The sequence below is a fragment of the Halapricum hydrolyticum genome, from assembly GCF_025517535.1.
GTDB lineage: Archaea > Halobacteriota > Halobacteria > Halobacteriales > Haloarculaceae > Halapricum > Halapricum hydrolyticum.
On sequence record NZ_JAOPKC010000010.1, the window covers coordinates 55,106 to 100,699 of the forward strand.

Here is a 45,594-nt window from a genome sequence, read left to right on the forward strand (position 1 = left end):
CGAATATCCCGAGCCGATCGAGCGACTCGCAGGCCAGGGTCCCGAGGCCGTCGGGGAGATCGACGGCGTCGGCGACGCCATCGCGTCGAAAGTCGTCGAGTACGTCGAGACGGGCTCGATCGACGAACTCGAGGAGCTCCGCGAGGAGTTACCCGTCGAGATCGACGCGCTGACCAGCGTCGAGGGAGTCGGCCCGAAGACCGTCGGCACGCTCTATGAGGCCCTGGGGATCCGGACGCTCGACGACCTGGAAGACGCCGCAGCGGCCGGGGAGATCCAGGAGATCAAGGGTTTCGGTGCCAAGACCGAACAGAACATCCTGGAGGGCATCGAGTTCGCCAGGCAGGCCCACGAGCGACAGTTGCTGGGCGAAGCTGTCCCGCTCGGCGAAGCCGCGCGCTCGTATCTCGCCGACCAGCCCTCGGTCGAAGCCGTCGAGGTCGCAGGCTCGCTGCGGCGCTGGAAACCGACGATCGGCGACGTCGACGTACTGGTCGGCAGCGACGACGGCGAGCGGGTCGTGAAAGCGTTCACCGACTGGGACGAGGCCGAGACGGTCATCGAGGCCGGCGAGACGAAGGCGAGCCTGCGCGTCGGGTCGGTCCGGGTCGATCTCCGGGTCGTCGCTCCCGGGGAGTTCGGGGCCGCGCTCCAGTATTTCACCGGGAGTCGCGATCACAACGTCGCGCTGCGGAACCGCGCGATCGAGCGCGACCTGAAGATGAACGAGTACGGCGTCTTCGACGTTTCGGAAGTCGAGGATCCGGACGCCGGCCAGCGCGTCGGCGACCGGATCGGCGGCGAGACCGAGGAGTCGATGTATATGGCGCTGGACCTGCCGCTCATTCCGCCGGAACTGCGCGAGGGACGTGGCGAGATCGAGGCCGCTGCGGCGGGCGCACTGCCCGACTTGCTCGCCGAGGCGGACGTTCGCGGGGACCTTCACACGCACACGGACTGGTCGGACGGCGGCAACTCGATCGCGGAGATGATCGAGGGCGCAGCGGCGTTCGGTCACGAGTACGTCGCGATCACCGACCACGCTACCGGCCCGGGGATGGTCGGCGGGGTCGGGATCGACGACGAGACGCTACGCGAGCAGGTCGGGGAGATCCGGGCTGCTGCCGACGACGCCGATATCGAGGTCTTCGCGGGCGTCGAGGCGAACATCGCCGGGGACGGCTCGATCTCGGTCGCCGACGAGATCCTGGCCGAGCTGGATCTGGTCGTCGCTTCGCCCCATGCAGGGCTGTCCGGCGACGGGACAGACCGGTTGATCGCCGCGGCCGAGCACCCACAGGTCGACATCATCGGGCATCCGACGGGACGATATCTCAACCAGCGCCCGGGACTGACGATCGAATACGATCGGCTGGCGTCGGCGGCAGCCGACGCGGGGACGGCGCTGGAAGTCAACGCCAACCCTCGACGGCTTGACCTCGGCGGACAGGCCGTTCGCGCGGCGGTCGAGGCCGGGGCGACGATCGCGATCGATACGGACGCCCACCGGCCGGTGAGCTACGAGTACATGCGCTACGGGGTGCACACTGCGCGTCGCGGCTGGGCCGAGGCGGACGACGTGCTCAACACGCGTGACGCCGACGGGATCAGGAGGTTCCTGGCATGAGCCGAGAGACCGACCGGCGTCCGGCACTGTTGCTGGATACGATGCTCGGCAAGCTCGGGACGTATCTGCGAATGTGTGGGTACGACGCCGCCTACACGCTGAGCCGCGGCGTCGAGGACGACGACGAGATCGTTGCGCTCGCCCGAACCGAGGGCCGAACCGTCGTGACCAGAGACGTCGCCCTGGCCAGGAAGGCCTCAGAGGCGGTGCTGATCGAGTCCCGGGATACGGTCGATCAGTTGCGCGAGTTCCGCGACGCCGGATTCGAACTCGAACTCGAGGACGAGCCCTCCCGGTGTGGTGCCTGCAACGCGCCCCTGACCAGGGTCGCGCCGGAGGAGCCGACGCCGGATTACGCGCCCGAACCCGACTACGAGGCCGTCTGGCGCTGTCGGGAGTGTGGCCAGCACTTCTGGCGCGGCAGTCACTGGGACGACGTCGCCGAGACGCTCTCACAGCTGTGATCGACGCCGCGTGGCGAATCACAACACCATTGTTCCCGGCCGTGCGTAGCCACGGGCGATGACGCTCGACGAGACGGCGAAGCGGCGCCTGGCCGATATCGTGGCGCTCGCGCCGACGAAAAACCGCGAACTCCAGGACCGGTGGGACATGGACAGCGGCAGCGAGGTCCACCAGTTCCTCGAATCGGAACTCAAAGACTACTACTACCGCAACGAGGACAGCCTGATCTGTGCGACGCCCGAGGGCCGCCAGCTCGTCCAGGACGCGGGACTCGTCGACGGGACCGATGACGACCAGCACGTCACCGTCCCCCCGATCCAGGCCAGAATCCTCGACGTGATCGCAGGTCCCGACGAAGAGACCCAGAGCGTCGTGTCGGTCTATCACGCGCTCGAAGACGCGGGCCACGGCGACTACGAGGTCGACGACGTTCGATCGGCTCTGCACAGCCTCGTCGAGAAGGGTGTCCTCGAACGCGTCCGCAAGACTGTCCCGACGTTCCGGCTCGCTGTCGAACGATCGGAGCTCGCAGTCGACGAACTGGAGTAATGGAGACCAGCCACCGGATCGTGACCGGCGACGCGCGGTCGCTCGAGACGGTCGAGGACGATTCAGTCGAGCTGGTGGTCACCTCGCCCCCGTATCCCATGATCGAGATGTGGGACGAGCTGTTCGCCGACCTCGATCCGGAGGTCGCCACTCACCTCGAAGCGGGCGACGGTGAAGCGGCCTTCGAGCGGATGCACGAACAGCTCGATGCGGTCTGGGGGGAACTGCGCCGGGTGCTGGTCGACGGCGGGATCGCGTGTGTCAACGTCGGCGACGCAACGCGATCTATCGGCGGGCGGTTTCGCGTCTTCCGGAATCACGACCGGATCAGCGACGCCTTCGAAGCACTCGGGTTCGACCCGTTGCCGGAGATCCTCTGGCGAAAGCCCGCCAACTCGGGGGCGAAGTTCATGGGCTCGGGGATGGTGCCACCGAACGCGTACGTCACGCTCGAACACGAGTACGTGCTGGTCTTTCGCAACGGCGCGGACAGCCGCGAGTTCGAACCGCGGGCCGAGCGACGCTACGATGCTGCGTACTTCTGGGAAGAGCGCAACCGGTGGTTCTCCGACGTCTGGACCGACGTGCGCGGGGCCTTGCAGACGCTCGACAGCGAAGGGTCCGACGGCGACGACCTCCGGGATCGGTCCGCTGCCTTTCCCTTCGAGATCCCCTACCGGCTGATCAACATGTATTCGGTCTACGGCGACACCGTGCTCGACCCGTTCTGGGGGACGGGAACCACCTCGATGGCGGCGATGGTCGCCGGGCGGAACTCGATCGGCTACGAGTTGAACGAGGAGTTTCGAACGGTGTTCGACGAGCGCGTCCAGGGTCTCCCCGAACGCTCCCGTGACGTGATCGATCGTCGCCTCCGCGCCCATCTCGAGTTCGTCTCCCAGCACCGTGCCGACGGCGAGACCTTCGAGTACGAGGCCGACCGATACGGATTTCCCGTCCGGACGAAACAGGAGCGAGCGATCACGTTCTACGAGGTTAGAGACGTGTACAGGACCGGGAACGGCTACGCGGTGGCGCACGAGCCGGTCGAAGAAGTCCCGGACCTGTCAGCCAGTCCACGGGATGCCGAGTGACGGCCCGACTGGTAGTTCGAGATACGTGAGTGTCTTCTCGGTCAGGAATCGAGATACGCGAGCACGCCGCGGACGTTCATCGCGAGTTCGCCCCGGGTCTTGCGCTCGTCCCAGACGTCCGGAGCGTCCGCTCGATTCCACAGCTGGTCGACGATCTCGTCCGTCTCTTCGAATCGTTCGCGGGCGTCCCGAACGTCCGCGACCCACGATTCGAGCCGATCGGCGTACGTGTCCAGCCGCCCGTCTGCCGGTGCTGGCCCGAAATGGGCGTACAGCAGCGTCTCGGGATCGAGCGCCCGGATCATCTCAACGTCCTCGAGCGCACCCTCGAGATCGAACTGCGGTGGCGGGCTCGTGGCGTGAAGCCGATCGATAGAGGGCGTGTAGACGCCAGCGGCGTCACCGGTGAAGACGGCGTCGCTCTCGGGGACCTCGAAGACGACCTGATGCGGTGCGTGGCCGGGCGCGTGATGGGCCCGCAGTGTGTGGGTGCCGAGATCGATCTCGTCGCCGTCAGTGATCGACTCGATCCGGTCTTCGGGAATCGGCTTCGGCTCGGTGTAGAAGACGATCTGCTCGCCGACTGCTCCCTTGGTCCCCTCCCAGAGCCGCGCGGGATCCGCGAGATGGGGCGCGCCGATCTCGTGGACGTACACCCCGGCGTTCGGACACGCCTCGGCGAGGAATCCGGCCCCGCCGGCGTGATCGAGGTGGACGTGCGTCAGCGCGATCACCGAAAGCTCCCCGGGATCGACGCCGACGGCGTCCAGGAGGTCGAGAATCCGCTCGTAGTTCGTGCCGATACCGGTGTCGATCAGCGCGGGACGGTCGTCGTCGATCAGATACACCGACCCGTACTCCGCGGAATCGTACATGCCGGTGTCGACGTAGTGAATGTTCTCGTCGGTCGTGACTGCTGAGACGTCGCCGATCGCCATATGTCGACTGAGTCGAGCGGCGACAAAAGGACTGACGTTCTCCGCCCGAAGAGCCACAGCAGGAACCGAAATCGACACCCGGTAGTGCTGTTCCGCTCTCTGACGAACTGCACTGAAGACGATCGGAGCGGTGGGAGCGGCGTTCGCACTCGGGGGCGTCGGAACCGCGAGTGCACGACGGAAACAGGGTGGGAGTGCCGAGCCGACGCTCGTCGAACTCGCCCTCGCGGTCGCCGCTACGCGAAGTCGGTCCTCGCCGCGCCGCAGCTCCGGATGCTCAATCGCGACTTCATTACCCAGGACGGCGGCGTTCTGAACGACGGACAGGCGACGATCGTCGCGACGGACTTCGAGGCGTCCAACGGCGTCCTCCACGCGATCGACGGCGTCTTGCTTCCCGAGTGACCGGTCCGAGAGGCGGGCGACACAGACTGGATCAGACAGTTTTTCACAGTGCTAGTCGTGTCCCCCAGACGTGCTGGACCTCGACGACGACAACCGGGACGTCCGACTCGTCTTGCTGGTGGGCGTCGTGATCGGACTCGTCAATCTCGTGTACGTTTTCGTCGCCAGTCCCGTGCACGTCGGGATCGACTACCGGGTCTACCACCTCGCGGGCAACGTTGCTCTCGAGGGCGGGAACTTCTACCAGGCCGTCCCCGACGGACTGCCGGGATACTTCCACTACGTCTACCCGCCGATTACCGTCCTCGGATTCGTCCCGCTGGCGCTTTTGGGTAGCGAAACGATCGGGTTCGCTGTCCACACGGCACAGACCGTACTCGTCGGACTGGCCGCGGCGTGGCTGCTCGTCCGGTATCTCGAGCGGGTTGGCGACGGTCGCCTGCCCTGGCTCGATCGAGGATTGATCGGGGCGTTCGTCGTCGGCTCGGTCCACTCGATGTCGTCGCTGTTCTTCGGGCAGGTCAACCACCACCTCGTGGCTGCGCTGGTAGTGGGCTTCGTCGCGCTCGACACCGATCGAGAGACGCTCGCGGGCGCTGCGTTCGCGTTCGCGGCGTTTCTCAAGGTGTTCCCGGCGGCCGTCGGGCTCTGGTTGCTCCGCAGACGGGCCTGGCGGGCGATCGCCGCTGCCGTTGGCTTCGCGGCCGTCGGCTTTGCGGCCGGGCTGGCCGTCTTCGGCCCGGAACTGACGGTCGCGTACGTCGAGCGTGCGATCATCCCGCGGTTCTCGCCGGAGGCCTTCGCGGGCGGGCTCGATCCTGGGGAAACGTACCTGACGATCCGACGACCGATCTCGGTACTGTTGCCGACCGTCGATCCGCCGCTCTACGGGCTGTTGGCAGGCCTCGTGCTCGCCCCTCCGGTGGTGTATCTCTACCGGACGATCGAGGACCGCGAGGACCGTCTCGTCTCGATTATGGGGACGATGGCCGCTGTCCTGGTATTTTTCCCGTCGTTCCCCATCTACTTCGTGATCCTCTACTTCCCGCTGATTCCCCTGCTGTACTTGCTCGAAAGCGGCCGACCGCGACAGCTGTTGCTCGCCGGGGCGCTGGTTTCTTCGGTCGCGGTCCGATACGACGACGTTCTGACTGGGTTCGAGATGGCCGGCGAGTCCCCCCAGTTGCTCGAAACGGTGGTACGTCCGGTGTTTACTTTCGTGACACCTGGCTTGATGGGTGTGCTCGTGATACTCGGCGCGTGTCTGCTCCAGCGCCGTCGCAAGCATGGCCCGCAGTTCGTCGTGCGAAACGGCCCGGAAACACAATAGTCGAAAGAGTTATTACGATCTGAGTAAATAATTATAGGTGACTATGTCTCAGATATTCAAGTCGCCGGCGGCGTACGTACAGGGACGCGGCGTTGCCGACGAGATCGGTACACACGCGGCTTCGCTGGGCGAGCACGCGCTGTTGCTCGCTGACGAGGTCGTCCTCGGACTCGTCGAGGATCGCGTGCTGGCCAGCCTCGAGGACGCGGGGATGGACGCGAGTTCGGTCGAGTTCCAGGGCGAGTCTTCCGAGGCCGAGGTCGACCGGATCACCGAGGTCGTCCGCGACCGCGGTGCTGACGTCGTCATCGGTGCAGGCGGCGGCAAGGCCCTGGACACCGCCAAGGCCGTCCGGGAGAACCTCGATGGCGGAGCGATGGTTTCGATGCCGACCGTCGCCTCGACGGACGCGCCGACCAGCGCACTATCGGTCATTTACAGCGAGCACGGCGAGTTCGAAGAGTACTGGTTCTACAACGAGCATCCCGACCTCGTGCTGGTCGACACCGACATCGTCGCGGACGCGCCGACGCGGTTCTTCCGGTCGGGGATCGCCGACGGCCTCGCCACGTGGTTCGAGGCCGACGCCACCTATCGCTCGGACGGCGACAACGTCGTCGGCGGCAAGCCCACGCGCGCCGGCCACCGGCTGGCTCGACTCTGCTACGAGACGCTGCGCGAACACGGCCGATCCGCGGTCGACGCGGTCGAGCGTGACGCCGTCACCGAGAGCGTCGAGGCCGTCACCGAGGCGAACACGCTACTGAGCGGGCTCGGGTTCGAGAGCGGCGGGCTCGCCGCGGCCCACTCGATCCACAACGGACTGACACAGCTCGAAGCCACCCACGACGCCACTCACGGCGAGAAGGTCAACATCGGCACGATCACGCAACTCGTTCTGGAGGGGCGCGACGACGCCTTCATCGAGGACTACGTCGAGTTCTCCCGGGAGATCGGGCTGCCGGTCGCACTGTCCGACATCGGCCTGGAAGATCCAACCGACGAGCAGCTCGACGTCGTCGCCGAAGCCGCCTGTGACCCCGAAGAGACGATCCACAACCAGCCCTTCGAAGTCACCCCGCCGATGGTCCGTGACGCGCTGAAGGCCGTCGACGAAATCGCCGAACGCGTCCGATAATCAGGCTAGATCCCTCTGTTTTCGGATACTCTTTTGTCACGAAAGTGCCCGAACCCACGTATCTATTTATCACATTAGATCATAATATATGGTGGGTTATGAGAGCAGCACGACTTCACGAGTATACAGACGACATGAGCGAGGGGCTGGCGATCGAGGAGATCGATCGTCCGGAGATCACACGATCGGACGAGGTGATCGTCGAAGTCGAGGGCGCGGGCTGGTGCCAGACGGACAACCACATCATCGAGGGAATGTGGGAGCCGTACGTACCCCAGCCGTTGCCAATGACGCTCGGCCACGAGAACGCCGGGACGGTTATCGAGACGGGCGAGGAAGTCGAGATCGTCGAGGAGGGTGACCCGGTAATCTGCCATCCGGTACAGACCTGCGGGACCTGTCGAGCCTGCCGGCAGGGCGAGACGATGTATTGCGAGAACGATGCGTTCAACGGACTGACGACCGACGGTGGTTTCGCGGACTACCTGTTAACAAACGAGCGCGCGGTCATCCCGCTGCCGGACGGCGTCGAGCCGATCGACATCGCACCACACGCCGACGCGGGGATCACGGCCTACCACGCCGCCAAGAAGGCCGTCCGGAAGCTGAATCCGGGCGATCACGCCGTCATCGTCGGGATCGGTGGCCTGGGCCACATCGGCGTCCAGGTCGTCGACGCAATGAGTGCCGCGCAGATCACGGCCGTCGATCTCAAGGATTCCGCGCTCGAACTGGCCGAGGAAGGCGGGGCCGACCATCTCGTCAACCCCGAACAAGAAGACGTCCGGGAGTTCGTCGACAGCGTCACCGACGGGAAAGGTGCCGCACAGGTACTGGACTTCGTCGGGGCCGACGTGACCACGGAATACGCGCCGGACATCACCGCTGCCGGTGGCGACCACCACATCATCGGCTACGGCGGTCACATCCACGAACCGGCACAGGCGCTGGTCAACGGAGAGTTCTCCTACGTGGGTAACATCGTCGGCCAGTACACTGAACTCCAGGAACTGGTCGCGCTGGTCGAACAGGGCGACGTCGACTTGCACACCAGCCGCTACGACCTCGAGGAGGTCAACACGGTCGCAGAGAAACTCGAACACCGTGAAATCGACGGGCGCGCCGTCATCACGCCCTAGAGCGGCCCACTTTTTCGACGCTGATCCGGCACAGAGACGACGCGGACCGACAGATCCGTGTGCCTGGCCGGGGTAGCGCCGCCATGGAACTGGTCTGCTCCGACTGCGGCCGGACGTACCCCACGGACGGCCCCTGGCGGTGTGACTGTGGCCATCCTCTCGAGTTCGCGGACCGTCCCGTGCCCGACGACGGTCCGCCGGCCACGCTCGATCGTGACGACGGCCTGTGGGCCTTTTCGGATCTTTTGTCCGTCGAGCGACGGGTCTCGCTCGGCGAGGGCTGGACGCCACTGGTCGAGGACGACGAGTGGGGCGTGCAGTTCAAACTCGAATCGATCTTCCCCACCGGGAGCTTCAAAGATCGCGGCGCGACGACGACGATCTCACGCGCACTGGGGCAGGGCGTCGATCGCGTCGTCGAGGACTCCTCGGGCAACGCCGGCCTGGCGATCGCGACCTACGCCGCGCGTGCAGGGCTCGACGCCGAGATCTTCGTGCCCGCGGACGCAAAGCCCGGCAAGTTGCGAGCGATCGAGCGGACCGGAGCGACGCTCAGGCGGATCGAGGGCACTCGCCAGGACGTCACTGACGCCTGCATCGACGCCGTCGAGTCGGGCGTTACCGGCCGGAGTGAGGGCACGCCGAACGAGCGAGCGGGGAGCGCGAGGTCGCACGGCGAACTCGAATCGAGCGAGCGGGGAGGAACGACCCGCGAGAGCGCAGCGACCCGTGAGCCGGACGTCGCATACTATGCCAGCCACGCCTGGGACCCCGCCTTCTTCGCCGGGACAGCGACCGTCGCCTTCGAGATCGCGGCCCAGCGCGGCTGGTCGGCCCCAGACGCGTTCGTGACGCCGCTGGGCCACGGGACGCTGTTTCTGGGAGCGTATCGCGGCTTTCACGCCTTGCAGGCAGCCGGCTGGATCGACTCGATGCCGCGCCTGCTCGGGGCCCAGGCCGCTGGCGTCGCGCCGATCGTCGAGGCGCTGGGTGGTGACCCCAGCCCGGGAACCGGCGAGCGAAACGACGCTGCCGACGGGATCCAGATCGCCGAGCCAGCACGGAAAGCCCAGATCGTCGAGGCGATCGAGGCGACCGGCGGCGATGCCGTGGCCGTCACGGCCGAAGCGACCGACCGCGAACACGACCGACTCGCTCGGGCCGGCTTCCACGTCGAGCCGACCTGTGCCACGGCGACTTCCGCACTCGATCGGTTCCGGGACCGGGGTGCGATCGACGACAGAGACGACGTAGTCGTGGCACTGACTGGAAGCGGATTGAAAACTTCTTGACCTCCTCCCACGGCTTTTACAGTAGTTGCTGATTCGACTTCGGGAACTGCTGAAGAGGAGTTGCGTCTTCGGCTTTGTTCAAGATCAACGTCACCATCTGGAGAGAGCGATTGCTGACTGCCGGCGAAGAACCTTCGACGAGGGCTGTTCTGGCAGTCTCGCCAGTAGCCCGCGGCGTACTGACTCGGGCGGACAGCCCGAGTCAACCGCCGGGTCTAACCCTACCCGTCCGGGATGGGACCCAGAAAGTGCCGGAACAGGGCGGTCGGGAGGACTGGTGTTCTCCCGACCGCCCGATCTGGCGTGAGGAGCAGGTTCGTCAACACCCACAGATTGTACAGCGCCACAGCAAACAGAAAGTAGAACAATCGCACAGAGAACGTCGGTGACGATGTTTTTGGGAGAAATTCTGTGACTTTTCGGTAAGACGTTTCGATGCCCCAACGGCGGCGATAGGCTTCTGCGAGTGGCTGAGCGACGTCACGTGTGACGTCGCGGTTAGTCACCAGACAGAACTGATCGTCCTCACGGGAACGATGTGGGACGACGACCAGCCGGACTGTCGTCCGGCCCGTCGGTGGATTCGACCGTGCCATCTCGTACTCCGCGACGAATATATCGTCGTCGTGGTCGGCAATGCATCGCTGTACCTTCCGTGTCTGTGGCGCACGCATCACGAACTCAACGTCCACTCCTCCAGCGTCAACGCGAGATGGACGCGGTAGAAGCCACGATCGAGATAGACGCGGTTGATTTCGACGTAGTCCCGCGCCTGAGAGACGAGTTGGCGGATTGCCTCCGCCAACTCGTCGGTTTCCTCACCGTCCAGTGCGACCCACCCAAGCGTCAATCGGACGCTCGGATCGACGATACAGACGGTGGCGAACTTGTAGGCGGAGTCTGTTCCTCGGTCGGGATCAGTCCGGGAGACGTGCGGTGTGTCGCTGTCGCCGTAGTACAGCCAGCCGTGAACGTCGATCGCGACGTCGACTGGCTGTGTGAACAGCCGGTTGCGGGCTGCTTCGGCGAGGACAGCATCGCGGACGCGGTCGAACTGGCCGTCGACCGCGTCCGCCTCCAATCCACGAAGGTGGTACAACAGTGCTCTCGCCGTCGGATTCCGTGACTCGGCTCCAACGTCAACCTCTTCACCACGAGCAAGTTGGTAGGCTTTCGCGCCAGCGTTGGCAAACTCGTTATCGAAGGCAATCCGAGCGAGGATTCGTTGGAAGTCCTCGCTCGGATAGGTGCCGTTGTTCGCAATACCGAAATCAAGCTCCGGAAACAGCACTGATGAGGCAGCACGGCTCACCTGTTTCGCTTCAGCTGTCTCGACCATATCGAGACAACGACCGCGACGACAATCGGCTCTCTCCCACTTCAGCAACTACTGTAAAGTCGTGGGCTTTCTCCTCGAATCTCTGTAAGGCCCTCTGCCCGATACTGGCCCACTCACTGCGCGATCTGCCGGGAGTCCGATTATCCGAGGAACTGTCGGACCTGGGCGGCCCGGACGATCCCGGCCCGGATCGCGTCGCCGTCTTCGCGCTCCAGTGCGTCGATGACGTCGTCGGTCGCCGCACGGTGTCGGGGGTCGAGATCGACGTCGACCAGATCGAGTCCCGCCGTCGCGCGGTCCTCGTCCAGTGGCAGGACCAGCTGTGAGCGGGGGTTGTAGTACTGCGCGGCGTCTTCGAGCGTCTCGAAGAACCGCGGGAAGGCCTCCTCAACGAACTTGATGTCTTCCTCCGAGAGGCCGGCCAGTCCCATCAGCGTCGGCGGGAAGCCGATGCTGTACAGCGTCGCGGTGTAGGTGATCGCCCGTGGGAGTTGCATCTCGCCGACCTCACGGGAGTATCCGAACAGCCCGACGTGGAGCTTCCGGGCCCGTCGCTTGGGCGTGTACTCCGCGATCCGGTTGACCAGGGGCGCGACCTGCTCGACCTGCTCGGCGTAGACCTCTTCGACGGCGTCGACGACCTCCAGCGCACGCTCCTCGTCGATGCGCTCCTCGAGCTGACTTTCGGGTGCCGACCGGAGCGTCTCGATGGCTCCCTGGACCGTCTCGATCGGGTAGTCGTACTTGAACGCCGACTGGACGGTGAAGGTCTCGACCTCCGGCCACGCGTCGAGGGTTTCCTCGACGGTCGTCGGCGAGAGGTTTCCCCGAAACGGCGCAGAACCGGCCCCGAGCATCGGGTAGATCTCGATTCCTTCTTCCTCGGCCATGTCGTACAGCCGCTGCATCGTGACCTTGTTGATGAGGTCCGCCGACAGTGACCCGTAATTGAGTGCCGGGTCCGAACGCGCCAGGAAGACTCGCTGGGCGTCGATGTCGCGTCCCTCGACGTAGCCGCGGATGATCTCGTCGGCAGCGAGCATGTGCTCGCGCTCTTCGATCAGCGGGATGACGTTGATCGAGTTCGGGCGGAACTCCCCGACCCACTCCGAGACCGTTCGATCGTCCAGCAGGTATTCGTCCCCTTTACCGACCACGAACTGCTCGTAGTAGTCGTGGACGGCGTTGAGCTGGTCGGCGTCGGTTACCATCGGAATGATGACCTCGAAGATCGGCGGGACGACGCGCTCGCCGTGTTCGTCGTAGAACAGCTCCGCAGCGTCGTACGACCGCGGGATGCTTTCGAGGATCTCCAGCAGAATCTTCGCCTCGGCCTCCTCGATGTCGGGGTTCGGCCCGCGGACCGTCAGCCGGACGTCCTCGCCCAGCTTCGATCCGAGGAAGTACTGATCGAACCGCGACAGCAGCTTCTTGACCGCGTACTCGTCGCCTTCCTTGCCCTCGAAGTCCCACATCTGCTCGTCGGCTCCGAGATGCGAGTACGCGTAGTACGCCTCCTGGATCTCGTCTTCGCCCTCTATCACGTCGCCCTCTGCGAAGAACGGAACCGTCGCGTTGTCCGGGTGTTGCGTGCTGAGTACGCGCGGTGGATCCGGCATATATTACCGTATCGTGAACGGTCACATAGCAGTTTCCATCGACGGTCGAGACGCGGACTCGCTACACCACTTTTTACTGCGCAGGGTTTCCTCGGGCCTCCGGCCCTGCGGGAACCCTGCTTGCAAAAACGTGGGGACAAACAACCCGGACGCTCGGCTCCGCCTCGCGTCCGGCGAAACGCGCCTTCGGCGCGTATGCTCTCCGCTACCGCTCGGGGTGGATCGGCCCGTCGACTTCCCCTCGTATCAATGGTTTCACAACCACTTTTTACTCCTCGGGTGGCCTCGCTTGCTCGCGGCCATACCGCTCGCCTCTCGGAGACGCTCCCGCTGGTCGCGTCTCCCGCTGCCCGGCCACCGCTCGTCGCAAAAACGTGGGGAAAAACGACCTGCTGGCTCCCGATAGTCGCCAGCAGTGAAACGCGCCTTCGGCGCGTATGCTCTCCGCTACCGCTCGGGGTGGATCGGCCCGTCGAATCCCCCTCGTATCAATGGTTTCGCGATGTGGCGCCTCGCAACCGGCGGCACCTCGTACCACCCGACTTCGAGGTCACGGTCGATCTCTTGCTCCACCTTCCCGTCCGCGCTCGTTCCGCAGTCTCGACACCGGTAGCCCTGGCCCCGTCCGGCACTCTCCATCGAGCGCCCACACTCGGGACAGTCCGGCGTCGCCGGCTCGGTCTCCCGCAGGTCCCGTACCGCGAACTTCTCCAGCTTCAGGGTCCCGTCGCTCACTTCGCCACAGACGGTTAGAGCGTCGCCGACCCTGAGCGCTCGTACCCGGTCGCGAAAGCGCTTGGTCGGTTCGAACGCGGCACAGTCGAGTGTGTGCTCGCCGTCGCCGATCGAGAGGAACACGTGGCCGCCGGGACGGGTCTCTGGCGGGTCGACGACCGTCCCGTCGACGCAGTACGCGCGTCCGTCGGTCGTCTCTCCGATCGCTGCCGGTTCGAGGTGGGCGTCGGTCCCCTGGTTGGTCACGAAGAGCTGCCGGCGGGCGACCGGTTCACTCTCGATACGGTCGGCCACCGCCTCGACGGCATCGGGATCGTCGCCCCGGATGCCATAGAGGATCGGACACGGTGTGTGCGGGACACAGACCGCTTGCCCCTCGACTCGGTCGACGGTGTCCCAGGCGTCGGGGTAAGCGTCCTCGGCAGCCGCGAAGACCGACTCCCGGTCGACCTCCCGGTCGGTCCCCCATCGCTCGCGCTCGCGATAGCTGATCGATTCGTAGGTCCACTCCTCGAAGGCCCGCCAGGCGCCGACCGCCGCCAGCGCGCCGATCAATCCGCGACCGTTGCCCCGCGAGAGCGTCACGAAGCCATGGCGGTCGGCCAGTTCGCGGGCGTCGTCGATGTCATGGTGCGTCCTGATCGCCTCACGGGCGAACTCGGCCACGTCGTCGGGTATCTCTCCCGGTTGGCCGTCAGCGATGACGACGCCGGGATTGGTTTGAGGGTCCGCTGTCTCGGCCAGGCCGATCTCCTCATGGACGGCAGCGTGCACGCGCTCCGGATCGGCGTCGATATGGATCGCGAGCGCGGCGTTGCCCCGTGTCTTGTACTCGACCGCAGGGTTGAGCCGCACGAGAAGCGTTCGATCGACGTCCTGGCCAGCCGATCGCAGTCGCTCGGCGAGGCGCGCAGCGACGTAGGTCGTGCACATCCCGCGCTCGCGGGAGTCGGTATCGTCCAAGCCGACGACAGTCACGGCCGGTCGTACTCGATTGTGCTACTAATAGTGCTCGCTGTGAGGATTTCCCGATGTGGTCACACGTCGTGCGGTCGGGGAGGAAGCCGACAACTAATGACACAAACCTCACTACGATGGCAGGCCGACTCCCAAGCGTATAAGTAGCACTGCCTACATATGTGAAAATACAGTGGAATACCGTCGTACCGCCGTTATCAAACTCGACACTCCCGAAAGAGCCGACGATTCGCTTCGAGAGACCGTCGAGCAGTTCAAACACTGCGCCAACACCGCGAGCGAGTGGTGCTGGCACGGCGACGGCGGCTACCACGTCACCTCGAAAGCGAAGGCCGAACGCGCCCTCTACGACCGACTCCGCGACGAAACCGACCTGACCGCGAATCTCGTCCAGAAAGGGATTCGCAGGGCTGTTGAAGCCGTCAAAAGCGGAGTCTCGCGTCTTAAACGTGGCGAGAACACGTCGCAACCGTACTTTTCTGCCGATAGCGCAGTCTACGATAAGCGGAGTGCGACGTTCCACCGCGACCACGTTTCCCTCTCGACTGTAGACGGGCGCGTTGAGTGTGATTACATCCTCCCCGACGACTCGGAGACACCGCCGACCAAATACGTCTCCGACGAGGACTTCGAGTTTCGGATGGCACAGTTGCAGTACCGCGATGGTGACTGGTATCTCCACGCTTCTATGCGGAAAGTCGAGGCAGACGAGGAATCGCCCGAATCTGAGTCCAAGCACAGAACAGTCCTTGGTGTGGATTTGGGAGTGAACAACCTCGCCGTTGCTTCGACCGGGCGATTCTGGTCGGCAGACGAGTTTAATCACTGGCGACGAGAGTACGAGAAACGTCGTGGGTCGCTTCAACAGTGTGGGTCTCGCCACGCTCACGAGAACATCGAGTCAGTCGGGCGGAAAGAGTACGGACGCTTCGAGATACACCTGCACACGGTGGCGAACGAGCTTATCGAGGAGGCCGTCGAGAACGACTGTTCGCACATCGTGTTCGAGGACTTGACCCACATTCGGGAGAACATTCCCGAAGCGACGTGGCAACACGTCTGGGCGTTCCGACGCCTCTACGAGTACGTCGAATACAAAGCCAAAGAACACGGTGTCGAAGCCGTACAGGTGAACCCCCGCAACACCTCGAAGCGTTGCTCGACGTGTGGGTTTACCCACGACGATAACCGTGACAGAGAGTCGTTCGAGTGTCAGCAGTGCGGGTATGAGAATCACGCTGACTACAACGCCTCGAAGAATATCGGTTTGCAGTATCTCCGTCGCAGGCAAAACGCAGGTGACGGAGGCGCACCCGTAGATGTGCGCTTAAATCGCGGGACGCTGAACGTGAGTGGGGAGTACGTACCCCCTGCCTCAACAGAGGCATAGAACGGGAGTCCACGCGAAAGCCTCTGGGCTTGACCCCGAGGCGATTTACCATAGCGGCCTTCGCGTCGTCCCCAGCTATTTACAGGTGGATTCCTAATCCGTTCCCAGACGAGAATGGTAGACGCGGACGCTCCTGCCGGGACCACCTCCGAGAGTCCGATCGCTCGCGTCACCGAGCAGTTCGTCACCTACGTCGAGCTGGTCGCAGCCGCGGTATTCGCGCTCCTGTTCGGCATCGGCGTCGTCGATCTCATACTCCAGATCGGGGAGGCCGTCCTGACGGGATCGATCACCGATCCGCTCGTCGTCATCGGGTTCATCGACACTGGACTGCTGTTGCTCATCATCGTCGAGATATACCAGACGGTGATTGCCTACACGACGAAACAAGGCACTGCTGAGATCGTCCGCCTGGTGATCTACACCGGTGTGATCGCGATGGTCCGGAAAGCGATCGTCTTCCGGGCCAGCGAGTACCCGACGACCGGCGACGCTCTCGCCGCTGCCGTCGCGTACACCGTTCTACTGCTCGGTCTTGGTGTGTTACTCGTCGTCGAGTGAGACCGATCGTGACCGCTGTATCTCTATGAATATTTCTCTCGCGCGGAGTCGGACTCGTCAGACCTCGCCGGTGACCGCTGGAGGCGCATTTGTTGGCGTCCACGTGTATCTCTGCGAACGCGAGCGCAACTGGTGGACGTCGCCTATTCGACAATCAGACATCCGGAATGTTTCGCTCGATCAGCACTTCTATATCAATCACGGGGGCGTTTCCGAGCGAAACCGCAATACACCGCTTCTACGCCTGCCGCAAACCATATATGCAATGAACTACTTACGTCTAGTTCGAGAAACCGATGTCCCGATCCGCACTGGTTGAAAACGTGATCGCGATGCTGGAGGATGCGGGGTTCCTCGTCAGCGACCGGTGTGCGATCCGTCCGAAGAGTTTTGACGTGGCTGCCCGGCGCGGACGGGACACCGTCCTGGTAAAGATTTTGGGGAACATCGACGCCTTCGACAACCGGACCGGCGCGGAGATGCGCCGGCTCGGGGAGTACCTCCGGGCGACGCCGCTCGTCATCGGGTTGCGCACCCGCGACGAGGATCTCAAGCCCGGCGTGGTCTACTTCCGTCACGGCGTGCCCGTCCTCTCGCCGGACACCGCGATGGACCTGTTCGTCGAGGACGTGCCGCCGCTGATCTACGCTGCCCCTGGCGGACTGTACGTCAATATCGATAGCGAAATCCTCGAAGACGCCCGACAGGAGCGCGAGTGGAGTCTGGGCAAGCTCGCCAGCGAACTCGGTGTCTCCCGCCGGACCGTCTCGAAGTACGAGGACGGTATGGACGCTAGCGTCGACGTGGCCGCCAAGCTCGAGGAACTGTTCGACGCACCGCTGACCTCGCCGGTCGAGGTGCTCGACGGTACCGAAGACATCCGCGACAACGAGCCCACGCCGGACGACCCCGATGTCGATCCCGCGGACGAATCGATCGTCACCGTGCTCACGCGAGTCGGCTTCGACGTGCATCCGACCGAGCGTGCGCCGTTCAAGACGATCAGCGAGAACGAACAGCGTCGCCAGCAGATGCTGACCGGCCACTCGGAGTTCACCGAAACCGCGGAGAAACGCGCCCGGATCATGTCTTCTGTCGGGGAAGTGACCCGGACGACTTCGGTGTACGTCGTCGAACGTGCAACCCGTGAGGCAGTCGACGGGACGGCGCTCATCGAAGAATCCGAGATGGAGGAGATCAACGACGCCGACGAGCTTCGTGATCTCATCCGCGAACGCGCTGAAGAGTCGGCCGACTAGTTCCGTCTGCTTCGATTCCTCCCGACAGCATTAAGGCTGCTTGCACCGCTTTCACAGCCACATGGAGTACACGCTGGCGATCGAGAACGCGCCGGAGACAGTTCCGGGCGGCACAGGTATCCTGCTCGTGCACCCGAGCACCGGCGAAACCGACCGGATCGACACGGAGTTTCTCCGTACCGACACCGACCACATGCTGATCATCTCGACCCGGACGAGCGCTCGCGAGGTCGAGCAGAAGCTCGAACACTACGCCGTCGACGAGTCGAAGGCGACAATTCTCGATACGTTGTCCGTCGAGCGCGGCTACACCCGTCGCAAGACCGATCACGTCAGATACGTCAGTGCACCCGACAATCTCGACGAGATCGTCGATCAGACGCGTCAGTTCCTCGAAGAGACCGAGGGCAAGCGTCGGATTTCGGTCGACTCTGTCACCGAGATGGCCTACTACGCCGACGAGGACAGCGCTCGCGAAGCTGTCGAGTCACTGCTGGAACTGCTCGCGGAACACGACGCTGTCGGGCTGTTCCACCTCGCCGAGAGCGTCCACGACGACGAGGTACTCGCGGGCTATCGCGACCTGTTCGACGGTACGATCGACCTCACACAGGACGGGACCGTTTACACGTCGTTTTGATACTGCCGGCAGTCTGATAGTGATTACTGTAACGATTTACTGGTACGACCGCACTCATTCGCGCGGTCGACCCGGAACAGACGTACAGTAATCACTATGTGAGGAAATCGAGAATAAACCGGCAATGTGTGCCTTGCGGTGGCACATCACCAATAATTAAGGTGGACGAGACCAACAAGAGGGTGTATGCCGGAATGCCAGAACTGTGGCTCATTTGTAACGGCGGCCTACGCACGTGTTTTCACGCCGAACGGGATCGAAAATCCGAGAGTGTGCCCGCAATGTGAGGACAAGATCCGCGACGGTGCTGACGTTCGTGAGGCCCGCTCGACACGTCGCGGGTAACGCTCGCAAATCGCCTGCGAATCCTTTTCCTACGCTTCTGTCGTCGCGTCTCTGGCATCCTCGACCAGCGAGATCGCAGCCGCGAGATACGTCTGTGCCTGCTTGCTGTCACGTGCCTCCGCAGTCACGCGAACGAGCGGCTGGGTGCCGCTCGCCCGGATCAGGAACCAGCCGTCCTCGAATCCGACCCGCACGCCGTCCAACGTCGTCACGTCGTCGTAGGCGCCGGTGACGTCCGCGGCGACGCGCTCCATCACTGCAGTCTTCTCGGTGGTCTCGACGTTCTCGCGTCGGATCGGATAGGTGTCGATATCGTCGAGCCGTGCTTCGAGCGGTCGCTCGGCGGCCAGTGCAGCGAGTTTCGCGGCCGCCAGCGGCCCGTCGGGGCACAGCGTCGCGTTGGGCCAGATCCACGCGCCAGAGGGCTCGCCGCCGAAGACCACGTCCGGTTCGGTGACGCGCTCGGCGACGTAGACGTCCCCGACTTTCGTTCGCGCGACCTCGACGTCGATCTCGGCCAAATGGTCGTCGACGGCCATGCTCGTGTCCACGGGGACGGCGACGCGCTGGCCCGGATCGGCCGCCTCGCGAGCGAGCATCGCCAGGAGCACATCCCCGGAGATAAACTCGCCCTGGCCGGTCACCGCTCGCATGCGGTCAGCGTCGCCGTCGTGCGCGATTCCCAGGTCAGCGTCGCTCGCGCCGACGAGGTCCGCCAGCGACTCGCAGTGCTCGGCGGTCGGCTCGCTCGGGCGCCCCGGAAACGACCCGTCGGGCTGGGCGTTGAGCGTCTCGACCGAGCAGCCCAGGGCCTGCAGTACCTCGACGCTGACCGCTCCGGCGCCGTTACCCAGGTCCACGACGACCGACGGCGGATCGTCGATCTCGACGGTTGCGGTGATCGCTTCGACGTGACGCTGCCGGGCGTCGACGGCCTTTCGAGTTCCGAGTTCGTTCCACGGGTGCAGGTCAGTGTCGCTGGCCTCGACGTGATCGGCGATCCGGTTCTGCATGGCGTCGTCGAACGCCTGGCCGGAGGGTTGCCAGAGCTTGATCCCGTTGTCCGGGGCAGGGTTGTGGCTGGCCGTGATCGCGACGCCGGCGTCGGCGGAAAGCCAGCCGACCGCGCGGGCGATCGTCGGCGTCGCGGCGACGCCGATATCGAGTACGTCCGTTCCCGACTCCCGCAGCCCCGCGGCGAGCGCGTCGGTCAGCAACTCGCCGCTTTCGCGCGGATCACGACCGACGACCACTCGATCGCAGTCGAGCGCCAGGGCCCGACCGACTGAAAGCGCCAGTTCCGCGGTGACCGTCTCGCCGACCGGGCCGCGGACGCCGCTCGTTCCGAACATATCTGGTGAGGGGCGAGCCAGGGAGAAAAAACTGCTTTTCGACGCGCGCGACGGCCCGAAACCGGACGACATTTCCCGCCGGCCCGTTCTTCGATAGACATGTCGGTTCGCGTTCCGCTGTTGCCGGCGCCGGTCAGGTGGCTGGCCGTCCTCGCTGTGGCCGGCGTCATCTTCTACGGGTCGATCCTCGCGGTTCCGCCGGAGACAGTGCTCGACCGGGTCCGGTTCACTTTGATCCCGCTGGACAAGTGGCGTCACTTCCTCGCGTACGGCGCGTTCGCGTACGCGCTGGCCTACGCGACGGCTGACTGGGAGCGACGCGCCCGCTCGCTGGCCGCGCTGGTCGTCGTCGCGACCGTACTGTACGGTGTCGGCATCGAGTTCGGCCAGTCGATCGCGCCGGGCCGGTACGTCTCGGTGCTCGACGCTTACGCCAACGCGCTCGGCGCGGCGCTCGTATTGCCGTGGTATCTGCTATCCAGCCGGATCGAATTCGTCCCTCTCGGACAACGCTTCGAAAGTAGCGGCGGCGTCTCCTGATCGGCAACTGATCGGCCCCTGGCCGATCACTCATACCGCAGCGCGTCGATCGGATCGGTCCGGGAGGCGTTCCAGGCCGGGTACAGGCCGGCGAGCACGCCGACAGCGATGCCGACGACGATCGCGACGGCCGTCCAGCGGGCAGGGAACACCCAGGGGATCCCGATGTATCCGGAGACGGCGTACCCCGCGAGCAGTCCCAGCGCGGTCCCCATGATTGCGCCGAGCACGCCGAGGATGACGGCCTCGACGATGAACAGCCCCAGGATGTCCCGGCGCTGTGCCCCGACGGCCTTCATGATCCCGATCTCGCGAGTTCGCTCGGTGACTGAGACGAGCATTATGTTGGCGATGCCGATCGAGCCGACCAAAAGCGAGATGCCCGCGATCCCGACGACGAAGTTCTGCAGGAGGTTCAGCACGTCCTCTAGCTGGCCGATCAGTTCCGTGCTCGTCTGGAGTTCGAACGCCAGGTCCTGGCTCGCCGCCCGCTCGCCAGCGTCGGAGTCGGGACCAGTGAGGTACTGCTCGGTCACCTGTTTGACCTGGTCGATATCGGCGTCGCTTCTGGTCGGGGCCTCCGCGACCATCGCAATGTATCGCGGCTGCTCGCCGACGCCACCGATCAGCTGGAAATCGGCCGGGATATACAGCCTCGGTGACGGGCCGAACCCTTCGAACGCGCTTCGACTCTCGGAGTCCTCGAGGATGCCGACGACGGTCACCTCGACCTGCAGGCCCTGGAAGACGCCGAGCGTCAGCGTGTCGCCGACAGAGACGTTTTGCTCGAACAGTCCGGCCATCGCCGGGTTGAGAACGACCTCGAGTGTGCCGTTTTCGGGATCGACCGTGCCGCCAGTGAATCGTCTCCCGTCAGCGATCTCGTCGTCATCGAGATAGCCGGCCCCGGTCGCGATGAAGCCGCTCTGTCTGGCGACCGTCTCGTTGCCGTACGTGACTGACTGGCCCGGGACCGGCGTGTACACGTAGGCGTCTTCCACCCCCGAGAGATTCGCGGCCTGGTTTGCGTCGCGCTGGGTGAACACCGGCTGTGCGCCGGCGAGCGGCCCCTGTCCGCTGTTCTCCGGCGGGGCCGCCCAGACGTAGACGTTGCGCTGGTCGTCCGGGCTGATGTCGCCGACGATCCCCTCCTGCAGGCCGGCCCCGAGCGTGACGAACGTGATGACGGCGGCGATGCCGATGATCACGCCCAGCGTCGTCAGCGTCGACCGGAGCTTGTGACCGCGGATCGCCCGCCAGGAGATCCGCAGACTCTCCAGTAGTTTCATCGGCCGACCCCCGAGAGCTGTTCGATCCGCTCGATCTCCCCGTCCAGCAGGTGAACGATCCGCTCGGCGTGTTCGGCGATCGACCGCTCGTGGGTGACCATCAGAATGGTGTTCCCCCGTTCGTAGAGTTCCTCGAACAGGTCCATAATCTGTTCGCCGGTCTCGGTGTCGAGGTTCCCGGTCGGTTCGTCGGCCAGCAGCAGCGCAGGGTCGTTGACCAGCGCACGGGCGATGGCGACCCGCTGGCGCTGGCCGCCGGAGAGTTCGTTGGGTCGGTGTTCGAGCCGATCACCCAGCCCGACCGAGTCGAGTACTTCGGCTGCTCGTTCCCGACGTTCGGCGCGGCCGATCCCGCGAAACACCATCGGCAGGGCGACGTTCTCGCGGGCGGTCAGCCGCGGCATGAGATTGAACGTCTGGAAGACGAAGCCGACGTCCTCGCCGCGGATCCGCGTCCGCTCGCGGTCGCTCACCCGCGTCACGTCCTGCCCGTCGAGAAAAATCTCACCTTCTGTCGGGGTGTCCAGACACCCGATCAGGTTCATCAGCGTCGACTTCCCCGACCCGCTCGGCCCCATGACGGCCGTGTACGAGCCACGCGGTACCTCCAGGGACACCCCGTCCAGCGCGTGGACTGGTTCGCCGAGACGATACGTCTTGACGACGCCGTCCAGCGACACCGCCGAGTTCCTGCTCTCCGTTTCCATACCTCTCCTCCGGACGCAACTTTCAAAAACATGTTGCAAAACCGAGAGAGACGACCGTGCGACGACGCCACGCTGGCCGACGCTGTGAAACTCGCTCGGACATCCACCGGGACTGCGTCAACCTGATCCGATATCCCATCTTTTTTATATATTGCACGAGGGGGATAATCTGGATATGGCCGCTATCGAACTGAACGGTCTCACCAAGCGGTTCGGTGAGTCCGTGACAGCCCTCCGTGGAGTCGATCTCAGGGTGAACGAGGGGGAAGTGTTTGGCTTTCTCGGGCCGAACGGCGCGGGGAAGTCGACGACGATCAACATCCTCCTGGATTTTGTCCGCCCGACGTCGGGCACGGCCCGCGTGCTCGGTCTGGATGCACAGCACGATTCGCAGGAAGTGCGCCGCCGCACCGGGGTGCTCCCTGAAGGATACAAGGTGTACGACCGGCTAACGGCCCGCCATCACCTCGAGTTCGTCATCGAGTCCAAGGAGACGAACGACGACCCCGAAGCAGTCCTCGAGCGCGTCGGACTGGCAGATGCGATCGATCGGAAAGCGGGCGATTTCTCGAAGGGGATGAAACAGCGACTCACGCTCGGGATGGCGCTGGTCGGCGACCCCGACCTGCTGATCCTCGACGAGCCATCGACGGGGCTGGATCCCTCGGGCGTGCAGGACGTGCGACAGATCGTCAAGGAGGAAGCGTCCAACGGGACGACGGTATTTTTCTCCAGTCACATCCTTAGCCAGGTCGAGGCGGTGTGTGACCGGGTCGGTATCCTCCGCGACGGCGAACTGGTCGCTGTCGACACGGTCGACGGCCTGCGCGACGCGGCGGGGACACAGGCGACGCTCAGAGTCGTCGCTGACGGCGTCACCGACGGGGCGATCGACGCGGTTCAGTCGCTGTCGGGCGTTTCGAGCGTGACGTTCAGCGATGGCGTCCTGACGGCTTCGGTCGACGACGGCGCGAAGATGGACGTCGTGACGACGCTCGAAGACCACGGCGCGAGCGTCTCGGACTTCGAGACGGAGGAAGCCTCGCTCGAAGAGCTGTTCATGGCGTACACGGGAGGTGGACAATGAGCTGGGTAGCCGTCGCGCGCAAGGACTTCCGGGACGCGATCCGATCGCGGATGTTCTGGGCGCTGGCGATCGTCTTCGGGTTGCTCTCGGTCGGTCTCGGAGCGGCGTTCGGATATTACTCCGATCAATTTATCGAGAGTGTTCCGGGCAACCAACTGGGGGTCGGGCTGGTCTCGTTCGTGCAGAGCCCGATCACAATCTTCATCATGTTCGTCAGTGCAATCATCTGTCACAAGTCGATCGTCGGCGAGTGGGAGCAGGGCAGTCTGAAGCTCTTGCTGTCGCTGCCTCACACCCGGCTCGAGGTCATCACGGGCAAGATCGTCGGTCGGTCAGCCGTGCTCGCGGTCCCCGCGATCGCGTCGCTGGTGATCGGTCTCGGCGTCGGCGGGGCCCTGCTCGGAACCGTTCCGATCGTGCTCTCGGTGGAGTTCCTCGTGGCGATCCTCGTGTACATCGTGCTCTACGTGAGTATCTTCGTGGGACTGTCGGCAGTGACGCGTTCGTCGTCGCTGGCGGTTGCCGGCGCGATCGTGTTGATCGTCGTTCAGTTCTTCTGGGGTGCGATCGCCGCCGTCCTCACGATCGTCCTGGATCTGAGCGGGGACGCCGACTGGCTGTACATCTATCAGAGCCTGACGCCGAACGGCGCGTTCAACGAAGTGCTTAGTGCTACCCTCGCGGCAACGACGGAATGGCCGGCGGCGACTGTCAGAGCCAACAACGTCGACGCCGTATACGCGACACCCGTGCTCGCGGCGTTGATCCTCTTGCTGTGGTTCGTCGTTCCAGTCGCACTCGGCTACTGGCGGTTCTCGAACGCAGACCTATAGGGAAATTTACTTCACTCGTCCCTCAGAAGGCGGCGGCATGGCCGCGATCGAAATCAGTGGCGTCTCCAAACGGTTCGGTGACGTCACAGCCCTCCAGAATCTCGACCTCACGGTCGAAGAAGGCGAAGTGTTCGGCTTTCTCGGGCCAAACGGCGCGGGCAAGTCCACGACCATCGACATTCTGCTGGATCACGTCCGGCCTACAGTGGGATCTGCACAGGTGTTCGGCCACGATACACAGGCCGCGTCCGTGCCCGTTCGGGAGCGGACGGGTGTTCTCCCCGAAGGCTACGGCGCGCTCGGCCGGATGACCGGCCGCACGCACCTCGAATTCGCGCTCCAGGCGAAGCGTGCCGAAGGCGACCCGCAAGCGATTCTCGACCGCGTCGGGATCGCCGAAGCCGGTGATCGGCGGGTCGAAGACTACTCGAAGGGGATGAAACAGCGACTCATGCTCGGGATGGCGCTGGCCGGTGACCCCGACCTGTTGATCCTCGACGAACCGACGACCGGGCTCGATCCCAACGGCGCACGACGGATGCGACAGATCGTTCAGGCCGAGGCCGACCGCGGGACGACGGTGTTTTTCTCCAGTCACATCCTCGAACAGGTCGAGGCCGTCTGTGACCGGGTCGGTATCCTCAACCAGGGCGAACTGGTCGCCGTCGACACGATCGACGGGCTGCGTGAGGCCGCCGGCGCGACCGGCCAGCTTCACGTGACGATGTCGTCGATCCCCGACGGACTGGTCGAGACAATAGAGCAGCGCGGCGGCGTCACTAGCGTCGCCGTCGAAGGGACGACGCTCGCCGTCGGCTGTGAGAACGCCGCCAAGGGCGCGATCGTCGCCGACTGCTACGAGGCCGGGACTGTCGAGAACGTCGAAACGAGCGAGACGTCCCTCGAAGATCTGTTCGTCTCCTACACGGGAGGTGAGAACTGATGAACCGCCTCCTCCAGATCACACGGAAGGACTTCACGGACGCAATCCGGGACCGACAGCTGTACGCCCTCGGGGCGCTGTTCCTGCTGGTCGGGCTCGGGATCGGATATCTCGCCGGTTCGAACGCCGAGACCGCGAGCGGCGTGGACGTGCCGCGGATCGGGCTGGGAGCGATGGCGTTTCTCGGATCGGTCGCGGCGATCTCGATGTCGTACAACCAGATCGTCGGCAAGCGCGCCTCTGGTGAGCTTCGAGTGTTGCTCAGTCTCCCGTTCTCGCGGACGGAGGTCGTCTACGGGACCTTCCTCGGGCGGCTGGCGCTGGTGGTCGCGATGACGACCGGCTCGATCGCCGTCGCGGGCGCGCTGGCCGCCGTGCTCGGCGCTCCCGTCTCCGGGAGCGCGTTGCTTGCGGCGATCGTCTTCGCCGCCGGATTGATGGCCGTGTTCGTCAGTCTCTCGATCGGACTCTCGGCAGGGTCTGTCAATACGACCCGCGCGGCCGCCGGCGCGTTCGGCCTGTTCATCGTCTTCCTGTTCCGGCTGTGGGAAGGTGTTCCGGTCGCAGTCCGATACGTGCTTAACGGCTTCTCGTTCCCGTCGGGACCGTCCCCGACCTGGGCGATGGTCTGGCGACAGATCCAGCCGATCGCCGCCGTCCGGAACGTGATCGCCGGCGTCGAACCGGACCTCACTGTCGCGCTCGTGGCGTACGCCCCCGGTCTCCCTGATGGCGAGCCCTACTACGTCGAACCGTGGTTCGGCGCGACGGTCGTGCTCGCGTGGATCGTCCTGCCGGTGACGCTGGGCTATCTGAAACTCCGGACAGCCGACCTATAGTACGTCGCGCTCTCCGAGCAGTTCCTCGAACGCCTCCTCGTCGATGATCGGTACTCCTTCGGCGTCGGCGTCATCGCGCTTTCGCTGTCCGGGGCTGTCACCGACGACGAGGTAGTCGGTGTTGCCCGAGACGCTGCTCGTGGCATTCCCACCGTGGGTCTCGACGAGGTCCTGCGCTTCGCTGCGCGTGTAATCCGCGAGCGTGCCCGTGAACACGAAAGTGAGTCCGTCGAGTTCGTCGCCGCCGGCAGTATCGGCCTCCTGTGGCGAGACGTGTTCGAGCAGTCGATCCAGCGTCTCCTGTGTCCGATCGCGCCCGAAGAACGTGACGATGCTGTCGGCGACTTCGGGGCCGACGTCGTCGACCGCCTGCAGGCGCTCCGCATCGCCAGCCTCGGCGATCTCCCGGAGCGCCTCGAACGTACCGAACTCCCGGGCGAGTCCGGCTGCGGTCGTCGAGCCGACGTCGGGAATCGACAGCGCCGCCAGAAAGTCCGCGAGCGGGGGCCGGCGACTGGCTTCGAGTTCCTCGACGAGGTTTTCCGCGCTTCTCCTCCCCCAGCCGTCGAGGTCGGCGAGCGCGTCGGCGTCCAGTTCGTAGAGGTCGGGAAGCGACTCGACCAGTCCCGCATCCAGCAGTTGCTCGACGCTGGCTTCGCCCAGTCCTTCGATATCGAGCCCGTCTCGGGAGGCGTAGTGGACGATCGCCCGTTCGAGCTGTGCCTCGCAGGTGAACCCGCCCGGACAGAACGCCATCGGACCGTCGCGCTCGACCGGACTCCCGCAGACGGGGCACTCGTCGGGGAACGAGAAGGTCCCGTCGGCCCGCTTGTCGGTGACTTCGACGACCTGTGGAATGACGTCGCCGGCCCGCTGGATCCGGACTTCGTCGCCGACGTCGACGCCGAGCCGGTCGATCTCTGCGGGGTTGTGCAGCGTCGCCCGCGAGACGGTGACGCCGCCGACCTCGGCCGGATCGAGCAGTGCGACGGGGGTCAGCCGACCCGTGCGGCCGACCTGGACGACGACGTCCCGGATCCGAGTGGTCTCCTTGCGGGCCGGGAACTTGTAGGCGAACGCCCACCGCGGCGCTCGCGAGGTCGAGCCCAGCAGCTCGCAGGCCGCGCGGTCGTCGACCTTGACGACGGTGCCGTCGATCTCGTAGTCGAGGTCGTCCCGGGCCTCGAGCAACCGATCGCGGTACTCTATCGCGGCCTCGATATCCCCGACGAGTTCGACCTCTCCGGAGACTCGCAGGCCCCACTCGGGGAACCGCTCGCACAGCTCCGACTGGGAGTCGAACGTGACACTCGCGTCGAGCACGCCGAAAAAGAAGATCGAGAGCGGCCGCTCGGCCGTGATCGAAGGATCGAGTTGGCGCAGGCTGCCGGCGGCGGCATTGCGCGGATTGGCGAACGGCTCGTCGCCGCGTTCGACGCGCTCGCGGTTGTACTCGTTGAACGCGTCCCGAGGCATGTAGACCTCGCCGCGCACAGCCAGATTGTCGGGGTAGTCACCGCGGAGGCGCTCGGGAACGGCTCCGATCGTCCGGACGTTCTCGGTGACGTCGTCGCCTTCCTCGCCGTCGCCGCGGGTTGCAGCCCGCTGATAGACGCCGTCCTCGTAGACGACCTCGATCGAGAGCCCGTCGAACTTGGGCTCGCAGTGATACTCGACCGACCTGTCGTAGCCCGCGTCGGCCAGTTCTCGGCGGACGCGTTCGTCGAAGGCCCGCACGTCCTCAGCGTCGCCGCTCTGTTCGATCGAGCGCATCGGCGCGACGTGTTCGACGGTCGCCAGTTCGTCGAGGGGTTCGCCCCCGACGCGTTGTGTCGGGCTGTCCCCGGTTTCCAGGTCGAAGGCGTCTTCGAGATCGCGCAGGCGAGCGAAGAGAGCGTCGTAGGTCCGATCGCCGACGACGGGGTCGTTGTCGACGTAGTAGCGGTAGTCGTGATAGCGGATCGCCTCCCGAAGATCGGCGGCCTGCTCGCGGGCGCGCTCGGGATCGAGGTCCTCGACCGACTCGAAGTCGGTCGGCGGCTCCTCGACGTAGGGGTTGTCCGGCGGCTCGGCGTCTGGCATGCCCGAGTACGCGGTCGCCGAGAGAAAGAAGGCTACGGAATCGTCCACAACTGTCTGCGTGCGCCGCGTGCGAGTGCGATCCCGGCGATCATCGCTTGGATCGGTCCGTGGGCCACATCCGCGAGTTCACGCCCTCGCGACACGCTCGCGATCGCCCTCGCAGCCGGTCGGCCTCGTCTTCTTCCAGCAACCCGACAAGCCCATGCAGCGGGTGCTTGTCGTCTCCGAGGAGTCGGCCGATGGCGTCGCTGAAATTCTCGCTCTCGTCTTTGGCCCTCCGCAATCGTTCGTATTTTCCCCATCGAAGCTAATCGTCCTGCTGGCCATCCGTGCGCCCCTATTTCCGTATTCTTCGTATATGAAATTAGATAGGAAGTCCGTCTGTCGGCCTACAGTCCGGCGACGTCCTCGATGGCGTCGGTCAGTTCCTTGACGCTCTCGACGGTGTGTTCGCCCATGTGACCGATGCGGAACGTCTCCTCGCCGATCGACCCGTAGCCGTTCGAGAAGACCAGGTCGTACTTTTCGGAGACTGCCTCGATGGTTGCGGCGACGTCGATCCCCTGGGTGTTCTCGACGGCCGTGACCGTCTGAGAGCGATATCCCTCCTCGGCGTAGAGGCCGAAGTGCTCGCGGGCCCACTCGCGGGTGTACTCGGCCATCTCTTGATGGCGCTGGTCGCGAGCCTTGTGGCCTTCATCGAGCATGTGTTTCATCTGCTTGCGGTAGGCCAGCATGAGCGGAATGGCGGGCGTCGAGTGGGTCTGGCCCTTGCGATCGTAGTAGTCGAGACATCGCTGGAAGCCGCCGTACCACGACGCCGAATCCTTCTCGCGCTCGCGCTCGTAGGCGTCCTCGCTGACGGTCGTGATCGCGAGTCCCGGCGGCATGGCGAAGGCCTTCTGGGAGGAGGTGAACAGCGCGTCGATGTTATGTTCCTCAGGGACGACGTAATCGCCGCCCAGACAGGAGATCGCGTCGACGACGAAGTACGTGTCGGGGTACTCGCCCAGCAGGTCGCCGACCTCCTCGACAGGGTTGCGCACGCCGGTCGAGGTCTCGTTCATCACCATGCCGACGGCGTCGTAGCCGTCGTCGCTCTCTTCGAGTGCGGCCCTGACGTCCTCGGGTTTGACCGCGTTGCCCCACTCGTACTCGATTCGATCAACGTCTTTGCCCAGGCGCTCGGCGACGTTGGCCTGGCGCTCGCTGAACGCGCCGGACGTCGGGACGAGCATGCGGTCCTCGACGAGATTCAGCGTCGTTGCCTCCCAGAACTCCGTGCCGGAGGCCGTGAGCACGATCACGTCCTGGTCGGTATCGAGGAACTCCCTGGTGTCCTCGACGATCGTCGTGTAGAGGTCGGTCATCCGGTCCATGCGGTGGCCGAACATCGGCTCGGCCATCGCTTCGATGACGTCCTCGCGCACTTCGGTCGGGCCGGGCAGATACAGCGTCTTCTCGGGGTAATCGTCGGTATATTCTCGTTTTTCGGTCACCGGAAACCACCTTGTCGGTATCAGCACGGTCGCAGTGAACTGGCATGGTAGTTTTGATCCTGATCTGGGGGTTCGATCGCACCTCTCGGCGGCGCCGATAGCACTAACTGGTGGGCGCGTCCCTACGTGGGTATGGACTCACTCCCTATCGCGATTGTCTATGGGCTCTACCTGGGGGTGTTGACCGGGATCATCCCGGCGCTGGTTTCGGGTGTGCTCGGCTTCCTGTTCAAATACGTGACCGGTGTGACGCTCCCGGGGTTCGGTGTCGTCGTGCTGGCGGTCGCGCTGGCCGGGATCAACGGCGGCCTGCTCGCGCTGGCGGATCCGACGATCCTCGCCTCCGCGAACGCGCCGACGGTCACGACCGGACTGCTCATCGTGATGATGATGTCGCTGTACGCTCACGCCAAGGGCGACCAGCTCGGTGCGTCGGTCCCGCGCCGACTCTCGCTGCGCGCGCTCGGCGAGCGGACGCTTTCGGCGGATCTCGTCGAGGTCGTGGGCGGACGAAACGAAGTCCGGATCCGCGTGACCGGTGATGTCGCCGACATCGAGGGATACCCGCCGCTGCCGGAGCACCTCCGAGCAGCGATACGGGACAGCGACTGGCGGTTGCCCGCGGACCTGCAGGTCTCGGAACTGGAGACGCGGCTGGCCGAACGCCTCCGGACCGAGTTCGAACTCGGTGACGTGTCGGTCTCGATCGACAAATCGGGAGGCGCGAGCGTCGCGGCCGCGCCGCCGTTCTCGGGGCTGTCACGACGGCTCGACGGGAATCAGCGAGCAGTCTCGGTGAACGCGCTCGTGCCGACCGGGCTGGCTCGTGGCGACAGCGTGACGGCAGTCACGCCAGAGGAACGCGTTCGCGGCGAGGTCGTCAGCGCCAGCTCGACGCGGCCCGGATCTGACGAGGAGGCGCCACCTCCAATCGAGGGGGGACAGGTCGTTGCCGAGACGCCGGCCGAACCGGCACCGGCGCGCGCGCCGACGACCAGCGGCGGGGACGGACAGGTAACACTCGCAGTCGCCAGATCCGACGTGGAGACGCTCTTGCGCGCCGACGGCGCGACGGTGATCGTCGAATCCCGCGGTGTCCGCCGCGAGTACGAAGTACTCTCATTGCTACGTCGGGCCGGAAAGCGGTTCCGCCGGTTGACGGTCCGACCCGGGAGTGAACTCGACGGTGTCACGCTCGCCGGGGCGAACGTTCGAGGGCGCTACGAGGTCGCCGTGCTGGCCGTCCGGACGGGTGGCGGCTGGCAGTTCTCACCGAAGGGGACCCGACAACTCGCGGCGGGTGACGAACTGTTCGCCGTGGGATCGGGGGACGCGCTCGATCGGTTCGGAGAGGTGGTAACATGAACGTACTGCAACTCGTGTTCGCCGACGTGGCCGGACCGCTCGGCAGGATCGCGGGACTCGCAGTCGTCGCCGGCCTGGCTGCAGCAGTCTCCGCGCTGGGGTATCGCTGGTACGTGACACAGCGTGCGCCGACGGGAGCGATCGTCCTGGTCGGACTCGGCGTCGTCGCGGCGTATCTCAACACGCAGACGGCGCTCGGGCAGGTGATCGACGGCGCGGCGACGGTCAGTCTCGCGGCCGCGGCGTTCAACATCGGTGCCGTCATCGCGAGTGCGGGAGCCAGCGTCGTCGGCCACCGGGCAGGCGATCGAATGGGTGTGACCCTGCTTTCGCGAAGCGGGATGGAGACGCTCGACGACCTGACGCGGGTCGTCAGAGCGGGCGGACGGGTCATCACGGTCGAACTCCCCGACGAGATCGACGACATCGTCGGCTACGAGCCGGTCGATCCGGAGACGAAAGAAGCACTTGCTGGACAGTCGCTGCTCTTCCCGCGGGGACTCACGGTGGCACAGCTCCGAGAGCGGCTGGTCGCCCGCCTCAAGGCCGACTATGGTATCGGCCACGTCGATATCGAACTCGACGACGGGACGGCCACGCACCTCGCAGTCGGTCGCCGAATCGCGGGTCTCGGTCCCACGTTACCTCCCGAGAGCGTCGCGATGGCGATCCGGGCGGACCCATCCTACGCGGCCGGGCCCGGCGACCTCGTCCAGATCTGGTCCGGAGACGGAACCCGGCGGCGTTGTAATGCTGAACTCCGAGCGACGTCGGGTGAGGTCGTGACCGTCGCGGTCGACGCCGCCGACGTGGCAAAACTCGATCCCGACGAGCGCTACCGGCTGGTCACCCTCGCGACCGACGCCCGTCCGGATCGGGAGTTCGTCTCGCTGCTGCGGGCGGCTGACGAGACGATGGGCGTCGTCGAGATCGACCCCGAGGGCGCGCTGGCTGGAACGCCGGTCGGTGCGCTCGACGTCACGGTCGTCGCCGTGGTTCCGGCCGGTTCCGACGGCGGTATCGAGACGCTTCCGTCTCGTGATCGTGTCCTCGATAGCGGCGAATCGATCTACGTCATTGCGGCGCCCGACGAACTCCGTGCTGTCGAGATTGCGGCGGCCGCCCGCGCGGCGCCGAACACCGGGCCGTCGTGACGCGTCTTCGGGTTTCCCCCGTCACACTACCGTCAGTCTCATTGCGTCGGCTCACCCCTAGCCGGACATGGAGTGGAAGCTGTTCGCCAATCTGGCCGAGACGGCCGGCCGGAAGGACATCGCCCTGGATCTCGACGACGATGCGACCGTCGAAGACGCACTTGAAGCGCTGTTCGAGCGCCACCCCGACCTGCAAGCGGAAGTATACGAGAACGGCGAACTGGCCGAGCACATCCGATTGCTCGTCGACGGTACCGATCCGTTCGCGACGGCCGACGGCTACGAGACGCGCCTCGACGCTGACGCCGAACTCGCGCTGTTCCCGCCGGTCAGCGGCGGGTGAGCCCAATGACTCTCCGGCTCGCTGTCACCACGCAGGCAGAGACCTACGAGCGGATGATCGATCCGCTCGCCGAGCGCGGGATCGAGGTCGTCCCTCTCCAGTCGAGCCAGCGAACGTTCGCGCTCTCCCACCTTGATCTCCCCGCGGTCGACGTGGGATTCGTCTATCCCTCGCGGATCATGGAAGGGGGCGTGGTCGACGCCGCCCTCTCGATCCCCTGGGTCAACGATCGCGAGGAGATCCTTCGGTCGCGAAACAAGGCCGACGTGCTCGCGCGACTCGCACGGGCTGGCGTTCCAGTTCCCGAGACGACGATGGTCTCCAATCCCGTCGACGAGGAGACCGTCGCGGCCGCTACCGAGGCGTTCGATCCGCCGGTCGTCGTCAAGCCCAACTCCACGACCCGTGGGACCGGCGTCGCGAAGGTGGCGGATCTCGACTCGCTGCTCGGCGTGACGGACTACCTCGATCTGGTCCAGGATTACCGGGCGACCGGCGACCGCTCGTATCTTCTCCAGGAGTATCTGCCCGACGCCCGGGATTACCGGGTGATGGTCCTCGACGGCGAGTACGTCGGCGCGGTCGAGCGTCGCCTGCCCGCCGACGCCCGCGAGCGCGGCCAGTGGAAGCACAACGTCCACCGCGGGGCCGAGGCCGAGGGCGCCGATCTCGACCCCGAGCTCCGCGATCTGGCCGAGCGTGCCGCCGACGTGCTGGATATCGACTACCTCGGTGTCGACTTGCTGGTGACCGAGGACCGTGCAGTGGTCAACGAGACGAACGCGCGGCCGACGATCGACAGTGTTGGGAAGTACGAGGGTGGCTTCTGGGACGATCTGGTGGCGTTGATCCGGGAAACTGCGGCAGAATAGCGTACGGTGCAGCGACGGTGTCGTCTCCGCCACTAGTTTTTTCTCCGGGCTGGACCACCTACGACTATGCGCAAACGCACTCTCGGCTCGACAGGCATGGAACTGACAGAGATCGGCCTCGGCACGTGGAACGTCGGGCCGGTCTGGGGTGACGTGACCGACGAACAGGTCACGGAGTCGATCCACGCCGCTCTGGACGCAGGCTCGAATTTCGTCGACACTGCCGAAATATACGGTGAGGGTCGCGCAGAGCGCCTCATCGGCGAAGTCCTCGAGCAACGCGGCGACTCTGAGGCGATCCGCGTCGCGACCAAGGCTGTCCCCGACGAAGACGAGCGCCACTCCGAGGCCGGACTCCGCGAATCCGTCAGGGGCTCGCAGGCCCGGCTGGGCGTGGACACGCTCGATCTGGTCCAGTTACACTGCCCGGAGACGGCGGCCTTCTACGAGCCCGAGACCTTCGAGGTACTCGAAGATCTCAAATCGGAGGGCGAGATCAGCCACGCGGGCGTCAGCGTCGAGAAGGTCGAAGAGGCGAGCAAGGCCATCGAGTACGACGTGATCGAGTCGGTCCAGATCATCTTCAACCCGCTGCGACAGCGCCCGTCCGAACGGTTCTTCGAGCGCGCCGCCAACGAGGACGTTGGGATCATCGTCCGTGTCCCGTTCGCGTCGGGGCTGCTCGCCGACGCGTTCGATAGCGTCGAGGACCTCGATGAAGACGACCACCGTCGGATCGCCGCCGAGGAGGGAGTCGAGGCGGGCGTCGGCCGCAAGGGCGGCGAGACTTTCGCCGGCGTCCCCTTCGACGCCGGACTGAAAGCCGTCGAGGACGTGCGCCGGCTCGTCCCCGACGAGGCGTCGATGGCGCAGTTCACGCTCCGGTGGATACTCGATCACGACGCCGTGACGACTGTCATCCCTGGCTCGACCTCCCCGGAGCACGTCCGGGAGAACATCGCTGCCGCCGAACTCGATCCGCTCAGTCACGAGACCCACGGCGCAGTCCGGGACATTTACGAGAAGCGCGTCTACGAGCACGTCCACCACAAGTGGTAAACCGAACGAGCGCGGGTGCCGACATGAACACCTGATCGGGTCCTGGAACTCGATGGATCGACAGCTGTTCCGACTGTAACGCGGCCCAGCGCTTTTGATCGCTGGTTGCGTGTCGTCCCGGTATGACGCTCCATCGGAGTGATCGAATCGCGGGTGGCCTGCTGATCGTCACGGCTCTCGTCGGAATCGCGTTTTGGGACGCGTTACCTGCCGAGATGGCGATCCACTTCGGGCCGGGTGGCACACCCGACTCGTACGTTCCCAAGCCTGTGGGTGTCGTGCTCGCACCGATGATCGGTGTCGGTGCGATCGCTGTCGCGCGCACCGCGATCCGCGCCGATCCGACGGCCGATCCGCGTGTCGGTGCCGGGGCGATCTACTTCGTCGGTGGCGTCGTGAGCTACGTCCACGCGCTCGTACTGGCGTACAATCTCGGCCATCGATTCTCGATGACGGCCGCGCTCGTTCCGGTGTTCCTCGCCGCGGCCGTGCTCGTCGCGTGGGCCGTCTACCGGGATCGGATCGCGTCGTAGTGCGCGGCGGTCCGCTGTAACCGTCCTCGCGAAGGATCGCGCTTCGAGCTAGTACGACAGATCGTCCGTATACAGATCTAGTAGCAACACCACGCCGCCGCCGACCACGATTGCGAGAACGAGCGGCGCGACGTTCTCGGGCGAAAGCGTCGTCGTGTGGTCGCGCATCTCGATGACCGGGAGCCGGAGCGCACCGACCATCAGGCTGACCAGAAACGACAGCGTCGCTGCTCGATAGTGATCCAGCGCCCAGCGGATCGCGTGGGCGACGGTGACCAGGCCGACGACAGCGCCGACGACGAACGTCACGACTGTCGTTCCCGAGTCGACGAGCGACAGAAGCGTTCGATCGCCGACGAGCGCGCTGAACAGCCCGTCGACGAACGCCTTCAGTGTGCCGGTGAGATATTCGTACTGGCCGAGCAAGACGAGAAAGAACGCACCGGAGACGCCAGGAAGGACCATCGCGACGACTGCGATCGCCCCGGAGACGAACACGATTGGCAACGTGTGGATCCCGTTGGCCCCGGCCGTGACACCCGAGACGAGAAACGCCAGCGCAAAGCCCGCGACGGCGGCCGCGATACGCCCCGGCGTCGCCAGCGACAACTGGTCGTACAGGACGATCGCCGAGGCGGCAATCAGCCCGAAGAAGAACGCGAACGTCGCCCCGGGAGCCTGTTGTAGAGCCAGATATACGACCCTGGACACCGCCACGACGGCCGTGATGATCCCGGCTCCGAGTACGAGTAGGAACGGCACGTCCATCTCGACGAGGCGATCGTACAGCCGTCGTCTCCCGGACGGATTGCCGACGTCTCTGAACAAGGTGAGTGCGCCCGGGTCGAGGCTCGTGATCGCCGTGATGAGGCGCTCGTAGATGCCCGTGATGAACGCGATCGTCCCACCGGAGACGCCGGGGATCGAATCGGCTGCCCCCATCGCGATCCCCTTCAAATAGATCGACAGCCAACTGTACAGGGACGCACCGGACACCGATTCAGCGCCGTACTGCTGACTGTCGTCTGTCACGCTTACTCCGCGATCCCGACAGTCGCTATCTGTTCGACGCCGATGTCGGGTGCCGCGAGGTTCGACGATGTGTCATTGTCGGTCGAGTTCTCGGATCCATCAGTCTCGTTGCCGTTCGTGTTGTCCGTCTCGTTGCCGTTCGTGTTGTCCGTTCCGTTGGTCGTCGGAATCGTCGACTGTTCGAGCGTCACGTCGATCGGTTCGGAATCCTCACCGATCACCTGGGCCTCGGTGACGTCTTCGGTCGTGTTGTACCGGGTCCAGTTGGCGCCGTCGTAGCTGAGGCCGGTCGTGAACGTGTAGGACGACTCGGCACGGACGCTGACGTTCGTGTATCCGTCTTCCGGCCCCCAGCTGTCGTAGCCGGTCGTCGAATACGGCAGCGTCATCGTGAACGAGCCGTCGGGATCGGTCTCGGCGCTCTGGACGTACTGGAACGTCTGGTTCGTCGTCGGGATCCGCATGTTCACGCTCGCGTAGACCGTTTGCGAGTCGTTGAACTCGCCGTCGATCTCGCCTTCGACCGTGGCGCCCGGTACGCGCTCGAAGGTCTTCGTCCACGAGGAGTAGCGCTCGCCGAAGAGTTGCGGCTGCTGGACGCCGGTGAACGCCCGCCCGAGCGTCGGCTGCATCGCAACGAGCGGGTTCTGGCGGTCCTCGGTCGCGTGGACGAGTCGATAGTGATCCAGCGCCGACACGTGTTCGCTCGGGAATTTCCCGATGCCGCCGATCTGTGCCCCGGGGTTGTCCTCGAGGTACGACTCCGCGGCTGCGAGGCTCGGTTCGAAGTGCGTTGTGTTCCCGTCACGCCGGACCGTCCGAATGCCCTCTGTCGATTCCGTCTCGACGATCGGAACGGGGCTCTGACTTCCCAGGTACTGTGCGTACGGCGGGAGCTGTCCGATGCCACTTCCGGGCACGTAATCCGGCCAGGCAGCACTCCCGTGGTACCGGTAGAGCCGGTTGACCATCGTCTCGTAGTAATCCTGCGTGTGGACGATGAGGTACGGACGCGCCGGGACGATGTTTCCGTCCCGGTCCTGCCTGAGCGTGGCGACCCGGCTGTAATAGTCGTCGGTCGAAACGCCGTCGACGAACGACGGCGGGGCGAAGAACTTCGTGCCGAACGCCGGATCCGACGCGGTCGCCATCTTCCAGTCGATCATGACGTAGCGAGTGTCACGGTTCTCGCCGTCGCTCATGGTGTCCTGCAGTTCGCCGTCGGCCCGGCTCTCGTTCGGTGCGAGAAGGAACCGGGCTGCGTCGCTTGCCGACTGCTGGAACGGGTTGGCGACCGGTATCCGCTCGGCCTCGCTGGTGATCCAGTGACCGTAGTCCCACCACGAGAGGACGCCGTAGGACCCTTCGTCGTACTCGTAATCGTCTGTCTTGGCGTACTCGCCCCAGTAGTTCATATCGCTTCCGGCGTCTTCGAAGTTCCCAACGGCCGGCGTGTTTTCGGCCATCCACTCGAGTCCCCCATCCCACTGCTGGACGCCACCCGGACCGCCGTTGAACGTCGCGTTCGACTGCGTGACGACGTCCTGGCGGTACCCGCGATCGTCCGTCGCCATGACCATGGGCGCCATCACGAGCACCAGGACCGTGAACACCGCCATGACTTGGTAAGGGCGGATGTCAGTTGAGGACCGCCTGGCGACTGTCGAGAGGTAGTTGAACCCGGCTCCGATCGCGTAGGCGGCCATCACCGCGACCGGAACGGTGAGGTAGTACCCGAACCGGACCTGGGTATACGTCATCGAGAAGATGACAGCGAGCCACAGCGACACGAAGAGCAGCTCTGATCGCTTGTTCGAGGCGACCGTCTGGCGTGCGATCGCGAGGACCACGCCGATGATGGCGATGATGTAGACGAATCCGTACCAGTTGTAGAGCGTATCTCCGGGATTGCGAAGCGGAGTGATTTCGCCGACAGTTGCGGCTGTTGCAGTTGGCTGCTCTCCGATAACCCCGCCGAACACGCGCACGAGCTGTCGCGTTATGAGATCGAACACACCCGGAGTGAGGAGCAGCAGACTGAGGAATGCGACCGCGAGAGTCCCGACGACACCGAGCGGATACAGCCAGACAGATTCCGACCGTTCGTCCAGAACCCGGCTCAATCCAGCGAGGAAGCCGACCCAGACGACGCCAGCCAGTGCGAGCCCTGGCTGCAGGAGTGAAAACTTGACGGGGGCAATCCCGAACGTATCGAGCGGGAGCAGCATCAGCGTGGCCGTCACGGCGAATATGACGCCGCCGACCAGTAGCATCGGCTCCGGGCTCGTTCCGCGCAGATGATCGATGACCGCCTGGGTCGTGACGTACAGTCCGAGGATCCCGACCAGTACGACACCCGGCGGCCAGACCCACATGTACAGCGCCGTCGCCACGCCGGCCAGAGCCGCGTAGCCGGCTGGCTTTCGAAGCCCGGCTACGTCTCGATCGACGACCAGTTCCCAGATCGGCTTCTCCCGGTCGGCGACCTGGAGGGCGACGACGATCGCTAGAACCGCGAGTACCTGTGTGAACGCTTCGGCGACTTGGTGATCGGAGAAGCCGACGAGGCTTCGGCTGAGAAACCCTCCGGTCGAGAAGGCGACGATAAGGGCGGCGACGACGCCGCTAAACCGGCCCTTTCCGACTCGTTTGCCGAGGAAATACGCCAGGACGACGATCGATGCACCGATGACCGCCGGCGCGAACAGGTGCACCATCCGGATGGTTGTCTGATCCGGGCTCCCGAGGCCGACGATCAGCGCAACCGTCGCGATCACCTGATCGAAGATCGTCCCGAACTGCGAGACGGAGGTGCCGGTCGGGAAGTTCGTCCACACCTCGAACGGCATCGTCTCCGGCCAGTGACGGACCGTGTACTCGACCTGCCGGAGGTGATACCAGGCGTCGTTCCCGCTGAACATGACTTTCCCGTCGACGACGAAGTTCCCCCACGACCGGGCTCGCACCCACAGCGCAAACACGAACAGCACGAGAACGGACGGGATGTGATACCACTTGCTGAACCACTCGATTCCCTCCTCGAGATCTTCGGATATCCCTTCGTCTTGACTCATGGATACACGACACTCCGGGGACTCATTAGCCGGTCAAACTGCCAACTCGCGCATAAGCCTTATGAAGTCCCATCGGACGCGGGCACCCAGTCGAGGCGAGTTGTCCGGGCGTGAACGACAACGCTTAGGCCGGTCGGTCACGGAAGTGGCGAGTGAATGCGCGTCTCTGTCGTCCTGTGCACGCACACGCTCGATCGATATCACGATCTCCTCGACGCTGCCGAGAGCGTCCGCGAACAGACCTACGACGACGTCGAGCTCGTGCTCGTCAGCGACGGGAGCGAGGCGGTCACCCGACAGTTCGAGCGCGATTTCGGGGACAGCGAGGACGTGCTGATCACGGCGCTCGATGAGAACAGCGGCCTGCTCGAAGCCCGCAATCACGGTGCAGAGATCGCGAGCGGGGACGTAGTCGCGTTCATCGACGACGACGCGGTTGCCGATCCCGAGTGGGTGGCCCACCTCCTCGAGTCCTACGAACAGCAGGACGCGATCGCAGTCGGCGGCAAGATGGTGCCCGAATGGGTCGCGGGAAAGCCCACGTTCCTGCCTGAAGAGTTCTACTGGCTGGTTGGTGTCACCCACCGCGGGTTCGGACCGGACGGGGATCGGGGGGCGGCCGGCGAGGTGCGCAACACGTTCGGATCGAACATCTCCGTTCGGCGTGACGTCTTTCTGGACCTCGACGGGTTCGACTCGGAGATCGGGGGTCGCCAGGGCGACGCTAATCTCCAGGGCGGTGAGACGGAGTTGGGTGCGCGTCTGCGACAGGAGTACGGGCAGGGCGTCTGGTACAATCCGAAGGCCGAAGTCGCCCACAAGGTTTTCGAGTACCGGACCGACCCGAAGTGGTTGCTCGATCGAGCCTTCTGGCAGGGGTACTCCAAGCGAGCGATGGAAGTGCTCGTTGGGGAGTCGAGTGACGAGGAATCCGACTTTCTCGGGGCACTACTCGGGGAATACGTCCCTGGCCGGGTGTCCGGGCTGCTCAGAGCCCCTTCGCGTGAGAAGGGAATGCAGTTGCTGATGCTGTTCGCGCTGACTGCCGTGGTCGGAATGGGCTATCTCTACGGGATGACGAAGTATCGCTGACGATAGACTTTTTGAGTCGACCGGTGCAGACAAGAACATGACCGATATTTCGCTTGCGAATCTCGATATCGCTATTGCCCACTGGCACATCAATTCCTGGGGAGGTGCCGAATATCTCGTGACGCACATGGCCGACGCGCTTGACGTGGATACAGTCTATACGTTGGGGATGCCGTCGCCGGATACTCCCAATCCGTACGGCGACGTATCCTTTCAGGACGTTCTGCCCTCACTGTCTCCGTGGCCGCTGCGTCGTCTCCAGAGTCGTGTAGGTCGGGTCTTCGAGTACGCGCTCTGGGAAGACGTCGACTGGCGTGATTTCGGCAATCCCGACGTGCTGATCACGTCCGGATCGACGACACGGGCGGTCATCACACCTGACGACACGCTGCATTTGAACTACTGTCACTCTCCGCCGCGGTGGTTTTACGATCTCTATCACGACCGGAAGGATTCGATCGTCGGGCAGGTGGCTCGGCCACTTATTCGACATCTTCGGACCCGCGATATGGCAATTGACCCTCGTGTCGACCACTACATGGCGAACAGTCCGATCATCGCCAGACGGCTGCAGAAATACTACGAGCGCGATTCGACGGTCGTCTACCCGCCCGTCGATACCGAGGCGTGTTACGTCGGTGACGATGAGGGGTATTATCTGCATCTCGGCCGGCTCGACGAGGAGAAGGGCGTTCCCGAGATCGTCGAGGCGTTTCGGGGCCTCGACCAACGGCTCGTGCTGGCCGGTGGGGAAGGCGATATCGACGAGAGCGTACGTCGCGAGATTGATCGGGCCGACAACATCGAGTACCGCGGATTCGTTTCAGAGGCCGAAAAGTACGATTTACTCGCCGGATGTCGCGCGCTCGTGTTTAACGGCCGCAACGAGGACTTCGGGATCGTGCCGATCGAAGCCAACGCCAGTGGGAAAGCGGTACTCGCGCGTGACGAAGGGTTTCCCGGGCTGTTCGTGACCGAGGGCGATAACGGACTCCTCCACGACGGGTCAGCAGCTGGAATCCGGGCGGCTGTGCAGCGGTTCGAAGAGGAAGGGATCGACGGCGATCCGCGAGCACATGTCGAAACCTTCTCCAGAGACGCCTTCGATGCACAGATCAAGTCGACTATCTCCGGCGAGTTCGCCTCGTTTCGCGAGCTGACGAATACTGAGAACAATGGTTGAAACGATTGTACTTGGCCTCGATGGGGCCAACTGGACGCTGCTGGAACCGTGGCTTGATGACGGCCGGCTCTCGAACGTACAGGCGCTTCGGGAGGATGGCGTATGGACTGATATGGAGAGTGCTCTCCCACCAGTCACCTGCCCGAACTGGCGGTGCTATTCGACGGGCAAAAACCCGGGAAAGCTGGGCGTCTACTGGTGGGAGGCGATCGATACGGATGCTCGGACGCTCACGACCCCCGATTCACGCTCGTTCAAGAGTGCGAATTACTGGGATTATCTCAATCAGGATGGACAGACCGCCGGCATCGTCAATCTCCCCATGACGTATCCACCGTTCGAGGTGGATCGATTCATGGTCGCGGGTGGTCCCGGTAGTGAACAGTCCGCGTATACGCACCCGTCAGAGCTGGGAGACCAGCTTGACAATGGTGGATATACTCTTCACCCGGATAATCCAGTCACGAGTAAGGATGATCGTGCCGCAGCTGACGCGCTTGTCGATCTCATCGAGCAACGACTCACGACGTTTCGCGAACTGCTTGATGAAAACCAGGATATCGACGTCGCACACTGTACGGTCTTCTATATCAACGTGCTCCAGCACTACTTCTGGCGGGAGGAACCGACCAGGCGTGCCTGGGAACTCATCGACGAGCACATCGGGAAAATACGTGAGGAGTATCCCGACGCGACGTTGCTACTTATGTCCGACCACGGGTGTAAAGACGTCGACACCGTGTTTTATGCCAACGCCTGGCTGGAAGAGCAGGGGTATCTCGTGACTGAAACGGAAACCGCCGATCTACTAACGAGAGTAGGAGTCAACAAAAAACGCATCTCGAAACTGGCCCATCGTCTCGGAATCCATGACCTGGTCACGACTCTCGCGCCTGAGCGAGTGACACAGTCGATCCCGGAAGACGAGGAGGGATTCAAGCGAGAACAGAAGCTCGAAAAGATCGACTGGGACCGCTCGAAAGCAGTTGCGAGTGGGCAGGGACTGGTCTACGTGATCGACGACGATCCGGAGACGACCGAGCAGTTGATCGACGACCTCAAATCGTTGACTGGCCCGAACGGGAAACCGATCGCACGCGAGGTCATGCACCGCGAAGAAGCCTACGACGGTCCGTACGTCGAAGACGCGCCGGATATCGTCTTCGATCAGCGACCCGGCGTCCACACCAGCGGTGCGATCGGTTCGAATCCCGTGTTCGACGATGCCGGCCGCTGGGAGGCTGAGAACGTCCGAACAGGGCTTTTCCTGGCAGATGGGCCGCAACTCGAATCGGACACGCTCGACGGGCCGATTTCGATCACAGATATCGCTCCGACTGTGCTCGATAGCGTCGACTGTCCGATCCCGACAGATATGGACGGGCAGCCACTGGACCTCTTCGGAGGTGAGCACGAAACGTGTGAGCCGATCTCTGTCACGTCGTCGGCGGACGCGGCTCGCGAGGGCGTGCAAGATCGGCTCGAAGACCTGGGATACCTCGAATGACGGTCTGCATCACCGGCGACGTCCACCATATGTCGATGGAAACGCGCGATCAGGAGTATATGGATCGGACGGAAGTCGAAGCTGCCATCGAATACGCGGAGATCGCTGCCGAGTACGACGTGCCGGTGACGTTGTTCATCACCGGGAAAGCCGCAGTGGAAGAGCCGGATCGAGTACGAACGCTTGCGAATATGGACAACGTCGAGATCGGCGGCCACAACTACTGGGGCTTTACCACGCCCGTCCACAAGGGATGGCGTGCACTGGAGAAACTGACGGGGGGACGGATCGGTTCCTGGAACGGCCCGCGTTCGTTTCAGGCATACGAGATCAGGAAGACTATCGAGGCTCTGGAGGCTGTGGGTGCTGAGATCACGAGCTGGCGCGATCACGCCTATCGGCACGACGAGCATACGGCGGAGTTGCTCGCTGAGTATGGTATCACTCACTTCTCGGACGTGGTTGAGCCCGAAGGAGAAGTTCGGAAGCAGGGTGAGTTGACTGTCGTTCCGATCAATACGCCGCCGGATCACGAGTACATATATCATGCCTTCCGGACGCCTGAATTCGTTGAGGAGAGCGATTTCGAAGGACCGTTCGGTAATGAGTCATATTCAGTCAGGGAGTGGAAAAGAGAAATTTTGAGCATAGTCGATAATCTGACTGCTGTGGATGAGGTTGCAACAATTTTAGCTCATCCTGGTTGTATGGATCTCGCCGATAACCTTGAGACATTCCAGGAGCTGTGCACATCTTTTGTGAGCACAAGTGAATGTGGCTGTATGAATCAAATTCAGCCAAATATATGACTGGGCGAGATTATATTCGAGTTGGAGTTGTGGGTGGGACTCGATTACCCGGGAATGTCCGGACGCTGCTTACGAATATTCACGATCTACTGCGGGATCATTCGGTCGACTTTGACCTAGATTTAGTCGTCTCTGAGAATGTCGATACTCCTGATGGATATACACAGGTTGATCCTGGTTTCGAGACATCAAATCGGGCGATTGGCATCCTTAAGACACTCACCAAGGGGCTAGAGACGTATGCTAGAACAAACGATGTTGGTGTTTTATTTCAGGTGACAAAATTTCCGTTGCACGGTTCTGCGGCCATTCTCGCAGGACGGCGAACTTCTACTCCTGTCCTAACACGGTTCGCAGGAGATAATTTTAGAGAATTCAAATTTTCGAGTGGTCTTGACAAGATCCGTGCCTTTGGGTTGAACAACGTCATTGGTCAAATCCCTGCTCGGTGGAGTAACCAAATAATTGTCCTTGGACCTCACGGGAAACAAGAAATAGATCGACGCTCGCGTGGTGTTCCCATTCGGGAAATCCCACAGCCAATTGATCGTGATCTATTTTTGCCGGTCTCCGAGAGCCGAGAGCAAGAGCTAGCCGACCAGCTTGGGTTCTCTTCAGAAGACCTGACACTGCTCACAGTTGGAAGGCTCACAGAGCGGAAGGGAATGGAGACGGTCATCAAGACTGCCAAGACACTCTCCAATCAGGGTGTGTCTTTCCGATGGTATCTCCTTGGTGATGGTCCAATGCGGCCGGAATTAGCGGCCACGCACGGTGTGGAACCGCTTGGACGTGTTGATTATGAGGAGATGCCGGATTACTACCGAGCCACTGATCTGGTTGTTCATCCATCACTAATCGAGGGACTTCCGAACGTGCTGTTGGAAGCTGCGGCCTGCGATACACCGACTATTTCGCGGAATGTGGGAGATAGCGCGTCAGTAGCAAGTGCAACGTTTACTGATGATTCGCAGCTTCCGTCCATTATAACGCAACAACATAATCCAGTTTCGCTGGACGAACGATTTGATCTAGAGAGGTTACGTGATGCATATGCAGATGTGCTCCTTGACACGGAAGAAAACGATATATGATCGGACTGTAGACATCAAGCGCTTCTTTGAGGACCTCTCGGGGGAACGCACAGAGGCGTTCTGTGAACCACCCGTGGAACGAAGCGTAACTGAGCGTTCCGCCGAAGGTATCGATGTACTCCTGACGGAACTCTTCGAGTGTCCCGTAATGAGCGGCGACGAATCCGAGCGTGAGCGCCCAAAACAAAGCATCAGGCTCCAGATTCCCGCTATCACGCTGGACCAACCCGGTTGCGCGAGCAAGCTCGCGCAGCCGGGTATTTGGAAAGGTCGCTCTTGTGTAGCACATTGTTGATTTCAGAGCGTCGCTTGGATGGCGCGTTTGAGCGCTTTTCGGCCCGGTTTTCGGTATAACTTCCGTCGTAGTTGAAACGCTCTGAGATACTGTGTCAGCTTGTCCTTTGAGACACCTCGGTGGGGCGAGAGCCACCGTCGCACCTGCGACGCGTGGCTCTCGCAGGTG

42 protein-coding genes and 1 pseudogene (1 of these 43 running past the window's edge) are annotated in these 45,594 nt (G+C 63.8%); 30 read left to right on the top strand and 13 right to left on the bottom strand.

Annotated elements, in window-relative coordinates:
- The 4 genes in view from polX to OB916_RS10110 are tightly spaced (at most 58 nt apart) and all read left to right on the top strand, a layout consistent with a single transcriptional unit that may run on beyond the window.
- A protein-coding gene (gene polX / locus OB916_RS10095) for a DNA polymerase/3'-5' exonuclease PolX (protein ID WP_315909164.1) crosses the window boundary here: on the top strand, positions 1 to 1,627 show its 3' portion. It extends 113 nt beyond the left edge of the window; 1,627 of the gene's 1,740 nt are visible here — the last part of the coding sequence; its start codon lies beyond the left edge, outside the window; it ends in the stop codon at positions 1,625 to 1,627.
- Complete coding sequence (locus OB916_RS10100) at positions 1,624 to 2,091, top strand: Mut7-C RNAse domain-containing protein (protein ID WP_315909165.1); 468 nt, start codon at positions 1,624 to 1,626, stop codon at positions 2,089 to 2,091. The genes polX and OB916_RS10100 overlap by 4 nt, the downstream gene beginning before the upstream one ends.
- A gap of 58 nt (positions 2,092 to 2,149) precedes the next feature.
- Positions 2,150 to 2,641, top strand: a complete 492-nt coding sequence (locus tag OB916_RS10105) for a DUF5797 family protein (protein WP_315909166.1) — start codon at positions 2,150 to 2,152, stop codon at positions 2,639 to 2,641.
- Positions 2,641 to 3,735 carry a DNA-methyltransferase gene (locus tag OB916_RS10110; RefSeq protein WP_315909167.1) on the top strand — a complete coding sequence of 365 codons (1,095 nt, stop codon included), beginning with the start codon at positions 2,641 to 2,643 and terminating at the stop codon, positions 3,733 to 3,735. Before OB916_RS10105 ends, OB916_RS10110 begins: the two co-directional genes overlap by 1 nt.
- 41 nt (positions 3,736 to 3,776) lie before the next feature.
- On the opposite strand, the gene OB916_RS10115 is transcribed toward OB916_RS10110, so the two are convergent.
- Complete coding sequence (locus tag OB916_RS10115) at positions 3,777 to 4,673, bottom strand: MBL fold metallo-hydrolase (RefSeq protein ID WP_315909168.1); 897 nt, start codon at positions 4,671 to 4,673, stop codon at positions 3,777 to 3,779.
- A gap of 273 nt (positions 4,674 to 4,946) precedes the next feature.
- Here OB916_RS10115 and OB916_RS17025 point away from each other — a divergent pair, with 273 nt between their 5' ends.
- The 5 genes from OB916_RS17025 (at position 4,947) to OB916_RS10140 (ending at position 9,977) form a co-directional block, all read left to right on the top strand.
- The gene (locus tag OB916_RS17025; RefSeq protein WP_390884075.1) at positions 4,947 to 5,078 is read left to right on the top strand and encodes a fasciclin domain-containing protein; all 132 of its coding nucleotides are present in this window, start codon (positions 4,947 to 4,949) and stop codon (positions 5,076 to 5,078) included.
- 70 nt (positions 5,079 to 5,148) lie between these two features.
- A complete protein-coding gene (locus OB916_RS10125) occupies positions 5,149 to 6,408 on the top strand; it encodes a glycosyltransferase family 87 protein (RefSeq protein WP_315909170.1) in 1,260 nt (419 codons plus the stop codon).
- A 43-nt stretch (positions 6,409 to 6,451) separates the two neighbouring features.
- Entirely contained in the window at positions 6,452 to 7,546 is a 1,095-nt protein-coding gene (locus OB916_RS10130; protein WP_315909171.1) for a glycerol dehydrogenase, read from the top strand.
- Positions 7,547 to 7,644: 98 nt separating this feature from the next.
- Positions 7,645 to 8,685, top strand: a complete 1,041-nt coding sequence (locus tag OB916_RS10135; protein WP_315909172.1) for an NAD(P)-dependent alcohol dehydrogenase — start codon at positions 7,645 to 7,647, stop codon at positions 8,683 to 8,685.
- 83 nt (positions 8,686 to 8,768) lie between these two features.
- Positions 8,769 to 9,977 carry a pyridoxal-phosphate dependent enzyme gene (locus OB916_RS10140; RefSeq protein ID WP_315909173.1) on the top strand — a complete coding sequence of 403 codons (1,209 nt, stop codon included), beginning with the start codon at positions 8,769 to 8,771 and terminating at the stop codon, positions 9,975 to 9,977.
- Between the two features lie 673 nt (positions 9,978 to 10,650).
- Here the strand turns inward: OB916_RS10140 and OB916_RS10145 are convergent.
- The 3 genes from OB916_RS10145 to OB916_RS10155 form a co-directional block, all read right to left on the bottom strand.
- Positions 10,651 to 11,316 carry a hypothetical protein gene (locus tag OB916_RS10145; protein WP_315909174.1) on the bottom strand — a complete coding sequence of 222 codons (666 nt, stop codon included), beginning with the start codon at positions 11,314 to 11,316 and terminating at the stop codon, positions 10,651 to 10,653.
- 140 nt (positions 11,317 to 11,456) lie between these two features.
- Positions 11,457 to 12,935: a phosphoenolpyruvate carboxylase gene (ppcA, locus tag OB916_RS10150; protein WP_315909175.1), complete on the bottom strand. Its 1,479-nt coding sequence runs from the start codon at positions 12,933 to 12,935 to the stop codon at positions 11,457 to 11,459.
- A 447-nt stretch (positions 12,936 to 13,382) separates the two neighbouring features.
- Entirely contained in the window at positions 13,383 to 14,648 is a 1,266-nt protein-coding gene (locus OB916_RS10155; protein ID WP_315909176.1) for a tRNA(Ile)(2)-agmatinylcytidine synthase, read from the bottom strand.
- Positions 14,649 to 14,820: 172 nt separating this feature from the next.
- Between OB916_RS10155 and OB916_RS10160 the strand changes: the two genes are divergently transcribed.
- The 5 genes from OB916_RS10160 to OB916_RS17105 all read left to right on the top strand — a co-directional run bounded on the left by OB916_RS10160 (position 14,821) and on the right by OB916_RS17105 (position 18,843).
- The gene (locus OB916_RS10160; RefSeq protein ID WP_315909177.1) at positions 14,821 to 16,038 is read left to right on the top strand and encodes an RNA-guided endonuclease InsQ/TnpB family protein; all 1,218 of its coding nucleotides are present in this window, start codon (positions 14,821 to 14,823) and stop codon (positions 16,036 to 16,038) included.
- Positions 16,039 to 16,152: 114 nt separating this feature from the next.
- Positions 16,153 to 16,599, top strand: coding sequence for a phosphate-starvation-inducible PsiE family protein (locus tag OB916_RS10165; protein WP_315909178.1), 447 nt, complete (start codon positions 16,153 to 16,155; stop codon positions 16,597 to 16,599).
- A 296-nt stretch (positions 16,600 to 16,895) separates the two neighbouring features.
- Complete coding sequence (locus tag OB916_RS10170; RefSeq protein WP_315909179.1) at positions 16,896 to 17,858, top strand: transcriptional regulator; 963 nt, start codon at positions 16,896 to 16,898, stop codon at positions 17,856 to 17,858.
- Positions 17,859 to 17,919: 61 nt separating this feature from the next.
- Positions 17,920 to 18,498 (top strand): DUF7090 family protein, encoded by a 579-nt coding sequence (locus tag OB916_RS10175; protein ID WP_315909180.1) that lies wholly within the window; start codon positions 17,920 to 17,922, stop codon positions 18,496 to 18,498.
- 186 nt (positions 18,499 to 18,684) lie between these two features.
- The gene (locus tag OB916_RS17105; RefSeq protein ID WP_418886509.1) at positions 18,685 to 18,843 is read left to right on the top strand and encodes a DUF7563 family protein; all 159 of its coding nucleotides are present in this window, start codon (positions 18,685 to 18,687) and stop codon (positions 18,841 to 18,843) included.
- 29 nt (positions 18,844 to 18,872) lie between these two features.
- Here OB916_RS17105 and glmM read toward each other — a convergent pair whose 3' ends face one another.
- Entirely contained in the window at positions 18,873 to 20,195 is a 1,323-nt protein-coding gene (gene glmM, locus OB916_RS10180) for a phosphoglucosamine mutase (protein ID WP_315909181.1), read from the bottom strand.
- Positions 20,196 to 20,294: 99 nt separating this feature from the next.
- Here glmM and OB916_RS10185 point away from each other — a divergent pair, with 99 nt between their 5' ends.
- Complete coding sequence (locus OB916_RS10185; RefSeq protein ID WP_315909182.1) at positions 20,295 to 20,735, top strand: VanZ family protein; 441 nt, start codon at positions 20,295 to 20,297, stop codon at positions 20,733 to 20,735.
- Positions 20,736 to 20,761: 26 nt separating this feature from the next.
- Here the strand turns inward: OB916_RS10185 and OB916_RS10190 are convergent, their stop codons facing one another.
- Both OB916_RS10190 and OB916_RS10195 read right to left on the bottom strand, forming a co-directional pair.
- A complete protein-coding gene (locus OB916_RS10190; protein ID WP_315909183.1) occupies positions 20,762 to 22,024 on the bottom strand; it encodes an ABC transporter permease in 1,263 nt (420 codons plus the stop codon).
- Positions 22,021 to 22,731: an ABC transporter ATP-binding protein gene (locus OB916_RS10195; protein WP_315909184.1), complete on the bottom strand. Its 711-nt coding sequence runs from the start codon at positions 22,729 to 22,731 to the stop codon at positions 22,021 to 22,023. Before OB916_RS10195 ends, OB916_RS10190 begins: the two co-directional genes overlap by 4 nt.
- Positions 22,732 to 22,906: 175 nt before the next feature.
- Here OB916_RS10195 and OB916_RS10200 point away from each other — a divergent pair, with 175 nt between their 5' ends.
- The 4 genes from OB916_RS10200 to OB916_RS10215 are packed head-to-tail and all read left to right on the top strand — an operon-like array spanning position 22,907 to position 26,433.
- Positions 22,907 to 23,818, top strand: coding sequence for an ABC transporter ATP-binding protein (locus OB916_RS10200; protein ID WP_315909185.1), 912 nt, complete (start codon positions 22,907 to 22,909; stop codon positions 23,816 to 23,818).
- Positions 23,815 to 24,651 (top strand): ABC transporter permease subunit, encoded by an 837-nt coding sequence (locus tag OB916_RS10205; RefSeq protein ID WP_315909186.1) that lies wholly within the window; start codon positions 23,815 to 23,817, stop codon positions 24,649 to 24,651. The genes OB916_RS10200 and OB916_RS10205 overlap by 4 nt, the downstream gene beginning before the upstream one ends.
- Before the next feature lie 37 nt (positions 24,652 to 24,688).
- Positions 24,689 to 25,594 carry an ABC transporter ATP-binding protein gene (locus tag OB916_RS10210; protein ID WP_315909187.1) on the top strand — a complete coding sequence of 302 codons (906 nt, stop codon included), beginning with the start codon at positions 24,689 to 24,691 and terminating at the stop codon, positions 25,592 to 25,594.
- A complete protein-coding gene (locus OB916_RS10215; RefSeq protein ID WP_315909188.1) occupies positions 25,594 to 26,433 on the top strand; it encodes an ABC transporter permease subunit in 840 nt (279 codons plus the stop codon). Before OB916_RS10210 ends, OB916_RS10215 begins: the two co-directional genes overlap by 1 nt.
- Here OB916_RS10215 and ligA read toward each other — a convergent pair.
- The 3 genes from ligA to OB916_RS10230 form a co-directional block, all read right to left on the bottom strand.
- Positions 26,428 to 28,515, bottom strand: coding sequence for an NAD-dependent DNA ligase LigA (gene ligA / locus OB916_RS10220; RefSeq protein WP_315909189.1), 2,088 nt, complete (start codon positions 28,513 to 28,515; stop codon positions 26,428 to 26,430). The genes OB916_RS10215 and ligA overlap by 6 nt on opposite strands.
- An 88-nt stretch (positions 28,516 to 28,603) precedes the next feature.
- Entirely contained in the window at positions 28,604 to 28,798 is a 195-nt protein-coding gene (locus OB916_RS10225; protein ID WP_315909190.1) for an antitoxin VapB family protein, read from the bottom strand.
- A gap of 106 nt (positions 28,799 to 28,904) precedes the next feature.
- Positions 28,905 to 30,014, bottom strand: a complete 1,110-nt coding sequence (locus tag OB916_RS10230) for a pyridoxal-phosphate-dependent aminotransferase family protein (protein ID WP_315909191.1) — start codon at positions 30,012 to 30,014, stop codon at positions 28,905 to 28,907.
- Positions 30,015 to 30,146: 132 nt separating this feature from the next.
- Here OB916_RS10230 and OB916_RS10235 point away from each other — a divergent pair, with 132 nt between their 5' ends.
- The 6 genes from OB916_RS10235 (at position 30,147) to OB916_RS10260 (ending at position 35,340) form a co-directional block, all read left to right on the top strand.
- On the top strand, positions 30,147 to 31,379 hold the full coding sequence (locus tag OB916_RS10235; protein ID WP_315909192.1) for a potassium channel family protein: 1,233 nt from the start codon (positions 30,147 to 30,149) through the stop codon (positions 31,377 to 31,379).
- Positions 31,376 to 32,533 (top strand): hypothetical protein, encoded by a 1,158-nt coding sequence (locus tag OB916_RS10240; protein WP_315909193.1) that lies wholly within the window; start codon positions 31,376 to 31,378, stop codon positions 32,531 to 32,533. The genes OB916_RS10235 and OB916_RS10240 overlap by 4 nt, the downstream gene beginning before the upstream one ends.
- Positions 32,534 to 32,600: 67 nt before the next feature.
- The gene (locus OB916_RS10245) at positions 32,601 to 32,876 is read left to right on the top strand and encodes a ubiquitin-like small modifier protein 1 (RefSeq protein WP_315909194.1); all 276 of its coding nucleotides are present in this window, start codon (positions 32,601 to 32,603) and stop codon (positions 32,874 to 32,876) included.
- Positions 32,877 to 32,881: 5 nt separating this feature from the next.
- Positions 32,882 to 33,748: an ATP-grasp domain-containing protein gene (locus OB916_RS10250; RefSeq protein ID WP_315909195.1), complete on the top strand. Its 867-nt coding sequence runs from the start codon at positions 32,882 to 32,884 to the stop codon at positions 33,746 to 33,748.
- 66 nt (positions 33,749 to 33,814) lie between these two features.
- The gene (locus tag OB916_RS10255; protein ID WP_315909196.1) at positions 33,815 to 34,807 is read left to right on the top strand and encodes an aldo/keto reductase; all 993 of its coding nucleotides are present in this window, start codon (positions 33,815 to 33,817) and stop codon (positions 34,805 to 34,807) included.
- Between the two features lie 122 nt (positions 34,808 to 34,929).
- Positions 34,930 to 35,340, top strand: a complete 411-nt coding sequence (locus OB916_RS10260) for a DUF1648 domain-containing protein (protein ID WP_315909197.1) — start codon at positions 34,930 to 34,932, stop codon at positions 35,338 to 35,340.
- A 48-nt stretch (positions 35,341 to 35,388) separates the two neighbouring features.
- Here OB916_RS10260 and OB916_RS10265 read toward each other — a convergent pair whose 3' ends face one another.
- On the bottom strand, positions 35,389 to 36,282 hold the full coding sequence (locus OB916_RS10265) for a DUF368 domain-containing protein (protein ID WP_390884077.1): 894 nt from the start codon (positions 36,280 to 36,282) through the stop codon (positions 35,389 to 35,391).
- 92 nt (positions 36,283 to 36,374) lie between these two features.
- Positions 36,375 to 39,446, bottom strand: coding sequence for an oligosaccharyl transferase, archaeosortase A system-associated (locus OB916_RS10270; RefSeq protein ID WP_315909199.1), 3,072 nt, complete (start codon positions 39,444 to 39,446; stop codon positions 36,375 to 36,377).
- Positions 39,447 to 39,602: 156 nt separating this feature from the next.
- Here OB916_RS10270 and aglG point away from each other — a divergent pair, with 156 nt between their 5' ends.
- From aglG to OB916_RS10295, 5 genes are read left to right on the top strand one after another with little or no spacing between them, the layout of a single operon-like run.
- The gene (gene aglG / locus OB916_RS10275) at positions 39,603 to 40,538 is read left to right on the top strand and encodes a glucosyl-dolichyl phosphate glucuronosyltransferase (protein ID WP_315909200.1); all 936 of its coding nucleotides are present in this window, start codon (positions 39,603 to 39,605) and stop codon (positions 40,536 to 40,538) included.
- A gap of 37 nt (positions 40,539 to 40,575) precedes the next feature.
- The gene (locus tag OB916_RS10280) at positions 40,576 to 41,721 is read left to right on the top strand and encodes a glycosyltransferase (protein ID WP_315909201.1); all 1,146 of its coding nucleotides are present in this window, start codon (positions 40,576 to 40,578) and stop codon (positions 41,719 to 41,721) included.
- Positions 41,714 to 43,228, top strand: a complete 1,515-nt coding sequence (locus OB916_RS10285; RefSeq protein ID WP_315909202.1) for an alkaline phosphatase family protein — start codon at positions 41,714 to 41,716, stop codon at positions 43,226 to 43,228. Before OB916_RS10280 ends, OB916_RS10285 begins: the two co-directional genes overlap by 8 nt.
- Positions 43,225 to 44,037, top strand: a complete 813-nt coding sequence (locus OB916_RS10290; protein ID WP_315909203.1) for a polysaccharide deacetylase family protein — start codon at positions 43,225 to 43,227, stop codon at positions 44,035 to 44,037. Before OB916_RS10285 ends, OB916_RS10290 begins: the two co-directional genes overlap by 4 nt.
- A complete protein-coding gene (locus OB916_RS10295; RefSeq protein WP_315909204.1) occupies positions 44,034 to 45,131 on the top strand; it encodes a glycosyltransferase family 4 protein in 1,098 nt (365 codons plus the stop codon). The genes OB916_RS10290 and OB916_RS10295 overlap by 4 nt, the downstream gene beginning before the upstream one ends.
- 297 nt (positions 45,132 to 45,428) lie before the next feature.
- Here OB916_RS10295 and OB916_RS10300 read toward each other — a convergent pair.
- A pseudogene (locus OB916_RS10300) lies at positions 45,429 to 45,594 on the bottom strand (IS1595 family transposase); the annotation flags it as partial.

What these genes read in the sequence shown, in the direction of transcription:
- OB916_RS10190 (WP_315909183.1), bottom strand. Translation starts at nt 22,024, where the DNA reads ATGAAACTACTGGAGAGTCTGCGGATCTCCTGGCGGGCGATCCGCGGT.
- ppcA (WP_315909175.1), bottom strand. Translation starts at nt 12,935, where the DNA reads ATGCCGGATCCACCGCGCGTACTCAGCACGCAACACCCGGACAACGCG.
- OB916_RS10210 (WP_315909187.1), top strand. Translation starts at nt 24,689, where the DNA reads ATGGCCGCGATCGAAATCAGTGGCGTCTCCAAACGGTTCGGTGACGTC.
- aglG (WP_315909200.1), top strand. Translation starts at nt 39,603, where the DNA reads ATGCGCGTCTCTGTCGTCCTGTGCACGCACACGCTCGATCGATATCAC.
- OB916_RS10205 (WP_315909186.1), top strand. Translation starts at nt 23,815, where the DNA reads ATGAGCTGGGTAGCCGTCGCGCGCAAGGACTTCCGGGACGCGATCCGA.
- OB916_RS10175 (WP_315909180.1), top strand. Translation starts at nt 17,920, where the DNA reads ATGGAGTACACGCTGGCGATCGAGAACGCGCCGGAGACAGTTCCGGGC.
- OB916_RS10145 (WP_315909174.1), bottom strand. Translation starts at nt 11,316, where the DNA reads ATGGTCGAGACAGCTGAAGCGAAACAGGTGAGCCGTGCTGCCTCATCA.
- OB916_RS10170 (WP_315909179.1), top strand. Translation starts at nt 16,896, where the DNA reads ATGTCCCGATCCGCACTGGTTGAAAACGTGATCGCGATGCTGGAGGAT.
- ligA (WP_315909189.1), bottom strand. Translation starts at nt 28,515, where the DNA reads ATGCCAGACGCCGAGCCGCCGGACAACCCCTACGTCGAGGAGCCGCCG.
- OB916_RS10240 (WP_315909193.1), top strand. Translation starts at nt 31,376, where the DNA reads ATGAACGTACTGCAACTCGTGTTCGCCGACGTGGCCGGACCGCTCGGC.
- OB916_RS10110 (WP_315909167.1), top strand. Translation starts at nt 2,641, where the DNA reads ATGGAGACCAGCCACCGGATCGTGACCGGCGACGCGCGGTCGCTCGAG.
- OB916_RS10255 (WP_315909196.1), top strand. Translation starts at nt 33,815, where the DNA reads ATGCGCAAACGCACTCTCGGCTCGACAGGCATGGAACTGACAGAGATC.
- OB916_RS17025 (WP_390884075.1), top strand. Translation starts at nt 4,947, where the DNA reads ATGCTCAATCGCGACTTCATTACCCAGGACGGCGGCGTTCTGAACGAC.
- OB916_RS10100 (WP_315909165.1), top strand. Translation starts at nt 1,624, where the DNA reads ATGAGCCGAGAGACCGACCGGCGTCCGGCACTGTTGCTGGATACGATG.
- OB916_RS10285 (WP_315909202.1), top strand. Translation starts at nt 41,714, where the DNA reads ATGGTTGAAACGATTGTACTTGGCCTCGATGGGGCCAACTGGACGCTG.
- OB916_RS10215 (WP_315909188.1), top strand. Translation starts at nt 25,594, where the DNA reads ATGAACCGCCTCCTCCAGATCACACGGAAGGACTTCACGGACGCAATC.
- OB916_RS10295 (WP_315909204.1), top strand. Translation starts at nt 44,034, where the DNA reads ATGACTGGGCGAGATTATATTCGAGTTGGAGTTGTGGGTGGGACTCGA.
- OB916_RS10290 (WP_315909203.1), top strand. Translation starts at nt 43,225, where the DNA reads ATGACGGTCTGCATCACCGGCGACGTCCACCATATGTCGATGGAAACG.
- OB916_RS17105 (WP_418886509.1), top strand. Translation starts at nt 18,685, where the DNA reads ATGCCGGAATGCCAGAACTGTGGCTCATTTGTAACGGCGGCCTACGCA.
- OB916_RS10270 (WP_315909199.1), bottom strand. Translation starts at nt 39,446, where the DNA reads ATGAGTCAAGACGAAGGGATATCCGAAGATCTCGAGGAGGGAATCGAG.
- OB916_RS10115 (WP_315909168.1), bottom strand. Translation starts at nt 4,673, where the DNA reads ATGGCGATCGGCGACGTCTCAGCAGTCACGACCGACGAGAACATTCAC.
- OB916_RS10105 (WP_315909166.1), top strand. Translation starts at nt 2,150, where the DNA reads ATGACGCTCGACGAGACGGCGAAGCGGCGCCTGGCCGATATCGTGGCG.
- OB916_RS10235 (WP_315909192.1), top strand. Translation starts at nt 30,147, where the DNA reads ATGGACTCACTCCCTATCGCGATTGTCTATGGGCTCTACCTGGGGGTG.
- OB916_RS10140 (WP_315909173.1), top strand. Translation starts at nt 8,769, where the DNA reads ATGGAACTGGTCTGCTCCGACTGCGGCCGGACGTACCCCACGGACGGC.
- glmM (WP_315909181.1), bottom strand. Translation starts at nt 20,195, where the DNA reads ATGTTCGGAACGAGCGGCGTCCGCGGCCCGGTCGGCGAGACGGTCACC.
- OB916_RS10245 (WP_315909194.1), top strand. Translation starts at nt 32,601, where the DNA reads ATGGAGTGGAAGCTGTTCGCCAATCTGGCCGAGACGGCCGGCCGGAAG.
- OB916_RS10265 (WP_390884077.1), bottom strand. Translation starts at nt 36,282, where the DNA reads ATGGGGGCAGCCGATTCGATCCCCGGCGTCTCCGGTGGGACGATCGCG.
- OB916_RS10200 (WP_315909185.1), top strand. Translation starts at nt 22,907, where the DNA reads ATGGCCGCTATCGAACTGAACGGTCTCACCAAGCGGTTCGGTGAGTCC.
- OB916_RS10135 (WP_315909172.1), top strand. Translation starts at nt 7,645, where the DNA reads ATGAGAGCAGCACGACTTCACGAGTATACAGACGACATGAGCGAGGGG.
- OB916_RS10195 (WP_315909184.1), bottom strand. Translation starts at nt 22,731, where the DNA reads ATGGAAACGGAGAGCAGGAACTCGGCGGTGTCGCTGGACGGCGTCGTC.
- OB916_RS10260 (WP_315909197.1), top strand. Translation starts at nt 34,930, where the DNA reads ATGACGCTCCATCGGAGTGATCGAATCGCGGGTGGCCTGCTGATCGTC.
- OB916_RS10250 (WP_315909195.1), top strand. Translation starts at nt 32,882, where the DNA reads ATGACTCTCCGGCTCGCTGTCACCACGCAGGCAGAGACCTACGAGCGG.
- OB916_RS10165 (WP_315909178.1), top strand. Translation starts at nt 16,153, where the DNA reads ATGGTAGACGCGGACGCTCCTGCCGGGACCACCTCCGAGAGTCCGATC.
- OB916_RS10185 (WP_315909182.1), top strand. Translation starts at nt 20,295, where the DNA reads ATGTCGGTTCGCGTTCCGCTGTTGCCGGCGCCGGTCAGGTGGCTGGCC.
- OB916_RS10280 (WP_315909201.1), top strand. Translation starts at nt 40,576, where the DNA reads ATGACCGATATTTCGCTTGCGAATCTCGATATCGCTATTGCCCACTGG.
- OB916_RS10130 (WP_315909171.1), top strand. Translation starts at nt 6,452, where the DNA reads ATGTCTCAGATATTCAAGTCGCCGGCGGCGTACGTACAGGGACGCGGC.